This window comes from Georgenia sp. TF02-10 (assembly GCF_022759505.1).
In the GTDB taxonomy this organism is placed as follows: Bacteria; Actinomycetota; Actinomycetes; order Actinomycetales; family Actinomycetaceae; genus TF02-10.
Genome location: NZ_CP094289.1, coordinates 2,229,778 through 2,287,448 on the forward strand (window position 1 = coordinate 2,229,778; position 57,671 = coordinate 2,287,448).

At 74.2% G+C, this 57,671-nt stretch carries 45 protein-coding genes and 1 pseudogene (2 of these 46 only partly in view); 15 read left to right on the forward strand and 31 right to left on the reverse strand.

What is annotated here, in order from left to right; translation table 11 throughout:
• The 6 genes from MF406_RS10065 to MF406_RS10090 all read right to left on the reverse strand — a co-directional run.
• Positions 1 to 216, reverse strand: the 5' end (the start) of a protein-coding gene (locus tag MF406_RS10065; protein WP_242892715.1) for an iron chelate uptake ABC transporter family permease subunit. It extends 822 nt beyond the left edge of the window; only the first 216 of its 1,038 coding nucleotides appear in the window; its start codon is at positions 214 to 216; the stop codon falls past the left edge of the window.
• Positions 206 to 1,411: an ABC transporter permease gene (locus tag MF406_RS10070; protein WP_371744462.1), complete on the reverse strand. Its 1,206-nt coding sequence runs from the start codon at positions 1,409 to 1,411 to the stop codon at positions 206 to 208. Before MF406_RS10070 ends, MF406_RS10065 begins: the two co-directional genes overlap by 11 nt.
• A complete protein-coding gene (locus MF406_RS10075; RefSeq protein ID WP_242892718.1) occupies positions 1,408 to 2,370 on the reverse strand; it encodes a siderophore ABC transporter substrate-binding protein in 963 nt (320 codons plus the stop codon). Before MF406_RS10075 ends, MF406_RS10070 begins: the two co-directional genes overlap by 4 nt.
• 458 nt (positions 2,371 to 2,828) lie before the next feature.
• Positions 2,829 to 3,425, reverse strand: a complete 597-nt coding sequence (locus MF406_RS10080) for a Fic family protein (RefSeq protein WP_242892721.1) — start codon at positions 3,423 to 3,425, stop codon at positions 2,829 to 2,831.
• A 56-nt stretch (positions 3,426 to 3,481) separates the two neighbouring features.
• Positions 3,482 to 3,679: a hypothetical protein gene (locus MF406_RS10085; RefSeq protein ID WP_242892724.1), complete on the reverse strand. Its 198-nt coding sequence runs from the start codon at positions 3,677 to 3,679 to the stop codon at positions 3,482 to 3,484.
• A 266-nt stretch (positions 3,680 to 3,945) separates the two neighbouring features.
• Positions 3,946 to 5,196, reverse strand: coding sequence for a carboxylate--amine ligase (locus MF406_RS10090; protein WP_242892726.1), 1,251 nt, complete (start codon positions 5,194 to 5,196; stop codon positions 3,946 to 3,948).
• A gap of 164 nt (positions 5,197 to 5,360) precedes the next feature.
• On the opposite strand from MF406_RS10090, the gene MF406_RS10095 reads away from it, so the two are divergent.
• The 3 genes from MF406_RS10095 to MF406_RS10105 all read left to right on the forward strand — a co-directional run bounded on the left by MF406_RS10095 (position 5,361) and on the right by MF406_RS10105 (position 9,706).
• Positions 5,361 to 5,942 (forward strand): DUF3000 domain-containing protein, encoded by a 582-nt coding sequence (locus MF406_RS10095; protein ID WP_242892729.1) that lies wholly within the window; start codon positions 5,361 to 5,363, stop codon positions 5,940 to 5,942.
• 45 nt (positions 5,943 to 5,987) lie between these two features.
• Positions 5,988 to 7,301: an HRDC domain-containing protein gene (locus MF406_RS10100; protein WP_371744463.1), complete on the forward strand. Its 1,314-nt coding sequence runs from the start codon at positions 5,988 to 5,990 to the stop codon at positions 7,299 to 7,301.
• Positions 7,302 to 7,540: 239 nt separating this feature from the next.
• Positions 7,541 to 9,706 (forward strand): 3-hydroxyacyl-CoA dehydrogenase NAD-binding domain-containing protein, encoded by a 2,166-nt coding sequence (locus MF406_RS10105; protein WP_242892739.1) that lies wholly within the window; start codon positions 7,541 to 7,543, stop codon positions 9,704 to 9,706.
• A gap of 223 nt (positions 9,707 to 9,929) precedes the next feature.
• Here MF406_RS10105 and MF406_RS10110 read toward each other — a convergent pair whose 3' ends face one another.
• Both MF406_RS10110 and MF406_RS10115 read right to left on the reverse strand, forming a co-directional pair.
• On the reverse strand, positions 9,930 to 10,511 hold the full coding sequence (locus tag MF406_RS10110) for a dihydrofolate reductase family protein (protein WP_242892741.1): 582 nt from the start codon (positions 10,509 to 10,511) through the stop codon (positions 9,930 to 9,932).
• A gap of 66 nt (positions 10,512 to 10,577) precedes the next feature.
• Complete coding sequence (locus MF406_RS10115) at positions 10,578 to 11,414, reverse strand: helix-turn-helix domain-containing protein (protein ID WP_242892743.1); 837 nt, start codon at positions 11,412 to 11,414, stop codon at positions 10,578 to 10,580.
• A 551-nt stretch (positions 11,415 to 11,965) separates the two neighbouring features.
• On the opposite strand from MF406_RS10115, the gene MF406_RS10120 reads away from it, so the two are divergent.
• Complete coding sequence (locus MF406_RS10120; RefSeq protein ID WP_242892746.1) at positions 11,966 to 12,358, forward strand: hypothetical protein; 393 nt, start codon at positions 11,966 to 11,968, stop codon at positions 12,356 to 12,358.
• Positions 12,359 to 12,568: 210 nt separating this feature from the next.
• On the opposite strand, the pseudogene MF406_RS10125 reads toward MF406_RS10120, so the two are convergent.
• Together MF406_RS10125 and MF406_RS10130 are read right to left on the reverse strand one after the other, a co-directional pair.
• A pseudogene (locus MF406_RS10125) lies at positions 12,569 to 13,892 on the reverse strand (ISL3 family transposase).
• Positions 13,893 to 14,721: 829 nt separating this feature from the next.
• Positions 14,722 to 15,369: a hypothetical protein gene (locus tag MF406_RS10130; protein WP_242892749.1), complete on the reverse strand. Its 648-nt coding sequence runs from the start codon at positions 15,367 to 15,369 to the stop codon at positions 14,722 to 14,724.
• 291 nt (positions 15,370 to 15,660) lie between these two features.
• Between MF406_RS10130 and MF406_RS10135 the strand changes: the two genes are divergently transcribed.
• A complete protein-coding gene (locus MF406_RS10135; protein ID WP_242892752.1) occupies positions 15,661 to 16,047 on the forward strand; it encodes a hypothetical protein in 387 nt (128 codons plus the stop codon).
• Between the two features lie 548 nt (positions 16,048 to 16,595).
• The gene (locus MF406_RS18725) at positions 16,596 to 16,730 is read left to right on the forward strand and encodes a hypothetical protein (RefSeq protein WP_256463886.1); all 135 of its coding nucleotides are present in this window, start codon (positions 16,596 to 16,598) and stop codon (positions 16,728 to 16,730) included.
• A gap of 61 nt (positions 16,731 to 16,791) precedes the next feature.
• On the opposite strand, the gene pflA is transcribed toward MF406_RS18725, so the two are convergent.
• The 4 genes from pflA to MF406_RS10155 all read right to left on the reverse strand — a co-directional run bounded on the left by pflA (position 16,792) and on the right by MF406_RS10155 (position 22,785).
• Positions 16,792 to 17,556: a pyruvate formate-lyase-activating protein gene (gene pflA, locus MF406_RS10140; RefSeq protein WP_242897760.1), complete on the reverse strand. Its 765-nt coding sequence runs from the start codon at positions 17,554 to 17,556 to the stop codon at positions 16,792 to 16,794.
• Between the two features lie 349 nt (positions 17,557 to 17,905).
• A complete protein-coding gene (gene pflB, locus MF406_RS10145) occupies positions 17,906 to 20,221 on the reverse strand; it encodes a formate C-acetyltransferase (RefSeq protein WP_242892755.1) in 2,316 nt (771 codons plus the stop codon).
• A gap of 181 nt (positions 20,222 to 20,402) precedes the next feature.
• Positions 20,403 to 22,331 carry a 1-deoxy-D-xylulose-5-phosphate synthase gene (gene dxs, locus MF406_RS10150; protein WP_242892757.1) on the reverse strand — a complete coding sequence of 643 codons (1,929 nt, stop codon included), beginning with the start codon at positions 22,329 to 22,331 and terminating at the stop codon, positions 20,403 to 20,405.
• Positions 22,332 to 22,599: 268 nt separating this feature from the next.
• Entirely contained in the window at positions 22,600 to 22,785 is a 186-nt protein-coding gene (locus MF406_RS10155; protein ID WP_242892758.1) for a hypothetical protein, read from the reverse strand.
• Positions 22,786 to 23,358: 573 nt separating this feature from the next.
• On the opposite strand from MF406_RS10155, the gene MF406_RS10160 reads away from it, so the two are divergent.
• Entirely contained in the window at positions 23,359 to 24,294 is a 936-nt protein-coding gene (locus MF406_RS10160) for an Abi family protein (RefSeq protein ID WP_242892768.1), read from the forward strand.
• 117 nt (positions 24,295 to 24,411) lie between these two features.
• On the opposite strand, the gene MF406_RS10165 is transcribed toward MF406_RS10160, so the two are convergent.
• The 4 genes from MF406_RS10165 to MF406_RS10180 form a co-directional block, all read right to left on the reverse strand.
• Entirely contained in the window at positions 24,412 to 27,213 is a 2,802-nt protein-coding gene (locus tag MF406_RS10165) for an aconitate hydratase (protein ID WP_242892770.1), read from the reverse strand.
• A gap of 211 nt (positions 27,214 to 27,424) precedes the next feature.
• Positions 27,425 to 27,862, reverse strand: coding sequence for a VOC family protein (locus MF406_RS10170; RefSeq protein ID WP_242892772.1), 438 nt, complete (start codon positions 27,860 to 27,862; stop codon positions 27,425 to 27,427).
• 28 nt (positions 27,863 to 27,890) lie between these two features.
• A complete protein-coding gene (locus MF406_RS10175; RefSeq protein ID WP_242892774.1) occupies positions 27,891 to 29,189 on the reverse strand; it encodes a class I SAM-dependent RNA methyltransferase in 1,299 nt (432 codons plus the stop codon).
• Positions 29,186 to 31,156 carry an APC family permease gene (locus MF406_RS10180; RefSeq protein ID WP_242892776.1) on the reverse strand — a complete coding sequence of 657 codons (1,971 nt, stop codon included), beginning with the start codon at positions 31,154 to 31,156 and terminating at the stop codon, positions 29,186 to 29,188. The genes MF406_RS10175 and MF406_RS10180 overlap by 4 nt, the downstream gene beginning before the upstream one ends.
• Positions 31,157 to 31,384: 228 nt before the next feature.
• Here MF406_RS10180 and MF406_RS10185 point away from each other — a divergent pair, with 228 nt between their 5' ends.
• Complete coding sequence (locus tag MF406_RS10185; RefSeq protein WP_242897761.1) at positions 31,385 to 32,035, forward strand: TrkA family potassium uptake protein; 651 nt, start codon at positions 31,385 to 31,387, stop codon at positions 32,033 to 32,035.
• Positions 32,035 to 32,754 (forward strand): TrkA family potassium uptake protein, encoded by a 720-nt coding sequence (locus tag MF406_RS10190; RefSeq protein WP_242892779.1) that lies wholly within the window; start codon positions 32,035 to 32,037, stop codon positions 32,752 to 32,754. Before MF406_RS10185 ends, MF406_RS10190 begins: the two co-directional genes overlap by 1 nt.
• Here the strand turns inward: MF406_RS10190 and MF406_RS10195 are convergent.
• From MF406_RS10195 to MF406_RS10205, 3 genes are read right to left on the reverse strand one after another with little or no spacing between them, the layout of a single operon-like run.
• Positions 32,672 to 33,469: a DUF3159 domain-containing protein gene (locus tag MF406_RS10195; protein WP_242892783.1), complete on the reverse strand. Its 798-nt coding sequence runs from the start codon at positions 33,467 to 33,469 to the stop codon at positions 32,672 to 32,674. The genes MF406_RS10190 and MF406_RS10195 overlap by 83 nt on opposite strands.
• Positions 33,466 to 33,834: an OB-fold nucleic acid binding domain-containing protein gene (locus MF406_RS10200; RefSeq protein ID WP_242892786.1), complete on the reverse strand. Its 369-nt coding sequence runs from the start codon at positions 33,832 to 33,834 to the stop codon at positions 33,466 to 33,468. The genes MF406_RS10195 and MF406_RS10200 overlap by 4 nt, the downstream gene beginning before the upstream one ends.
• Positions 33,834 to 34,613, reverse strand: coding sequence for a DUF3710 domain-containing protein (locus MF406_RS10205; protein WP_242892788.1), 780 nt, complete (start codon positions 34,611 to 34,613; stop codon positions 33,834 to 33,836). Before MF406_RS10205 ends, MF406_RS10200 begins: the two co-directional genes overlap by 1 nt.
• A 337-nt stretch (positions 34,614 to 34,950) precedes the next feature.
• On the opposite strand from MF406_RS10205, the gene MF406_RS10210 reads away from it, so the two are divergent.
• The gene (locus MF406_RS10210; protein WP_242892791.1) at positions 34,951 to 35,427 is read left to right on the forward strand and encodes a DUF3093 domain-containing protein; all 477 of its coding nucleotides are present in this window, start codon (positions 34,951 to 34,953) and stop codon (positions 35,425 to 35,427) included.
• Between the two features lie 11 nt (positions 35,428 to 35,438).
• Here the strand turns inward: MF406_RS10210 and MF406_RS10215 are convergent, their stop codons facing one another.
• Positions 35,439 to 35,738, reverse strand: coding sequence for a DUF4193 domain-containing protein (locus MF406_RS10215; RefSeq protein ID WP_242892793.1), 300 nt, complete (start codon positions 35,736 to 35,738; stop codon positions 35,439 to 35,441).
• Positions 35,739 to 36,160: 422 nt separating this feature from the next.
• Between MF406_RS10215 and sepH the strand changes: the two genes are divergently transcribed.
• On the forward strand, positions 36,161 to 37,432 hold the full coding sequence (gene sepH / locus MF406_RS10220; RefSeq protein WP_242892796.1) for a septation protein SepH: 1,272 nt from the start codon (positions 36,161 to 36,163) through the stop codon (positions 37,430 to 37,432).
• Positions 37,433 to 37,576: 144 nt separating this feature from the next.
• On the opposite strand, the gene MF406_RS10225 is transcribed toward sepH, so the two are convergent.
• Genes MF406_RS10225 through MF406_RS10240 form a run of 4 tightly spaced genes read right to left on the reverse strand, consistent with a single transcriptional unit; the run spans position 37,577 to position 43,348 of the window.
• Positions 37,577 to 38,236 carry a thymidine kinase gene (locus MF406_RS10225; RefSeq protein ID WP_242892799.1) on the reverse strand — a complete coding sequence of 220 codons (660 nt, stop codon included), beginning with the start codon at positions 38,234 to 38,236 and terminating at the stop codon, positions 37,577 to 37,579.
• 60 nt (positions 38,237 to 38,296) lie between these two features.
• Positions 38,297 to 39,457, reverse strand: coding sequence for an alkaline phosphatase family protein (locus MF406_RS10230; protein WP_242892802.1), 1,161 nt, complete (start codon positions 39,455 to 39,457; stop codon positions 38,297 to 38,299).
• The gene (locus MF406_RS10235; RefSeq protein WP_242892814.1) at positions 39,454 to 40,059 is read right to left on the reverse strand and encodes a DUF5998 family protein; all 606 of its coding nucleotides are present in this window, start codon (positions 40,057 to 40,059) and stop codon (positions 39,454 to 39,456) included. Before MF406_RS10235 ends, MF406_RS10230 begins: the two co-directional genes overlap by 4 nt.
• Positions 40,060 to 40,063: 4 nt before the next feature.
• Entirely contained in the window at positions 40,064 to 43,348 is a 3,285-nt protein-coding gene (locus tag MF406_RS10240; RefSeq protein WP_242892817.1) for a GNAT family N-acetyltransferase, read from the reverse strand.
• Positions 43,349 to 44,058: 710 nt separating this feature from the next.
• On the opposite strand from MF406_RS10240, the gene MF406_RS10250 reads away from it, so the two are divergent.
• Positions 44,059 to 46,770 (forward strand): HNH endonuclease signature motif containing protein, encoded by a 2,712-nt coding sequence (locus MF406_RS10250; protein WP_305852950.1) that lies wholly within the window; start codon positions 44,059 to 44,061, stop codon positions 46,768 to 46,770.
• A gap of 260 nt (positions 46,771 to 47,030) precedes the next feature.
• The gene (locus tag MF406_RS10255) at positions 47,031 to 49,487 is read left to right on the forward strand and encodes a DNA topoisomerase (ATP-hydrolyzing) subunit A (RefSeq protein WP_242892820.1); all 2,457 of its coding nucleotides are present in this window, start codon (positions 47,031 to 47,033) and stop codon (positions 49,485 to 49,487) included.
• 69 nt (positions 49,488 to 49,556) lie between these two features.
• Here MF406_RS10255 and MF406_RS10260 read toward each other — a convergent pair whose 3' ends face one another.
• The 3 genes from MF406_RS10260 to MF406_RS10270 all read right to left on the reverse strand — a co-directional run bounded on the left by MF406_RS10260 (position 49,557) and on the right by MF406_RS10270 (position 54,161).
• Complete coding sequence (locus tag MF406_RS10260) at positions 49,557 to 50,618, reverse strand: GNAT family N-acetyltransferase (protein ID WP_242892823.1); 1,062 nt, start codon at positions 50,616 to 50,618, stop codon at positions 49,557 to 49,559.
• 192 nt (positions 50,619 to 50,810) lie between these two features.
• Positions 50,811 to 51,842: a GNAT family N-acetyltransferase gene (locus tag MF406_RS10265; protein WP_242892826.1), complete on the reverse strand. Its 1,032-nt coding sequence runs from the start codon at positions 51,840 to 51,842 to the stop codon at positions 50,811 to 50,813.
• Positions 51,843 to 52,040: 198 nt separating this feature from the next.
• Positions 52,041 to 54,161: a type IIA DNA topoisomerase subunit B gene (locus MF406_RS10270; RefSeq protein ID WP_242897763.1), complete on the reverse strand. Its 2,121-nt coding sequence runs from the start codon at positions 54,159 to 54,161 to the stop codon at positions 52,041 to 52,043.
• Positions 54,162 to 54,365: 204 nt separating this feature from the next.
• On the opposite strand from MF406_RS10270, the gene MF406_RS10275 reads away from it, so the two are divergent.
• Entirely contained in the window at positions 54,366 to 54,575 is a 210-nt protein-coding gene (locus tag MF406_RS10275) for a hypothetical protein (RefSeq protein ID WP_242892829.1), read from the forward strand.
• Positions 54,576 to 55,061: 486 nt separating this feature from the next.
• On the opposite strand, the gene MF406_RS10280 is transcribed toward MF406_RS10275, so the two are convergent.
• Positions 55,062 to 56,216 (reverse strand): NAD(P)/FAD-dependent oxidoreductase, encoded by a 1,155-nt coding sequence (locus tag MF406_RS10280; protein ID WP_242892832.1) that lies wholly within the window; start codon positions 56,214 to 56,216, stop codon positions 55,062 to 55,064.
• A gap of 618 nt (positions 56,217 to 56,834) precedes the next feature.
• Positions 56,835 to 57,200 carry a helix-turn-helix domain-containing protein gene (locus MF406_RS10285; RefSeq protein WP_242892834.1) on the reverse strand — a complete coding sequence of 122 codons (366 nt, stop codon included), beginning with the start codon at positions 57,198 to 57,200 and terminating at the stop codon, positions 56,835 to 56,837.
• A 96-nt stretch (positions 57,201 to 57,296) separates the two neighbouring features.
• On the opposite strand from MF406_RS10285, the gene MF406_RS10290 reads away from it, so the two are divergent.
• Positions 57,297 to 57,671, forward strand: partial view of an SDR family oxidoreductase gene (locus tag MF406_RS10290; RefSeq protein WP_242892837.1) — the start only. It continues 480 nt past the right edge of the window; only the first 375 of its 855 coding nucleotides appear in the window; its start codon is at positions 57,297 to 57,299; its stop codon lies off the right edge, out of view.

The following is a 57,671-nucleotide window of genomic DNA, read 5'->3' on the forward strand; positions in this document are numbered from 1 at the left end:
CGCCACCCGCCCGGCCCGCAGCGGCAGGATCAGGTCGAGCGCGTCCAGCGCGCCGAGGGTGAGGAAGAGGATCAGGACGGCGACGGCGGCCACCGCCAGCACCGCCACCACCCGGCCCGGGTGGGTCCCGGCGGCCGGCCCTGCCGGAGCGTCGTCGGCGCTGCGGCGGCCGTCGGCGGCGGGCGCGGCGCCGGTGCGGACGGTCTCAGCGGGCACCGCTCGGCCTCCGGAGCAGCAGGTAGAGGAAGACGGCGGACCCGACCACGCCGACGACCACCCCGATCGGGACCTCCGCCGGGTGGATGACGGTGCGGCCGACGATGTCGCAGGCGAGCACGAACCCGGCGCCGAGGAGCGCCACCCAGGGCAGGGAGCGGCGCAGGTAGTCCCCCATCGCCAGGCTGACGATGTTCGGCACCACCAGCCCGAGGAAGGGCAGCCCGCCGACGACGACCACGACGACGGCGCTCGTCACGGCGACGATCGACAGGCCCAGCGCCATCACCGCCCGGTAGCTCAGGCCCAGGTTGGTGGTCAGCTCCTCCCCCAGGCCGGCGACGGTGAACCGGTTGGCGGCCAGGTAGGCGACGACGGCGCACCCGCCGACGATCCACAGCAGCTCGTACCGGCCCCGGATGACCCCGGAGAAGTCCCCGGTCATCCAGGTGGAGAGGGTGTGCAGCATGTCGTTGCGGTAGGCCAGGAAGGTGGAGACCGAGCCGATGACGCCGGCGAGCATCATGCCGACCAGCGGCACGACGACGACCGAGCGCAGCTGGATCCGGCGCAGGATCGCCAGGAACAGCATCGTGCCGGCCAGGGCGAAGACGGTGGCGACCGCCATCTTCCCCACCAGCGGCAGCGCCGGCGCGACCAGGGTGACCACGAGCAGGCCCAGCCCGGCGGACTCCGTCGTGCCGGCCGTGGAGGGCTCGACGAACTTGTTCCGCACGAGCAGCTGCATGACCAGGCCGACGATCGCGATCGCGGACCCGGCCAGCAGGATGGACAGCGTGCGCGGCACCCGGGAGGACACCAGGGTCTGGGCCTGGGCGGCGGTGAGGTCGCCGGCGAGGACGTCGCCCACGCTCACCTCGGTGGCCCCGACGAAGAGGCTGACGCCGGCCAGGACCGCGACCCCCGCCGTGGCGGCGAGCAGGCCCAGGCGGAGCCGCAGCCGGCTGGGCCGGGGCTGCGGCTGGCCGCCGTCGGCCGGACGCGTCGAGCTGCCGTGGGCCGACCCCGCCGGGCCGCCGTCGGCAAGCCGGACCCGGCCGCCGTCGGATCGACGCACCGGGTCGCCGTCGGCGGGACGGACGAGGCCGCCGGCGACGGCGGGCGCAGGCGTGGCCGGACCGGGTGCGGGGCCGTCGACCGCGCGCCCGGTGCCGGGGTGGGCGGTGGCGGTCACGCGCCCAGCGCCTGGCCGACCTCGTCGATCATGGCCTCGACGTTGGACAGGCCGTGCATGACGATGTACCAGCGCTCCCCGTCCAGGTAGACGACCTGGTCCTGCTGCCAGGCGGTGGTGGCCGCGACCAGCTCGTTGTCCAGGATCTGCTCGGCGGCCTGGCCGCCGGTCTCGCCGATGGCGGCGTCGCGGTCGTTGACGAAGAGCCAGTCGGGGTTGGCGTCCCGGACCACCTCGAAGGAGACGACCTCCCCGTGCGGGTCGCTGGCGACGTCCGGGGCGGCCTCGGCCACGCCGAGCACCGTGAAGATGAGGCCGAAGCGGGACGCGGCCCCGTTCATGGTGACCTCGCCGCCGGAGGTCTGCAGCACCATCCCGGTGCCGGCCGCCTCCCCGGCCGGGCGGATCTCCTCGACCCGCTGGTCGATGCCGGCGAGGGCCTCGGCGACCTCGTCCTCCTTGCCGAAGATCTCCCCCAGCGTGCCGGCGCTCTCCTCCAGGCCGGCGAGGAAGTCGGTGGAGTCGAAGGTGACGTCCACGGTCGGGTAGCTCTTGCTCAGCTCGGGGTAGGCCGCGGCGGAGCGGAACCCGACCACGACGAGGTCGGGGTCGAGGCGGGCCAGGGCCTCGTAGTCCGGCTCGAACAGCGTGCCGACGTCGGTGTACTCCTCGCCGGTGTACTCCTCCAGGAAGGAGGGCACGCTGGCCTTGGGGACCCCGACGACGTCGACGTCGAGGGTGTCGAGGGTGTCCAGGGCGCCCATGTCGAAGACCGCGACGCGCTCGGGGTCGGCCGGCACCTCGGTGCTGCCCTGGGCGTGCTCGACGGTGATGGTGCTGGGCTCGGCGCTCTCGCCCTCCGCGGGCGGCTCCGCCTCGGCGCTGCCGCCGGCGGAGCAGGCCGCGAGGGCAGAGACGAGGACGACGGCGACGGCGGCGCGGCGCACGAGGGTGCTCACATGGGCTCCAGGGGTGGATCCGTAGGGAAGGAGGACCTAACGAAGGGGAGCCTAACCCAGATATACGCAACCGTCACCTACCGTAATTCAGCGGCCGACCCGGGCCCGCACGTGGCGCCCGGTTTGTCGCGTTCGCGGCGCTGGGCGGCGACCGCCTCGTACGTGTCGGCTTGTCATCACCGTCGGGCGGTCACCGACGCGACCCTGGGCGCGGGCGCGGGCGCGGGCGCGGGCCAGGCTAGGCCAGGCCGCGGATGGTGCTCTCCGCATCGTGTCGACCCGCAGCTGCGCGATCACCACGTCGATGCCGACCAGGGCACGGCCCATCGGGGTCGTGGTGTCGATGTCCGGCTCGGTCAGTGGCGGCGGGTCCGGCCAGGTGTGTTGCCGATGGTGTAGCTGGCGTGCCAGAGCTTGCTGCCCTGCCCGGCCCCGTGGGTCGCGTCCGGGGGCTGCGGTCAAGACGGGATGACACCTCGCCGGAGCACATCCGCCAGCCGGTCATTGCGGCCGGTGTCCTGGCTGTGGAAGCGCGCCGCGACGAACTCGTCGCGCAGCGTGGAGCCCGGTGCGAACTGTGCTGTGTCGAGTCGATAGCCGGCCTGCTCGGCGAGCTGGGAGAAGAACACGAACTGCGTGCGGGTGTTGCCCTCCCGGAAGCTGTGGATGACGTTCAGCTCGCCCCAGCTCTCCGCGAGCTCCTCGACGAACTCCTGATGCCCCAGGCCGCGCAGCAGGTCCTTCTGCGCGAGGCGCGCGTACTGCTGCTCGGCGGCCTCGGTCAGGTGCGGGCCTGCCCCGTAGTAGGTGTGGCCGTCCTTCGTCATGAACTGCCCCACCGGGGCGACACGCTCCTGCCCCGCCCACTCGTAGACGTCCTGGAACACGTAGTGGTGGATCGCTTTCATGTGGTCGTAGTCGAACTGGCCCTTCACCGGAGACTCGGCCAGCTCGCGCATCCGCAGGGCCGTGATGGCTTCCTCCATCGTGCGCAGCTTGTCGGGGTCCGTCTCACCGTGCGGCTTGCTCGGCGTCGTGAACTTGTTCCTCAGCACAGACGTACCTGGGATGAAGTAGTCATCCCAGGTACGAAAGACGTGCCGGCGCGGCATCAGCCCTGAACGTGGCGGCGGATCGCTGCGACCGCCTCATCCCCCGTCAGCTCGTGCCGGGCCGCCTGCTCCAGAATGCCGCGCAGCGCCGGGTCGGTGACCTCGTGCCCGGCCGCAGCCAGAGCGGCGTCCGCGAACGCGATGCGCTCCGCGACCTGGGTCTCGGTCGGGTCAGTAGCGGCGGTCGCCCGTGCCATGATCCACCCCTTTCAGCGGTGCGCCTATCCTAGCAGGTGGGCGAGATCGGTCGCGCGGAGGTTCTGGGTCTGACTTGGTTTCGGGACTATGGGAGCCTGTCCTTCTGAAGATTATCTCAATGAGCACACCCCAAGATGTGGGCTAGGAGGAGTCCAGGCGCCGCATTGTTCGACCGATCAAGCCCATTTGGCAACATGCTCCTGAAGCCACCTCTCTACGCGCAAACCTGCCAACGTAAGACGCTGACCTGCCCGCGGCGTCGCGATCAGGACTGTCGACGCCGAACGGGCCCCGGGTGGTACCGGGCGAACTTGCGGACCTGGTTGGCCTGCGCCGCGGCGATCTCCAGCCACCGCCGCGGGTCGCGCTCCGCCCGGTAGAGCAACGGGTTGGTGGCCGCGCCGGAGCGGGCCAGGCGCCGGACGACGGCGGCGTCCGCGGCCGAGAGGTACCGGGTCACCAGCGGCACCGGCACCACGTGGAAGAGGTGCTCGGCCGTGCCGATCACCGGTGCCACGGCCCGGTGGTCGACGAACGCGTCGACGTACATCTGCCCGACGTCGTAGCCGGAGGCGGTGACCGCGTAGCCGCTGCGGCCCACCCGCGGGTTGAGCTCGAGGAAGCGGTACACCCCGTCCCGCGGGTCGCGCTTGAGGTCCAGGTTGGCGAACCCGCGCCAGCCGACGTGCTCCAGCAGCCGGCGCGCCTGGGCCACGACGTCGGGGTTCGTCCCGGTGACCTGCGCGACGGAGTTGCCCAGTGCGCCGGGCGTGTGCTCCTCCAGCAGCACCCGGCCGAACTGCGCGAACCGCCAGTCCCCGTCCGGGCCGAAGAACAGGTTCACCGCCGCCATCTCCGCGTCCGGGCCGGGGACGTACTCCTGGACCACCAGCTCCCCGCTGTACCCGGCGGCGGCGATCCGGTCCAGCACGGCGGTCAGCTCGGCCGGGTCCTCCGCCCGGTCCACCTTCCGCTTGCCCGGGAAGGCCACCTCGTGGAAGTCCGCGGTGGACGCGGCCTTGACGACGACGGGGAAGGTCAGCCCGGCCGCGGCGGCGCCGCCGTCGCCGGCCTGGAGCACGACGGTGCGCGGCACCGGGAGCCCCAGCTCGGTGCACAGCGCGGTGAACCGGCCCTTGTCGGTGACGCGGTCGAGGGTGGCCGCGTCGGGGTAGGGCACGATGGCCTCGGCGAGCTCGGCGAGCTCGGCGAGCTCGGCGCGGTGGGCGACGAGCGCCTCGACGAGCCAGTCGGCGCTGCCGAGGAGCAGGTGCGGGCGCCCCGGCGCCTCCGCGAGCACGTCCCGCACCGCGCGCACCATGGTCGCCGGGTCGTCCAGGCCGGGCACCACGCGGTGGTCGACGGCGACCGAGCGGCGTACCGCCCAGGTCGCCACCCCGGCGAGCACCACGGAGCGGACGCCGAACCGCTCGTGGAACGTCCGGGCGGTGGCGTAGGCGCCGATGTCCCCGCCGAGGATGATCGGGCGGACACCGGTCTCGGTGGTGCTGGGCATGGACGTCCTTCCCGGCGTCCCGCTCGCCGGGAGCCCCGGCGAGCATAGCGACGGCGACCGGCGCCCTCCCGGCCCGGCACGCGCGCCCGCCGCGGCGCCCACCGCCGCCCATCCCTCCGGCGCGCCCTCCCGCCCGCGCGCCGCCCGCGACCTAGCCTTGGACCGTGACCGGCGACCGGGTGGCCCCACCCGACTTCGAGACCGCGCTGCTCAGCCTGCGCGGGCACCGGCTGCGGCCCGAGCTGCGGCTGGAGGAGGTCCCGGCCCCCACCCGGATCGCGCCCTACGCCCTGGCGCTGACCGGCGAGGTCAACACCGACGTCCGCGGCCGCGACCCGGACGCGCTGCTCGGCCACGGGCGGTTCGTCGTCCTGCACGAGCCCGCCGGGCAGGACGCCTGGCACGGGACCTTCCGCGTCGTCGTCATGGCCAAGGCCCGGCTCGAGCCCGAGCTGGGCGCGGACCCGCTGCTGGGCGAGGTGGGCTGGGCCTGGCTCACCGACTCCCTGCGCGAGGCCGGCGCCGGCTACCACCACCTCTCCGGCACCGTCACCCGGGTGCTCTCCGAGACGTTCGGCGGGCTGGAGCTGCGCGGCGGCGACGTCGAGATCGAGATCCGGGCCTCGTGGACCCCGGTCACCACCGACCTCGGCCCCCATCTGCTCGCCTGGGCCGCGCTCACCTGCGCCGCCGCCGGGCTTGAGCCGCTGCCGGAGAACGTCACCATGCTCACCCCCCGCGGCTGAGCGTGCCGCACCGACCGGCCGGTCCACGCGCCGTACCGTAGGCGGGTGCCACTGCCCGCACCCGAGCCCGAAGCCGCCCCGCTGGCCGAGGCGGCCGATAGCGCCCGCCCGCTGACCGCGCCGGCCGACGGCGTCCGTCCGCTCACCGCGCCCGCCGACGGCGTCCGCCCGCTCACCGCGCCCGCCGACGGCGTCCCCCCGGTCACCGACTCCCCCGCCGCCCTGGCCGCCGCCGTCGAGCGGCTCCGCGGCGGCACCGGGCCGGTCGCCGTCGACGCCGAGCGGGCCTCGGGGTACCGGTACGGCAGCCGCGCCTACCTGGTCCAGCTCCGCCGCGACGGCGCGGGCACGGTGCTCCTCGACCCGGTCCCGCTCACCGACCTCGACGGGCTGCCGGCGGTCCTCGGGGAGACCGAGTGGGTCCTGCACGCCGCCGACCAGGACCTGCCATCGCTGCGCGAGCTCGGCCTGGTCCCCCCGGCGCTGTTCGACACCGAGCTGGCCGCCCGGCTGCTCGGCCGCCAGCGGGTGGGGCTGGCCGCTGTCGTCGAGGACTACTTCGGCTACGCCCTCGCCAAGGAGCACTCCGCCGCGGACTGGTCCACGCGGCCGCTGCCGGAGTCCTGGCTGCGCTACGCCGCCCTCGACGTCGAGCTCCTGGTGCCGCTGCGCGCGGCTCTGGCCGAGGAGCTCGAGGCGGCCGGGAAGCTGTCCTGGGCGCTGGCCGAGTTCGAGCACGTGCGGACCGCCCCGCCGCCCCCGCCGCAGCCGGACCCCTGGCGCAAGACGGCCGGGCTGCAGGCGGTGCGCGACCCGCGCGGGCTGGCCGTCGCCCGGGAGCTGTGGCGGGCCCGGGAGCAGCTGGCCCGGCGCCGCGACCGCGCGCCGGGCCGGGTGCTGCCGGCGGCGGCGATCGTCGCGGCGGCGCTGGCGAAGCCGCGCAGCGAGGCCGAGCTCACGAGGATCAAGGAGTTCTCGGGCAAGGGCACCCGCCGGCACGCCGCGTACTGGCAGCAGGCCGTGGACCGGGCGCTGGCCCTGCCCGAGCGCGACCTGCCCCCGCGCCGCTCCCCGCACCAGCCCGGCGCCCTGCCCGCCCCGCGCGCCTGGCGGGAGAAGAACCCCGAGGCGGCCGCCCGGCTGGACGTCGTCCGCACCGTGGTGCGCGCCCGCGCCACCGAGCTCGACCTGCCCCAGGAGAACCTGCTCGCCCCGGCCGTCCAGCGCCGCCTGGCCTGGGAGTTCAGCGCGGGCGCGGACGCCGGGCAGGTCGGGGACCACCTGCTCGGGCTCGGCGCCCGGCAGTGGCAGGTGGACCTGGTCAGCGGGGCGCTCGCCGCGGCGCTGCGCGAGGCCTGAGCCGCTCTGGTCCCCGCCCGAGCTGCCGGCCGCGGTGCTGGGCTCCGCCGACCTTCCACGGCACTGCGCTCGACCCGGCCAGCCCGCCTCGGCGCTGGGCCAGCCTGGGCCGCTCGCCGCTCGCCGCTCGCCGCTCGCCGCACGCCCACGCCGCGCCGCCCACCAGCTCCCCGGACCACGCCGAGTTCAGTACGCTCCAGGTACCTGATACCGACAGTGCCGTCTACTTTGGAGCGTCCGTGAGCCCCGACCCCGCCACCGCCACCTACGCCGAGCGCACCACCGTGGTCCACCCGAGCGACGTCGTCGTGCCCGACCTCGGGGACGTCCTCGTGCTGACCCTCGCCCCGGAGGACGGCAGCGACCGGCCGTGCACCCTCGGCCCGGCCGGGCTGGCCAACCTCGAGGCGGCGCTCGGCACCGCGGCCGAGCGGGCGTCCGCCGGGGAGATCGGTGCCGTCGTCCTCACGGGCACCGGCCGGACCTTCCTCGCCGGTGCCGACCTGCACCTGATCCGCACCGTCCGGGAGCGGGAGCAGGTCCTCCGGCTGGCGACGGCGGGGCACCGCGTCGTCGCCGCCCTCGCAGACCTGCCGGTCCCCACCCTCGCCCACCTCAACGGCGCCGCCCTGGGCGGCGGCCTCGAGCTCGCGCTGGCCTGCGACTACCGCACCGCCGCGCCGGAGGTGCGCGCGCTCGGCCTGCCCGAGACCTACCTGGGGCTCCTCCCGGGCTGGGGCGGGTGCACCAGCCTGCCGCGCCTGCTCGGGCCGGACGCCGCGCTGCAGGTCATCGTGGACAACCCGGCGCGCAACAACCGGACCCTGACCGCCCGGGCGGCGCTCGACGTCGGCCTGGTCGACGCCCTGCTGCCCACCGACGACGAGGCCGGCCGGCTCGCCCCGGCGCTGGACTGGCTGCGCCGGGCGGCGGCCGGGGAGGTCGAGGTGCGCCGGCGCGCAGGCACCGACGGGCCGGCCGACGGCGCGGGCGGCGCCGGCGGTGGCAGCGCCGAGGAGTGGCAGGGCGCCGTCGAGGCCCGGCAGGGCCTGGCCGCCGCCCGCAGCGCCGGCGGCGCCCCGGCCGCCGAGCGTGCTCTGCAGGTCGTCGCGGCCGCCCGGTCCCTGCCGCGGGACGAGGCCTTCGCGCTGGAGGACGAGGCCCTGGCGGACCTGGTGATGACCGACCAGCTCCGCGCCGGGCTGTACGCCTTCGACCTGCTCACCCGGCGGGCGAAGAGCCCCGCGGGACGCCCCGCCGGGGCCACGCCCCGGGAGATCCGCGCGGTCGGCGTCGCCGGTGCCGGGCTCATGGCCGGCCAGCTCGCGCTGCTGCTCGCCCGGTCCCTGCGGGTGCCCGTCACCATGCGGGACCTGGACGACGAGCGCGCCGCGCGGGGCCTGGCGGCCGTCCGCGGGCAGATCGACCAGCTCGTGGCCCGCGGTCACCTGGACGAGGCCAGCGGCGCCCAGCTGCGGCCTTTGCTGCGGGTGACCACCGACCTGGCGGACCTGGCCGGGTCGGACCTGGTGATCGAGGCGGTGTTCGAAGAGCTCGACGTCAAGCGGCGCGTCTTCGCCGAGCTCGAGAGCGTCGTCGGCCCCGAGGCCGTGCTGGCCACCAACACCTCCGCGCTGTCGGTGACGGCGATGGCGGACGGGCTGGCCCACCCCGAGCGCGTCGTCGGCCTGCACTTCTTCAACCCGGTGGCCCAGATGCCGCTGGTGGAGGTGGTCCGGGCGGAGCGCACCGACGACGACACCTACACCACCGCCTTCGCCGTGGCACAGGCCTGCCGCAAGACCGCGGTGGCGGTGGCCGACGCCCCCGGGTTCGTCGTCAACCGACTCCTCGTGCGGCTGCTAGGGGAGGTCCTCGGGTCGCTGGAGGAGGGCACCACGGTGGCCGACGCCGACCGGGCGCTGCGGCCCATGGGCCTGCCGATGGGGCCGTTCCAGCTCCTCCAGCTCGTCGGGCCCGCGGTGGCCGAGCACGTGCTGGTCACCCTGCGCCGCGAGCTGGGCGAGCGCTACCCCGACTCCCCAGGGCTGGCGCGGATGGTGGCCGAGGGCGCGCCGTTCGTCACCTTCACCGGCCGGCCCACCGCCACCTCTCCGGTGGCCCCAGACCTGGCGGGCTACTTCGGCTCCCGCCCGGTGCCGGAGCCGCTGGACGCCGACGGCGTGCTGGACCGGGTCCGCCGGGCGCTGGCGGAGGAGACCGCGCTGCTGCTCGGCGACGGCGTGGCCCGGGACGCCGGGGACGTGGACCTGGCGATGATCCTCGGAGCCGGGTGGCCCCTGCACCTGGGTGGCATCACCCCGTACCTGGACCGCACCGGCGCCGCCGAGGCCGTCACCGGCCAGCGGTTCCACGCCCCGGGGGTGGCCAGCCTGCCGGCGTGAGATCGGCTCGGCTCTCGCGCTGGGTCCGGGACCGTGAAGCGGGTGTGGATTCTCCCCTGGCCGAGACCGGCAACCAGTGATCGTGAGCTGAACCTGCCGCAGGTGAGGTGCTGGGGTCGGTCGGCGTCGGCTGCCCGACCAGGGACAGCGATGCGCAAACGCAGCCGGAGACCCGATCTGTCATCGTTCGCCGCGGGCTTCTTCGCGTACCTGCCCGGATCGGTCAGCGGCGTACCCGATAGCGCAGGTGAAGTACCCGGTTGCCTTGAATCACCACGTCAGGGTCCTCCAGCAGGTGCTGGGCCCGGAGCGAGCCGAAGAAGCGCTTGCCGGCCCCGAGCACGACGGGTACGACGTCCATACGCAGTTCGTCGACCAGGCCTGCGGCAAGCACCTGGCCGCCGACGTCGCCAGCCGCGACCTCGATGATGCGGTCGCCCACGAGCTCCTGCGCCCTGGTCACGGCAGCCTCGACGCCCTCGACGAAGTGGAACGGCGCCTCGGGGTCCCAGCCGTCGGGTCTGCCGCGGTGCGTCACGACGACCACGTGGTCGACCCCGCCCGGAGGCGTCCCGTCCCAGCCATTCGTCAGGTCGAAGACGCGCCGGCCGGCGATCGTCGCCCCGATCTGGTCCCAATACGGCCGGGTGTAGTCGTAGGACGTCTGCGACACCTTCAAGACGCCGCTCTCGTCCAACGGCACGTCACCGCTGAGCAACCAGTCGAACAGCGGTCCGGGCTGGTCGTTCTCGTCCGCGATGAAGCCGTCTACCGACACCGAGCTGTACATGACTACTGTGCCCATGGGTGCTCCTCTGCTTGGGGGATGGCCGCAGGCTAGAGTGTCGTGAGCCGTCGTTCTTGTACGAAATCAATCGGCCGGCAGCGGCCAGCTGTCCAGTACGTGGCCGGGATGTTCGCGCAGGAACCGGCGCCTGACTTCGGCATATCGTGTCGGTGTGAGCCCCGTGAATGCCCGGAACTCGCGGCAGAAGTGGGCCTGATCGAAGTAGCCAGCACTACTGGCGAGGTCGGCCCAGTCGATCGGTTCGGCGGGGTTGATCGAGAACACCGTGGCGGCGAAGCGGTAGGTGCGGGCCAGCCGCTTCGGCGTGACGCCGATGATCTCCTTGAACCGCTGTGCCAGATGAGTGCTGCTGACACCGGCTGCCACCCGCAGGTCGCCGATCACCACCGCCCCGCTGGTCGCCGCGATGACGCTGCTCGTATGGCGGACCAGTCCCAGGCCGGCGGTCTCGCACAGCCGTCGCATGAGCTCCTCCTCGAGCAGCGTCAGCATCTCGTGCGGTCCCTCGGCCGTAGCCAGCCGGTCTCGCAGCTCGGCGATGGCGGGTCGGCCCCAAACCTGCTCTACCGTCACCGGCCGGTCACACAGCTCAGCCGCTGGCATCGGCAGGAACGGCGCCAGCCCCCACGGCTTGAAGTGCACGCCAACGGACCGGGTCCGGAGTGGGTAGCCGAACTCCCACGCGCAGGTGGGCATGGTGACCACGCAGCCGTCGGCGTACTCGGCTGTCTCGACGTCGGTGCCGGCACGGATGCGGAACGGCGCACCGAGGTTGACGATGAGCAACGCCGCCGGCGGCGGCAGCGTCAGTCGGGCGTACGGCGGCGAACCCTCCAGGTAGTAGAGGTCGTCGATCAGCCCGTCCAGCGGAGGTCGCGGCACTCTGGACACGTACTCCACGCCCACAGTATCGCCGGCCTCCCGCCCCGAGCACACCCCCATCTGTGAAGAGCACTCAAACCGGGGACAGGCACATGGCCGTCGACAAGGGCCGCCCTGACTGTTAACTTACAGGCTCAGACCGCGAAGGTGCCGACGGAGGTATATCTGGTGCGACGGCAGTCATGGCGAACCTGGCGCCGGTCCTGGCGCTCACGGGGACGAACCAACGCGTGGCGCCAAAATTCATCTCGCCCTGCCTTGGCGCGCGACACCGACGACGTCGTTATCACATTCGGGCATATGCGGTCTGAGCCGACAGCGGAGGTCGCCAAGCGGATCCTCGCGGAGAACGGCACTCCAGACGTCAAAAGGCTCCTTGAGGCGCGCGCACTCGACATCATGCTTAATGAGACCGACCAACGCACTCTGGCCGACGAGCTCAGAGCGCTCCTCAACAGGAGTCCCGGCCGGCCGGTAGGCCTGCGCGGTCGGCGGATGCGAGACCACCTCAACCGCGCGCATCAAAACCAGCGGGCGGGACGTCCGGTGCGAGCGAGTATGAGCAGGAGGTGCAGCGGTCCGAGCTCGCCGCGTCGCCACTGACCCCGCCAGAGGTTCTGCGTGACCTCGCCAAGGACCCGTCGAAGATGGTCGTGGCGGGACTGATCTTCAATGAGAACGCCCCGCCCGAGGTGCTGAGAACCGCAGCGGCCACCCACCCTGAGCTTCGCACGACGCTTGGTGCCCACCACAACGCGCCGGTAGACCTGATGGAGCAGGTTCCGCTTGCCGAGTTCATACCCCGTGCACTGGACTCTTACGTGCGTCAGCTCGGCGAGTCAGCGGATCTGATTCGACATATCGAGCACGAACAACGGAAACTCGTCTGGACGGGAAACCAGCCACCCGAGAGCCCGACTGTTGGCGAGATCACCCGCCGGTGGCGGCAACAGTTCAAGTGACGACCTCGGGCCTATCATCAACGTGTCATCGCACGGTCTCTTGCCGGGTTGCGCTCGGGCAGACCCGGCCGCATCGGCAGCATCAGGGCCTGAGGTTCGAGCAAGAGGCGCAGCGGCGCGCGAGGGCGGTGGAAGGGTCTACGTGATCTTCGAGTCGTACAATTCCACCGTCCGCTCGTAGCGGTCCGACCAGCACACTATCAGGGCTCTTCACAATCGGGGGTGTAGTCCGGGGCGGAACCCGCCGGCCTCGAGCAGGGATCTGGCGATGTAGTGGGTGAGGTTGCGGAACCCCAGGGCCGAGCCGCGCAGGTGCTCCAGTCGACCGTTGATCGCCTCGGTAGGGGCCGTTGCTGGTCCCGGGCCGGTCGAAGTAGGCCAGGATGTCGGCGGCGCGGGCGTGCAGGGTCCGGCCGAGCTTGCGCACCTCGGCCAGCGCGGCGGGGACGCCGGTGGTGAGGGTGTCGATGAGCTTGGCCATGATCTCCCTGCCCTTCTTCCGGTCGGGGTGGCGGTAGGCGATGCGCATGCGCTGGTAGATCTCCCAGGTGGTCTCGACCTGGACGTGTTCGGGGTTCGCGAACAGGTCCGTCAGGCGTTGGGTCTGCTTCTCGGTGAGCAGGTCGGAGCCGGTGTGCAGGGTCCGGCGGGCCTTGTAGAGCGGGTCGTCCTTGCGGCCGCGGTGCCCGCGGGTGTCGAGCTGGACCCGGCGGCGGCACTCGTCCAGGGCGTCCCCTCCTAGGCGGACGACGTGGAAGGGGTCCATCACCGGCACGGCGTCAGGGACCTTCTCGGTGGCGGCGGTCTTGAACCCGGTGAACCCGTCCATCGCGACGACCTCGATCTTCTCTCTCCACTCGGCGGGGCGGGCGTCGAGCCAGTCCTTGAGCACCTGCTTGGAGCGGCCCTCGACCATGTCCAGCAGCCGGGCCGGGCCGGTGCCCTCCTGGACCGGGGTGAGGTCGACGATGACGGTGACGTACTTGTCCCCGCGCCTGGTGTGGCGCCAGACGTGTTCGTCGACGCCGATGGCTGTGACGCCGTCGAAGCGGTGCGGGTCGTCGATCAGCCACCGCTTGCCTTCGGCGAGGACGGCGGTGTTGGCGGTGTTCCAGGACACGTCCAGGGCCGCGGCGACCCTCGCCACTGTCAGGTGCTGGACGACAAGCCCCTCCAGCGCCCAGCGCACCGCCCGGCGGGTGAGCTTCGACCGCGGCTCCGCGGCCCTGTTGGTGTTCTGGCGCCACACGTGCCCGCACCCACCCGAGCAGAGGTAGCGGCGCACCCGGACCTCCAGCACGGTGGGGCGCCAGCCCAGCGGCTCGTGGGACAGGCGCCGGACGACGGTGTCCCTGGGGGTGCCCTCGCACCCGCAGCGCTTGCACCAGCCCTCGTCCTCGTGCTCAGCGGGCAGCACCCGGCAGGCCAGCACCGCCCGTTCGGCCTCCAGGCGCTGCCCGATGACTTCGAGGCCGAGGTCGTCCAGGCCGGCGAACGTGGTCAGGTCGGGGCGGTCGAAGGTAGCGTCGGACAACGTCGAGGTCTCCTGGGTGGGTCGGTGTAGGAACCCCCATCATCGGGAGACCTTGACCTCTACCCAGGCAGCGACGCGCCGGCTCCGCCCGGTCCGGTCCTCACCGCACTACAACCTCATCTGTGAAGAGCCACTATCAGGACGGGAGACGTGTCCACGAGCGAGTCGGGAGAACACTCATGGAAATCAGCCTCGCGTTGGTCACGGCATGCGTACGCAGCGGCCGTGGTCCTCTGCGACGTTGTTTCAGCGGTGTTGAGCCAGCATCCGCTTGGAGCTTTGTATCTGGTGTCCCCTGATGTCTTGTCCGACAGGGCGATGGGGGACGTCTTCGATGACATCACACGCCCGCAGGGCTCGCTGTCCTCGGCTTCATTGGTCTTGTGTTCGCGCTTACTCCGGCAGCTCTCGCCAATTTCGCCCCTGGCGGCAAGGCGGGATGGCCCATCTGGATCCGGGTCGCGGTCGGGGCGGCTATCGTGCCCTTGCCTTTCCTGCTCGTCTATGCCTCAGGATGACGATGCGATAGAAGTGCCAGTTCTCCTGCTGAATCGCTGAGGCGATTAGACATGCAGTCCGGGTCGGTGGAGAACTTGCGGTCTCCACCCGCCGGGGCTCGACGCCGTACTCTCGCCGCGCCCTGGCGATGATGGCGTTGCTGGCCCAGTTGGCGGGGCAGCAGCCTGGAGGACCTGTGCGTGACCCGTACTTCTTGGGCGGAGGGGCCAACGTGGCGGTCACGACCTTGCAGTGATCGACCATGTGTGGCCGCTCGCGACGGGCCCTGTCCCTCAGCCCGGCCGCGCGACACTCGTTGCGTGCCATCAGATCAGTCCACGCGTGTAGGAGCCAGGCAGTTCGGCTCCAGCCACGGGTACGCGGGAGCGGTGTCCCCCTCGAGGAGTGGGTCAGCGAAGTCGGTCAGGAAATCGTCGTAGTCCGGGAACGCGGTGGCGTACTCCGACGAAGCGAACTCGTGCAGGATGTCCACTGCCTCCGCAGCGGCGTCCGGATCGCCCTCATTGACCGCACGCACGCCGGTGGAGAGCCAGGCGCACTGCCAGTCGATTGCCATGAGGGACGAGAAGAAGCCGTCCTCGTACCACTCGAGCGTCGGCGCGTCGACGCTCTGGGCCGAGGTACTGCTCGAAGAGTGGGTGTCGATCTGCGCGTCGAGCTGCTCGAACGACTCGGGCGGACCGAAAGCCGCGCCGGGCGGCATCTCGAGCTCGGCTGCGACGCGGTCCCGCTCCCGGTGCTGCTGAGTGATGAGGTCGGCCCGGTTCTTCTCGAGTTCGGTCAGGGCGTCGCGGGCCGCGACCTTGTCAGGGCCGGTGGACATGGCCGGCCGTGGAGAGTCTCCACGCGGCGTGGCGTCTGCGTCGGCACTTGCGTAGACCCAGACTCCGGCGACCCCGAGGAAGGCGACCACCGTCACCGAGGCGAGGGTCGCCGCGGGCTTCTTGCTTCCCGCCATGGTGATTCCTCTCGCAGGACGGCGGACGAGGGTGCCCTAGAGTCAGCGCTCGTCCCTCGCCGGCATGTCGAAGCCCCCGGTGTTGATCGCACTCTACCTGTGGTCGGGTCGCGATGCCCGGGAAGGCACCGCACCCGGCGTAGGGCCTCTGGGTGATGGTCGAGAGCCGAGTCCCGCCCGGTCGCAGCCCCCACGCGCCAGTCCCCGTCCGCCCATCGATGGGTACTGGACCCCCTGCAGGCCTTTGGCAACTACAAGCGCGCTGGGGGCCCTGATTCCCTGCGCGCCTGGATGCTGGCGAACATCGGCCGGCCTGACGGCGAAGGCTTCGGCTGTGCGGAGGTTGTCGCCGACGTCGACGCGTTCCTCGTCGCCCGGGACTGGTACACCACCATGAGCAGCGCGCTGTCCGAATCGCTCCGACGAGTGCTGCAGGACCGCCCTGCGGAGAGGATCGACCAGTTCTACCAGCTCCGCTTCGAAAAGCAGCCCAACAACGCATCCCGGGCCTTCTCCCGGCTCGTCACAGGCGAGGGCGTTCTCGACCCCATCCCACTCCGCGCAATAGCGCTGCGACAAGCCGTAGGCCTGCGCGGGGGTGATCCCATGCCAACCGCCCAGGAGGCGGGGGCCTGCGGACGTACCTTCGCCGAGAAGCTCGCCACTCTGAGCGCCTAGTACCCTGAGGCTCCCTCCAAGACGATGCCGGGGTGTGGAGCCAGCCGCATGACGTCGGACCAGTCGGGAGACAGCGAGCCGCTCCTCATCGAGCACGAGACGCCTCGTTTCAGTCTCGCTGTCTCCTGCGCTGTCCGAACGGTCCTCGTCCTTGCACTCCTGGGCTACTCGGGAGCGATGCTCGGATTCGGTATCCAACCGCTACCCAAGGTGGCTCCGACGGTGCCGACCCAGACACTGGGGGACTGGTCGCAGGCCTCAACCCGTCGGCGACGTGGCTTCGCCTCGCAGTCGTCACGCTCATCGGACTGGCCCTGTGCACCCCGATCACTGATGGTCGTCGGCTCCGCTACCGCCTGGGCCTGCTGCTCGGCGCCGCATACTGGCTGGCTGTCACGGCGGTCTTTGCCCACGCGATGGCTGACATGCGGTCGGGAGGCTTTGCCCCCGGAGATCGGGGGTGCATGTACGAAGGCTGATGGCCAGCCGGGGTACAGCAGGCACTGCTCGCAGCGCCCGCGCTCCCCACAGCCCTCGCCATGGTCCTGATGGGGACGATCTTCGCAGCCCGGCACCGGGCCGTGCGGATGCTCGTCCCGCCGGCGGTCTTCGCCGCCGCCGCGATGACGCAGGCGCTCACCTGGGAGGCGTGGGTCGTTCCGCTCCTGGATTCCGCTCCCTAGCACCCGCCGCGGCACTTGTTCGCCCTAGCGACGCGCACATCGACACCCCTTGGCTCTCGGCTCAGTACACGGTGAGGCCGCGCTCCCGGAACTGGCCGCGCACCCGGTCCACCAGCTCCGGCGTGGGCGCCGGGGTGTCCGCCAGCTCGTAGGTCATGCCGAGCCGGTCCCACTTGTCCCGGCCCATCTGGTGGAAGGGCAGCACCTCCACCCGGGCGACGGTGGCGAGGGTGGCGACGTAGTCGGCGACGGCGTCGACGTTCTCCGGCGCGTCGGTCAGGCCCGGGACGAGGACGAACCGGATCCAGATGGTGTTGCCGCGGTCCGCGAGCCGCCGCCCGAAGTCCAGGGTGGGCTGGAGCTGGCGGCCGGTGGTGCGCTGGTAGGTGTCCGGCAGGCCGGACTTGACGTCCAGCAGGACCAGGTCGACGTCGTCCAGCAGCCGGTCCGAGGCGTGCGCGCCGAGGAAGCCGGAGGTGTCGATGGCGGTGTGCACGCCGAGCTCCTTGGCCCCGCGCAGCAGCCGGCCGAGGAAGGCGGGCTGCATCAGCGGCTCCCCGCCGGAGACGGTCAGCCCGCCGCCGGTGGCCCGGAAGACCGGCAGGTAGCGGCGCACCCGGGCGAGGAGCTCGGTGACCTCCACCGGCTCCCCGTCCTTCATCTTCAGGGTGTCGGGGTTGTGGCAGTACAGGCAGCGCAGCGGGCAGCCGGCGAGGAAGACGGTCAGCCGGGTGCCCGGCCCGTCCACCGCGGTCACCAGCTCCCAGGAGTGCATCGAGCCGACGTCACCCGCGCGGACGGCCGCGACGTGCTCGGCGTGCGTCATCTCGGGTGCGGCGGCGATCCCGGCGGTGCCGGCGGAGCGGCGCAGCCGGGGGACGTTGTCCTCCGGGACCGGCTCGTACTCCCCCGTGACGCCGTCGGCCGGGACGATGCCGTGCGGGGTGAGCGGGCCGGTGGGTGCGGCAGCCCCGGCAGGCGCGGCACCCCCGGCAGGCGCGGCGGTGGTGCCACCCGCCGGCCCGGCGGCGCAGGCGCCGTCGGGCCCCGTGCAGGCCGCGACCGGCCCGTGCTCGGTGGTCACGCTCATGGTGCCTCCTCCGCCGGCGTCGCTGGTGGCCGCCGACGGCGGCCGGGGACCCGGGGCGCCGGCCGGCCGGCGCCCCGGGGACGGGCTACAGGCTCCCGTGGAAGGTCCGGGAGATGACGTCGAGCTGCTGCTCGCGGGTGAGCCGGACGAAGTTCACCGCGTAGCCGGAGACCCGGATCGTCAGTTGCGGGTACTTCTCCGGGTGCTCCATGGCGTCGTAGAGGGTGTCCCGGTTCAGGACGTTGACGTTCATGTGGTAGCCCTCGGAGCCGGTGTAGGCGTCCAGCAGCCCGACCAGGTTGGTCACCTGCTCCACCGGCGTCCGGCCGAGCCCGGCCGGCACGACGGTGTTGGTCAGCGAGATGCCGTCCTGGGCGTCGTCGTAGGGGAGCTTGGCCACGGACAGCGCGGAGGCGAGCATGCCGTGGGTGTCCCGCCCGTTCATCGGGTTCGCGCCCGGGGCGAACGGCTCCCCCGCCCGGCGCCCGTCCGGGGTGTTGCCGGTGTGCTTGCCGTAGACCACGTTGGAGGTGATCGTCAGGACCGACTGAGTGTGCAGTGCGCCGCGGTAGGTGGGCAGCGCCCGGATCTTCGCCATGAACTTCTCCACCAGCGTCACGGCGATGGCGTCCACCCGGTCGTCGTCGTTGCCGAAGGTCGGGAAGTCCCCGGTCACCTCGTAGTCCACGACCAGGCCGTCGTCGTTCCGCACCGGCCGGACGGTGGCGTACTTGATCGCGGACAGGGAGTCCGCGGCCACCGACAGCCCGGCGATCCCGCAGGCCATGGTGCGCAGCACGTCCTGGTCGTGCAGGGCCATCTCCAGGCGCTCGTAGGCGTACTTGTCGTGCATGTAGTGGATGCAGTTCAGCGCGTCCACGTAGGTCTGGGCCAGCCAGTCCAGCAGCACGTCGTACTTGGCCACGACGTCGTCGTAGTCCAGCACGTCCCCGACCACCGCCGGGGTGGGCGGGGCCACCTGCTTGCCGGTGTTCTCGTCCCGGCCGCCGTTGATCGCGTACAGCAGCGCCTTGGCGAGGTTGACCCGGGCGCCGAAGAACTGCATCTGCTTGCCCACCGCCATCGGGGAGACGCAGCAGGCGATGGCCGCGTCGTCGCCCCAGGCGCCGGAGATCGCGGTGTCGGACTCGTACTGGATGGCCGAGGTGTCGATGGAGACCTGGGCGCAGAACCGCTTGAAGCCCTCCGGGAGCTGCTCGCTCCACAGCACCGTCAGGTTGGGCTCGGGCGCCGGGCCGAGGTTGTACAGGGTCTGCAGCATCCGGAAGGAGTTCTTGGTCACCAGCGTCCGGCCGTCCGCGCCGGTGCCGCCGATCGACTCGGTCACCCAGGTCGGGTCACCGGAGAAGAGCTCGTCGTACTCGGGGGTGCGCAGGAACCGCACGATCCGCAGCTTGATGACGAAGTCGTCGATGATCTCCTGCGCGGCGGACTCGGTGAGCAGGCCGGCGTCGAGGTCGCGCTGGATGTACACGTCCAGGAAGGTGGAGGTGCGGCCCAGCGACATGGCCGCGCCGTTCTGCTCCTTCACCGCCCCGAGATAGGCGAAGTAGAGCCACTGCACGGCCTCCCGGGCGGTGGCCGCCGGGCGGGAGATGTCGTAGCCGTAGCTGGCGGCCATCTCCTTGAGCTCGGTCAGCGCGCGGATCTGCTCGCTGTTCTCCTCGCGGTCCCGGATGACGTCCTCCACCGAGCGGCGGGCGTCCAGCACGGCCCGTTCGGCCCGCTTGCCCTCGATCAGGCGGTCGACGCCGTACAGCGCGACCCGGCGGTAGTCGCCGATGATCCGGCCGCGGCCGTAGGCGTCGGGCAGGCCGGTGACGATGTGGGCGCTGCGGGCCTTGCGCACGTCGGGCGGGTAGACGTCGAAGACGCCGTCGTTGTGGGTCTTGCGGTACTTGGTGAAGATGTCCCGCACCACCGGGTCGACCTCGTAGCCGTAGGTCTTCAGCGCGGTCTCCACCATGCGCCAGCCGCCGAAGGGCATGATCGCCCGCTTGAGCGGGGCGTCGGTCTGCAGGCCGACGATGAGCTCGGCGTCCTTGTCGATGTAGCCCGGGCCGTGGGCGGTGATGCCCGCCGGGGTGTGCGGGTCGACGTCGTAGACGCCCTTCTCCCGCTCAGCCGGGAACATGCCGGAGAGCACGTCCCAGACGTGGGTGGTGCGGGCGGTGGGGCCGGCGAGGAAGCTGGCGTCGCCGGTGTACGGGGTGTAGTTGCGCTGGATGAAGTCGCGCACGTCGATCGCCGACGTCCATGCGCCCGGGGCGAACCCGCGCCAGGCGTCGGTCCCGCCGGCCGGCTCGCTCTGCTTGGTCTGCTCCGCCGGCGCGGTAGCCCCGGCCTGCTCAGTCCGTTCGGTGACGGTGGTGGTGGCCATGTCCCTGCCTCCTCGTCGGCGGCTGGCACCTCCTGCCGCCTTACCCACAACGGTAGGAATCGGGCAGCCGACGGCCGTGGGACCTTGGCCCGGGCGGGCCGGTGTCGGTGCTCACACCGGCCGACGGCGGCCGGTCGGGTACCGCGGTCCGCCCACCTGCCCACCGACGGCGACTGGCGGCTCAGCCCTCGGTGCGGCGCTCGGGCGCCGCGACCGGCGGCAGCGAGCCCGCCGCGCCGCGCTCGCCGAGGCCTGCCACGGCGGCGGCGGTCTCCCGGGCGATGTCCTGCCCGCGCAGGTGCAGCTCGGCGACCAGCTGGGCGCGGGAGGCGTGCTCGAGGAACCGCGGCGGGACCCCGTGGCTGCGGACCGGGACGTCCACGCCGTCGTCGGCGAGGGCGTCCCGCAGGGCCGAGCCGACCCCGGTGAGCCCGTCCTCGATGGTGACGACGAGGTCGTGCTGGCCGGCGAGGGCACGCAGCTCGGGGGCCACCGGGAGTACCCAGCGGGGGTCCACCACGGTGGAGCCGATGCCCTGGGCGTCCAGGGCGGCGGAGACCTCCACCGCCGCGTGCGCCATCACCCCGACGCCGACGACGAGCACCCGCGGCACCCCGCCGTACCGGGCCAGGACGTCCACCGGGCCCTGCCGGCCGAGCGCCGAAAGCGCCTCGGGCAGGGCGCCCTTGGGGTAGCGGACGACGGTGGGCGCGTCGCGCACGGCCACGGCCTCGCGCAGCTCGGCGCGCAGCGTCGCCTCGTCCCGGGGGGCGGCCAGCCGCAGGCCCGGGACGGTGCGCAGCAGCGCGAGGTCCCACATGCCGTTGTGCGAGGGGCCGTCGTCGCCGGTCAGCCCGGCCCGGTCCAGGACGAACGTGACGCCGGCCCGGTGCAGCGCGACGTCCATCAGCACCTGGTCGTAGGCCCGGTTGAGGAAGGTGGCGTACAGCGCCACCACCGGGTGCAACCCGGCGAAGGCCATCCCGGCGGCGGAGGTGACTGCGTGCTGCTCGGCGATGCCGACGTCGAAGACCCGGTCGGGGAATTCCTCGGCGAGGGGCGCCAGGCCCACCGGGGCGAGCATGGCGGCGGTGACGGCGACGACGTCGCTGCGGCGGCGGGCGATCTCCACGATCTCCTCGGCGAACACCGACGTCCACCCGAACCGGGACGGCACCACCGGTAGCCCGGTCTCGGGGTGGATGACGCCGACGGAGTGCAGCCGGTCGGTCACGTCGGACTCCGCTGGGGTGTACCCCCGGCCCTTCTGGGTGATGGCGTGCACGATGACCGGCCCGCCGTAGGCCTTGGCACGGGTGAGGGCGAACTCCATCGCCGTGGTGTCGTGCCCGTCGACCGGGCCGATGTACTTGATCCCCAGGCCCTCGAAGATGCCGGGCGGGGCGATGACGTCCTGCAGGCCCTTCTTCATCCCGTGCAGGGCGTCGTAGGCGAGCCGCCCGGGCGGGCCGGAGCGCTGCAGCGTCCGCTTGCCCCAGTCCAGGACCTTCTCGTAGCTGCTGGTGGTGCGCAGCGCGTCGAGGTGGTGGGCGAGCCCGCCGATGGTCGGGGCGTAGGAGCGGCCGTTGTCGTTGACGACGACGATCAGCGAGCGGTCCTGCCCGTCGGCGATGTTGTTCAGCGCCTCCCAGGCCATCCCGCCGGTGAGGGCGCCGTCGCCGATGACGGCGACCACGCTGCGGTCGCCCTGGCCGCGCAGCTGGTTGGCCTTGGCGATGCCGTCCGCCCAGCTCAGCGCGGTGGAGGCGTGGGAGTTCTCCACGACGTCGTGGTCGGACTCGGTCCGGGAGGGGTACCCGGACAGCCCGCCGCGGCGGCGCAGCTCGGAGAAGTCCTGGCGGCCGGTGAGGAGCTTGTGCACGTAGGCCTGGTGACCGGTGTCGAAGACGATCCGGTCCGCCGGGGAGTCGAAGACCCGGTGCAGGGCGAGGGTCAGCTCGACGACGCCGAGGTTGGGCCCCATGTGCCCCCCGGTCCGGGAGACCGAGGCGATGAGGAAGTCGCGGATCTCCTTGGCCAGGACCTCCAGCTCGAGAGAGGTGAGCCGGCGCAGGTCGGCCGGGCGGCGGATGCGCTCCAGGTAGGTCATCGGCTTCCTTCCGGGGTGCGCCACGGCGGTGCACCGACGCCCCAGGATACGGCCCGGCCCGCCGCGCGACGAGGGGAACCCCGGCCGCCCGCCCCGCCCGGCCCAGGGTCCTCCCGTTCCCCGCGTGTCCCCCCGCCCACGCGCGTGTCCTCCCGCCCCCGCGTGCGTCCCCCGTCCACGCGTGCGTCCCCCCGTCCCCGCCTGCGTCCCCCCGTCCCCGCGTGCGTCCCCCGTCCACCCTCGCGTCTCCCATCCACGCGCGCGTGGGTCACGAGGTGACGATCCGCACCGGTGCCGTCGTGCTGACCCGGGTGGCCGGTCCGGTCGTGTCCACGGCCAGCGGCTGGCCGGCCAGCCGCAGCCCGCTCACCCGCATCCCGCGGCCGGCCTCGGCCGCCACCCGCAGGGTGCCGCCGGGCACGTCCGGCACCAGGGCGAGGGGGGCGGTGAGCACCGTGACGGCAGCCGCGGCCGCCCGGCGTACGGGGAGCCCGCACAGCTGGCGTAGTCGATCTCGACGCCGGAGTCCGCGACGGAGACCGCTCCGATCGCCTCGCGGTCGGCCACGGCCTCGCGCGCTTCGGCGGCGGAGTCGTACTGCGTCGTCTCGAACGCTCCGGGTGACTGCTTCTCCAGCGCCGGTGATCTGCTCGACGGCCTGCGGAGGTCCTCCCACGGCCAGGGAAGGTCCTCGGCCCCGGAGTTCAGCGACGGCACGAGGAAGGCCAGCAGCATGAGGAGGAGGGCCGCGGGCACGCCGACGAGGATGGCCAGCAGCGTCAGGCCCGGCCGGTACTGCTGTCGCCGAGGGATCGCACAGAGTCATCGCCCCGTCCGTGTGAACGATGACGGCTCGGACCAGTCCGTGCTAAACTGATTGCACTAGATCCCCCACGCCTCTCCACGATGCGCACTTGGGGGATTTTCTCTGCCCGCATCCGATCCATGAGGAGCGCCGATGCCCCAGCCGCGCCGCGGGCCCCGTGACCCCCGTCCGCGCGGGACCCTTCACTACGACAAGCCGCCCATGGCGCTGGACGCGCTCGTTGACCGCCTCTCCGCTCGCGGGCTGGCCATCCCCGACCGGGACCGCGCGCTGCGGTACCTGCGCCACATCGGCTACTACCGCCTCTCCCCGTACACGATCCCGTTCCAGCAGGGCCGCCCGGACCATCTCATGCGCGAGGGGACGTCCTTCGACGACGTCCTCGACCTCTACGTCTTCGACCGCGCGCTGCGCCTGCTCGTCATCGACGCCCTCGAGCGCGTCGAGGTCGCCGTCCGCGCAGCCCTGACCGACCACATGTCGACGGCCTACGACGACCCGCACTGGTACATGGACGCGTCGCACTTCCGCGACCGCGGCAGGCACGCCGGGCTCCTGAAGATCGTCAGGGACACCTGCGACGAGCGGCTCCGCGGCACGCCCGACGCCGGCGAGGACTCGCTGGTCCACCGCTCGGCGCTCGAGCACTACCTCACGACCTACGGCTCCCCCGAGCTGCCGCCGTCCTGGCTCATGGTCGAGACGCTCACCATCGGGCAGGTCACCAGCGCGTACCGGAACCTGAAGCGCCGCGCCGACCGGACGATGGTCGCCCGGAGCATCGGCCTGACAGCTCCGGTGCTCGAGTCCTGGATGCAGACGTGCGTCCGCGTCCGGAACATCTGCGCCCACCACGGCCGGCTGTGGAACGTCGGCCTCGGTGTCTACCCGGCGATCCCGACCTCGCCGACGGTGTCCTGGCTCGAAGACGTCGACGTGATGCCTGACAGGTCGACGAAGCGGCTCTACCCGGTCTTGGTGTCGCTGCAGACGGTCCTGGAGACGGTCTCCCCGGGCAGCGGCTGGGCGAATCGGCTATATCGGCTGATCGATTCCCGACCGGCGATGAACTTGCGCGGCATGGGCATCCCCGAAAACTGGGCTGGCGATCCGTTCTGGCGTCGACATCTCGACTGAGCCACAGACACATGCCCCGCCAGGCCGAAGCCTGACGGGGCGCATGTGCGAGACGCTGCAGCTAGACCTGGCTCGGCGTGTCAGCTGCCAGACCGTCTCGTGTTCGAGCCGAACAGCTCAGGAACCGGCGAGCTGGCGCAGCACGTACTGCAGGATGCCACCGTTGCGGAAGTACGCCGCCTCCCCGGGGGTGTCGATCCGGACGACCGCGTCGAACTCCACCCTGCCGCCGTCGGCCTTGGTGGCCGTCACGTGCACCGTCCGCGGCGTCGTGCCCTCGTTGATGGCGGTGATGCCGGTGATGTCGAAGGTCTCCGTGCCGTCCAGGCCCAGCGACTCGGCGTTCTGCCCGGCCGGGTACTGCAGCGGCAGCACGCCCATGCCGATGAGGTTGGAGCGGTGGATCCGCTCGAAGCTCTCGGTGATGACCGCGCGCACCCCGAGCAGCGTGGTTCCCTTGGCGGCCCAGTCGCGGGAGGAGCCGGAGCCGTACTCCTTGCCGCCGAGGATGACCAGCGGGATGCCCTGCTCGGCGTAGGCCTGGGCGGCGTCGAAGATGGTGTCCTGCTCCCCGGTGAGGAAGTTCTTCGTGTACCCGCCCTCGACGCCGTCGAGGAGCTGGTTGCGCAGCCGGATGTTGGCGAACGTGCCGCGGATCATCACCTCGTGGTTGCCGCGGCGGGAGCCGTAGGAGTTGAAGTCGCGGCGGGCCACCCCGTGCTCGGCGAGGTACTTCCCGGCCGGGCTGTCGGGCTTGATCGAGCCGGCCGGGGAGATGTGGTCGGTGGTGACGGAGTCCCCGAGCTTGGCCAGCACCCGCGCGCCGGCGATGTCCTGCACCGGCTCCGGCTCGGCGGTCATGCCCTCGAAGTACGGGGGCTTGCGCACGTAGGTGGAGTCCTCCTGCCAGGCGAAGGTGTCCCCGGCGGGGGTCTCCAGGGAGCGCCAGCGCTCGTCCCCGGCGAAGACGTCGGCGTAGTCCTTGGTGAACATCTCCGGGTCGATGGAGCTGGTGATGGTCGCGTCGACCTCGGCCGGGGAGGGCCAGATGTCCTTGAGGTAGACGGCGTTGCCCTGCTCGTCGGTGCCGAGCGGCTCGTTGTCGAAGTCGAAGTCCATCGTCCCGGCCAGGCCGTAGGCGATGACCAGCGGTGGGGAGGCCAGGTAGTTCATCTTCACGTCCGGGTTGATCCGGCCCTCGAAGTTCCGGTTCCCGGAGAGCACCGAGACCACCGAGAGGTCGTGCTCGTTGACCGCGGCGGAGATCTCCTCCGGCAGCGGGCCGGAGTTGCCGATGCATGTGGTGCACCCGTAGCCGACCAGGTGGTAGCCGAGCTGCTCCAGGTACGGCCACAGGTTGGCCTTGTCGTAGTAGTCCGAGACCACCTTCGAGCCCGGCGCCATCGAGGTCTTCACCCACGGCTTGACCTGCAGGCCCTTCTCGACGGCGTTCTTGGCGAGCAGGCCCGCGGCGAGCATGACCGAGGGGTTGGAGGTGTTGGTGCAGGAGGTGATGGAGGAGATGACGACGGCGCCGTGGTCGAGCTCGGTCTGCCGCCCGTCGGCCAGGGTGACCGGCACCCGGTTGGTGGGCCGGTCACCGGCGCGCCCCTGCGGGGCGGGCGGGGTCCCGCCGTCGCCGTTCTCCGCCGAGGCGATGGGGTCGGAGGCGGGGAAGGTGTCCTCCACCGCGGCGTCGTAGGAGCTCTCCTTGACCGGCTCCGCGGCCCCGACGTACTGCGGCAGGACGTCGGCGAAGGCGGACTTGGCGGCGGCCAGGTCGATGCGGTCCTGCGGGCGCTTGGGCCCGGCGATGGACGGCACCACGGTGGACAGGTCGAGCTCGAGGTACTCGGAGAACTCCGGCTCCCGGGCCGGGTCGTGCCAGAGGCCCTGCTCCTTGGCGTAGGCCTCGACGAGCGCGACCTGCTCCGGCGGCCGCCCGGTCAGCCGCAGGTAGTCGATCGTCACCTGGTCGATGGGGAAGATCGCCGCGGTGGAGCCGAACTCCGGGCTCATGTTGCCGATGGTGGCGCGGTTGGCCAGCGGCACCTCGGCCACGCCGTCGCCGTAGAACTCCACGAACTTGCCCACCACGCCGTGCTCGCGGAGCATCTCGGTGATCGTCAGCACGACGTCGGTGGCGGTGGCGCCGGAGGGGATGGCGCCGGAGAGCTTGAAGCCGACCACCCGCGGGATGAGCATGGAGACGGGCTGGCCGAGCATCGCCGCCTCGGCCTCGATGCCGCCCACGCCCCAGCCCAGCACGCCCAGGCCGTTGACCATCGTGGTGTGCGAGTCGGTGCCCACGCAGGTGTCCGGGTAGGCCCGGGTGACGCCGTCGGCGTCCCGGGTCATCACGCCGCGGGCCAGGTACTCCAGGTTGACCTGGTGGACGATGCCGGTGCCGGGCGGGACGACCTTGAAGTCGTCGAAGGCGGTCTGGCCCCAGCGCAGGAACTGGTACCGCTCGCCGTTGCGCTGGTACTCCATCTCCACGTTGCGCTCGAAGGCGTCCGGCCGGCCGAAGACGTCGATGACCACGGAGTGGTCGATCACCAGCTCGGCCGGGGCGAGCGGGTTGACCTTGGCCGGGTCGCCGCCGAGGTCGGCGACGGCCTCCCGCATGGTGGCCAGGTCGACGACGCACGGCACGCCGGTGAAGTCCTGCATGACGACCCGCGCCGGGGTGAACTGGATCTCCACGCTCGGCTCGGCGCTCGGGTCCCACTGGGCGAGCGCGCGGACGTGGTCGGCGGTGACGTTGGCGCCGTCCTCCGTGCGGAGCAGGTTCTCGGCCAGGATCTTCAGGCTGTACGGCAGGCGCTGGAGGCCGTCGACGGCGGCCAGCCGGAAGATCTCGTAGCTCTTCCCGCCGACGTCGAGCGTGCCCTTGGACTGGAAGCTGTCGGTGCTCACATGTGCTCCTCGACTCGTGCTGGCACGGCGGCCGCGCACCGCGCGCCGCCTCGCGCGTTCCCCGGCCATCGTGCCACGGACGCCTGCGCCCGGCTGGATATCTCGACATCAAGATACTTTGTCGCGGGGGACGGTGTCCACCGGGACGGCGGCGGCCGTGTCGCGGCTCGCCGGCGCTGGGACCTGGGGCGGTGAACCCGGGTCGGGAGCATCAGGTGTCTGGGGCGCCGAGCTCCTGGAACAGGGTGATCTCGAGGTCGGCCGGGGCGTGCAGACGCGAGTTGAGCGACCGCCAGGGCGTCTCGCGGGGCGCGGCGATCAGCTCGGCGCCGGCCTGGACGAGCTGCGTCGTCGTCGCCGCGCTGTCGTCGACCTCGAAGGCGATGCGGATGCGGGCGCTGGGCCGCCCCTCGGCCTCGACGGAGTCGATCAGCCTCACCTGCGCGGGGTTGGAGAGCTCCAGGGTCGCCGCCCCCGCGTCCAGGATCGCGACCCGGGCATCTCCGTCACCCTCGAACGCTTCTCGTTCCGGCAGGCCGAGCACGTCTCGGTAGAAGGTCAGGGCTGCGTCGAAGTCCTCGGCCTCGACAACGAGGCGAAGCTGCCGCACGCGGGGCTGGCCTCCCGGGCTGTCTGCGTCCTCGGTCATGCGGCAACGGTAGGGCCTGACGTCCGGGTCAGCCCCGCCGCAGGGTGGCGACCACCTCGAAGTGGTGGGTGTGCGGGAAGAGGTCGAACGCGCGCAGCCCGGTGACCACGTACCCGTGCTCGCGGGCGGCCTTGAGATCCCGGGCGAGCGCGGCCGGGTCGCAGGCCACGTGCACCACGGTCCGCGGCCCCAGGTCGGCGACGGCGGCCAGCACGGCCGCGCCGGCCCCGGCCCGCGGGGGGTCCAGGACCACCACGTCGCTGCCCGCGCCGAGCTCGGCCACCGCCGCCGGCCCGACGGCGCCGGTGTGCAGGTGCGCCTGCGGGGCGTCGTGCAGGTTGCGCCGGGCGTCCCGCACCGCGCCGGCGGCCCCCTCCAGCGAGACGACGGCGCCCCGCTCCCCCACCGCCCGGGCCAGCGGGGCGGTGAGCAGGCCGGCGCCGGCGAAGAGCTCGAGGACCCGCTCGCCCGGGGCCAGGGCCGCCCCGGCCAGCACGGCGTCGACGAGGGTGGCCGGGGCGTGGCGGTGCACCTGCCAGAACCCGGCGCCGGCGACCCGGTAGGTCAGCTCCCCCACCGGGGTGGGCACCCGCTCGCGGACGCTGCGGCGCGGCGGGCCGGACCGGCGCCGGCCGCGGGCCGCTGGCTCGCCGTCGACGAGCACGAGCGGCTCCCCCGCCGAGGGGGCCACCGCCTGCACCCGGGCGCCGGGGTGCCAGGCGCGCCGCCACGGCGAGGCCGGGCCGAGCAGGTCCAGGGCCTGCAGCGCCTCCGCGGCGAGCGGCAGCGTGGTCAGCGGCGCCACGTCGTGGGAGCGGAACCGGTGCATGCCGGCCCGGCCCTCGGGGTCGATCGTGAGCTCGACCCGGGTCCGGGTGCCCAGGCCGGCGCCGGCGTCGTCGCCGGGCAGGGCCTCGACAACGACGGCGCCCGGACCGGTCCCGACGGCGCCCGGCCGCCCGCCGTCGGCCGGGTCGGCGCCCACCGCGGCGGCGACGTCGGCCGCCACCTGCTCCCCGCCGATGCGCCGGAGGGTGTCGGCGAGGACGCGGGCCTTCCAGGCCCGCTGGGCGGGCAGGGCGACGTGGCCGAGCTCCCCGCCGCCGACCCCGCCCGGGCCGGCGTCCGGCCAGACCGTGGGCACCCGGTCCGCCGAGGGGGTGAGGACCTCCACCGCGTCGGCCCGCCAGAACCGCGAGCACTGCTCGGTCACGGCGAGGCGGACCCGCTCCCCGGGCAGGGCGTGCCGGACGAACACCACGCGCCCCTCCAGCCGGGCGACGCAGTGCCCGCCGTGCGCCGGCGGGCCGACGGTCACCACGCTCATGCGCGCCGGTCCTCGAACAGCGGCTCCACGGCGTGGAGCTGGTAGGGCACCGACGCCATGACCACGCCCGGGGTGAAGAGCAGCCGGCCCTGCAGCCGCAGGGCGCTCTGGTTGTGCAGCACCTGCTCCCACCAGTGGTTGACCACGTACTGCGGGACGAAGACGACGACGAGGTCGCGCGGGGAGGCCCGCCGCACCGACCGCACGTAGTCCACTACCGGGCGGGTGATCTCCCGGAACGGGGAGTCCAGGACGGTCAGCGGTATCGGCAGGTCCGCCTCCTCCCAGGCCGCGCGCAGGGCCGCGGTCTCCTCCGGCTCGACCTCGACGGTGACCGCCTCCAGGGTGGAGGGTCGGGTGGCCCGCGCGTAGGCCAGCGCGCGCATGGTGGGCAGGTGCAGCCGGGACACCAGGACGATGGCGTGCACCCGGGAGGGCAGCGCGCGGGCCGCGGCCAGGTCGGGCACCTGCAGGTCGCGGGCCACGCCGTCGTAGTGCCGCCGGATGGTCGTCATCAGCACGAACAGGACCGACATCAGCACCAGGGTGATCCAGGCGCCGTGGGTGAGCTTGGTGGCCAGCACGATGACCAGGACGACGCCGGTCAGGCACAGGCCCACGAAGTTCACCGCCCGGGAGCGGCGCATCCGGGTCCGGGCGGCCGGGTCGGTCGCGACCCGCAGCCGGCGGGTCCAGTGCCGCACCATGCCGGTCTGGGAGACCGTGAAGGAGATGAACACCCCGACGATGTAGAGCTGGATGAGCCGGGTGACCTCGGCGTCGAACAGGACGATGAGGAGGGCGGCGGCCACCGCGAGGGCGATGATGCCGTTGGAGAAGGCCAGCCGGTCCCCGCGGGTGTGCAGCTGGCGCGGCAGGTAGCCGTCCCGGGCCAGGACCGAGCCGAGCACCGGGAAGCCGTTGAAGGCGGTGTTGGCGGCGAGCACGAGGATGATGCCGGTGACCGCGGTGACCAGGAAGAACAGCACCGGCACGCCGTCGAAGACGGCGGCGGCGATCTGACCGATGACCGGGTCCTGCCGGTAGCCGGTCACCGGGGCGCCGTCGAGGGTGAGCTGGCGGGCCGGGTCCTGGACGAACCGCACGCCGGTGCGTCCGGCGAGGAACAGGATGGACAGCAGCATGGTCGCCGAGATCGTGCCCAGGAGCAGCAGCGTGGTGGCAGCGTTGGCCGACTTCGGCTTGCGGAAGGCCGGCACCCCGTTGCTGATGGCCTCCACGCCGGTGAGCGCCGCGGAGCCGGAGGAGAACGCCCGCAGCACCAGGAACGCCCCGGCCAGGCCGGTCAGGCCCTGCTCGTGGGAGACGTCCGGGGAGATCTCGAAGCCGGCGGAGGGCGCCGGGTGCAGGGTGCCGGTGGCGGCCTGGATGAAGCCGGCCACCGCCATCAGCCCGATCGCGCCCATGAACAGGTAGACCGGGATGGCGAAGCCGGTGCCGGCCTCCCGCACGCCGCGCAGGTTGAGCAGGGTGAGGACGACGACGACGCCCACCGCGATCGCCACCTCGTGGCCGGCGGTGGCCGGGACCGCGGCGGCGAGGTACTGCACCCCGGAGGAGACGGACACCGCGACGGTCAGCACGTAGTCCACCAGCAGGGCCGCGGCGACGGTCAGCCCGGCCCGGGGCCCGAGGTTGTCGGTGGCCACCTCGTAGTCCCCGCCGCCGGAGGGGTAGGCGTGCACGGTCTGCCGGTAGGAGGCCACCACCGTCACCATGACGACGACGACGGCGAGCCCGACCCACGGGGAGACGGTCAGCGCCGCGGTGCCCGCCAGGGCGAGGGTGAGCAGCACCTCGTCGGGGGCGTAGGCGACCGAGGAGAGGGCGTCGGAGGCGAAGACGGGCAGGGCGATCCGCTTGGGCAGCAGGGTGCCGCCCAGCCGTTCGCTGCGCATCGGGCGGCCGACGAGCATCCGCTTGAAAGCCCCAGCGATCTGTGGCACGAGGCATCATGCTATGCCGCGCGGGCGGCGCCTGCGCCGGCTCGGGCGGTGGTGCCGGCCACCCCGGGGGGAGGAGCCGGCCACCCCGGGGGGAGGAGCCGGCCACCCCGGGGGGAGGGGTCGGCTGCGGCCGGAGAGCCGGCGCGACCCCGGTGGCGCCGGCCGCCCCGGTCCGGTCGATCTCGGCCCGCCCGGCGGGTAGCGTCACCGCCTGTGCACTTCGTCATCATGGGCTGCGGCCGGGTGGGTGCCACCCTGGCGGCCCAGCTGGAGGCCAACGGCCACTCGGTCGCCGTCGTGGACCAGAACCCGGAGGCCTTCCGGCGGCTGTCGGAGGACTTCGAGGGCCGGCGGGTCACCGGCGTGGGCTTCGACCGTGACGCCCTGACCCAGGCCGGGATCGAGGACGCCTACGCCTTCGCGGCCGTCTCCTCCGGGGACAACTCCAACGTCATCGCCGCGCGGGTGGCGCGCGAGACGTTCGGCGTGGGCAACGTCGTCGCCCGCATCTACGACCCCCGCCGGGCCGAGGTGTACCAGCGCCTGGGCATCCCCACGGTGGCCACCGTGCGCTGGACGGCCGATCAGGTGCTGCGCCGGCTGCTGCCGGCCGGGGCCGTCTCGGAGTACCAGGACGCCTCCTCCCAGGTCTCGCTGGTCGGGGTGGACGTGCACCCGGCCTGGGTCGGGCAGGACCTGGCCCGGATCGAGGACGTCACCCAGGCCCGGGTGGCCTACCTGACCCGGCTCGGGCAGGGGCTCGTCCCGACGCCCGGCACCGTGGTCCAGGAGCACGACCTCGTCCACCTGATGGTGGCCACCGACCGGGTCGGCACGGTCCAGCGGCTGCTCGCCGCGAGGCCGAGGACGGAGGACTGATGCGCGTCGTCATCGCCGGGGCCGGCTCGGTGGGCCGGTCCATCGCCCGCGAGCTCCTCGCCCACGGCCACGGGGTCGTGCTCGTCGACCGCAGCCCCGCCGCGATGCGGGTCGCCAGCGTCGCCGAGGCCGAGTGGCTGCTCGCCGACGCCTGCGAGCCCAGCGCGCTGGTCGAGGCGCAGGTGGCCGACTGCGACGTCGTCGTCGCGGCGACCGGGGACGACAAGGTCAACCTCGTCGTGTCCCTGCTGGCCAAGACCGAGTTCGGGGTGCCGCGGGTGGTGGCCCGGGTGAACAACCCCAAGAACGAGTGGATGTTCGACGAGGCCTGGGGGGTGGACGTGCAGGTCTCCACCCCGCGGTTCATGACCGCGCTGGTGGAGGAGGCGGTCAGCGTCGGGGACCTGGTGCGGATCTTCCGGTTCCACCAGTCCGGCGCGAGCATGTACGAGATCACCCTGCCGCCCCGCTCCCCGGTCGCCGGGCGCCGGCTCGGTCAGGTGGCCTGGCCGCCGGAGACGGTCCTGGCCGCCGTGATCCGGGAGGACCGGCCGTTCGCCCCGAGCCAGGACGACACCCTGGAGGAGGGCGACGAGCTCCTCTTCGTGGTCTCGGCGATGGCCCAGGACGGCGACCTCACCGACCTGCAGGAGCTGCTCGCTCCCGCACCAGCACCCACGTCAACCACAGCGTCAGGCCCCACAGCGGCAGCCCCATGACCAGCCGGGCGGTGCCCAGCCAGGCGACCTCGGCGTGCAGGTAGAGCGGGACCTGCACGAGCAGCCGCGCGCCGAACATCGCCACCCACAGCCAGGTGGCCCAGGTGTACCGGGCCCGCCGGCCGCGCTGGGCCGGGTCGGTGCGCCAGGACATGTCCTGCCCGCGCAGCAGCGCCACGACGACGCCGACCGCGGGCCAGCGCGCCGCCAGCGCCAGCAGCAGCCCGGCCGCGTAGGCGGCGTTGGTCCACAGGCCCATGGCGAAGTAGTTCTCGGCCCGGCCGGACTGCCAGGCCCACACCACGCCGACGGCGACGCCCAGCAGCCCGCCGACGGCCTGGGTCGGCGGGGTGCGCTGGATGAGCCGGAGCGCCATCGAGACCACGGCGACGGCGAGGGAGGCCACCAGCGGCGGCACGAGCTCGCGGGTGGCGACGAAGACGACGACGAAGACGGCCCCGGGGGCCATCGACTCCACCAGGCCCCGCACGCCGCCGACGGAGTCCGCTAGCGAGAACTGGGGGCCGGTGAGCTGGCCGAGCGCCCCGGCCGGCGCGCCGGGTCCGCCGGGCAGCGTGACGCCCGGCGTGCCGGGAGCCTGTGGGTCGGCGGCCTGCGCCTCAGCGCCCGAGGGCCCCGCGGCCTGCGGCTCGGCGGTCTCGGGCCCGGCGGTCTCAGGCCCGGCGTCCGCGCCGTCGCCGCGGCCGCCGCTCACTGCTGGCCCCCGGGCGGGCTCAGCCGGTAGGCGGGGTTGAAGATGGCGAGCCGACCGCGATCGTCGAGGACCATCCCCTCGGCCAGCAGCCGGCGGCCCGGCTCGATGCCGGGCACCTCGTGGCGGCCGAGGAAGATCAGGTCCATCGTGCCGGAGCCGTCGTAGAGCCGGGCGACCAGCGCCGGGGCCTGACCGCGGGGCCGGTACGTCAGCGCCGAGACGACGCCGTAGACCCGGGCCGGCCGACGGGGCTGGACCTCGGCGACCGGCGTCGCGCCGTGGGCGCGGCAGATCGCCAGCTCGTCGGCGGCCTCGAGCTCCTCGCGGGAGGCGGCGAGGCGGTGCAGGGCGTCGCGCAGGGGCATCAGCGGACCTCGGTGATCTCCGGCCCCCGGGCCAGGGGGTCGAACGAGGGGGTCTCCGGCGCGCCCGGGGCGGGGGCGGGCGCGGGCTTGCCGGGGGCGGTGAGCAGGAGCACGTCGCGGGGGGCCCGGGCCTCCGGGCCGCGCACGACGACGACGTCGGCGAGCAGCTCCTCCAGCGGCGCCGCGGCGTCCGGTTCGACGGCGGCCTTGCCGGTCAGCACGGCGCGGAGGAACCAGCGCGGCCCGTCGACGCCGACGAACCGGGCCGGCCGGTGCGCGCTGCGCCCGTCCGGGGTCTTGACCGGCAGCCGGGCGACCAGCTCGGTGCCGAACGGGCCCTCGGCCTCCTCCGCCGTGCCGCCCTGCTTGCTGACCGAGGCGGCGATCTCGTCGCGCAGCTCGGCCCAGATGCCCGTGGAGCGCGGGGCGGCGAAGACCTGCAGCTGCATGGCCGAGCCGTCCAGGCCCAGGGTCACCGCCACGATCGTGCGGGCCTTGCGCTCCATCTCCAGCCGGACCTGCAGCCCGGCGCGGGCGGGCACCCGCAGCGCCCCCAGGTCCAGCCGGGTGCCGAGGTCGGGGACGTCGGCGACGTCGAAGGGGCCGCGCGCGGCGGCCTCGTCGGTCTTCGCCGCGGCAGCGCCGCCCGCGGCGGCTGCACCGCCCTCGGCGGCGGCGTCCGTCTCGGCCGGCGCTCCCGTCTCCGGCGCGGACCCGGCCGCCTCGGCGGCGGTGTCCTGCGGACGGTCGGCGCGCCGGCGGCGCGAGAACAGGCTCATCGGGTGGTCTCCTCGGACATCGTGGCTAGCTGGCCCCGGCTCCGGGGCGGGTACAGACGGTGGGCCACCGGCCGGCCCCGGCCCGGCGGTCCAGGGTCCCACCGGTCGCCGGCGGTGGCTGGTGGTGGTGCAGCGGCCGGTGGCCGGGTGCCGGCTGCCGGTCGGGCACCGGCTGGCGGCCGGAGGCCGGCGCCCCGGCCGTCCCGACTGTACCCGCGCCCGGGCCAGCTGGGCCCGCGCGACGGCGTCCGGGCTGCTGAGCCCGCGCGACGCCCGCGTCGGCGTCCCGGCCTGCTGCGCCGCGTCCGGGCCCGGGCGGGGGTGGCACAGTAGGCGCATGACCACGCGGTACACCGAGCGGCTGCTCCCCGGGCCCGGTGGCCTGGTCGTCGTGGCGCTCGCCGGTCTGGCCTGCGGGGTGCTCGCCCTGCCGATCGGCGGCGGCGCCGCGGCGCTGGTGGTCGGGGTGCTCGGCACGCTGGCCGTCGGGGCGATCGTGGCCCTGTCGTCCCCGGTGGTCGCCGTCGTCGCCGGCGGGGACCCGGCCGACGGCGGGCAGGCGGAGGAGCTCCGGCTGCGGGCCGGCGGGGCGGTCATCCCGGTCGGTGCGCTCGGTCCCGGCGAGGTCCTCGACGCCGAGGGGCTGCGTCAGGCGCTCGGGGTGTCGGCCGACGCCCGGGACTGGGTGTGCCAGCGGCCGTGGGTGCGCTCGGCGGTACGCCTGCCGGTGACGGACCCGCGGGACGCGACGCCGTCGTGGGTAGTGTGCACGCGCCGGCCCGCGCAGCTGCTCGCTGCGCTGGACCGGCGCTGAGGTCGGGTGGGTCAGGCGGCGCACTCGGAGCAGATGAGCTGGCCGTTGTCCTCGTAGGCAAGCTGGCTGCGGTGGTGCACCAGGAAGCACTTGGCGCAGGTGAACTCGTCAGCCTGGCGCGGCAGCACTCGCACGGAGAGCTCCTCGCCGGACAGGTCGGCGCCGGGCAGCTCGAAGCTGTCGGCGACGTCGGCCTCGTCCTCGTCCACCGAGGGCGAGACCTTCTCGTTGCGGCGGGCCTTGAGCTCCTCGATGGAGTCCTCGCCCAGGTCTTCTTCGGTCTTGCGCGGTGCGTCGTAGTCGGTCGCCATCTCGGCGTCACGCTCCGGTTCTTCTTCGTCGTGTCGGGGCTGGGTGGCACGCGGTGCCGGCCCGTGGGATTCAACGTCTGGGACGCCCTGGTGTTCCCGCGGACACCGGATTGTGCCCCACCGCCGGCGGTGCTGCCCACGCCGTGGCCAGACAGTGGCGAGACTCACAGCCCGTACCCGTCCACAACCTCGGGTGCGCTCGGCGCACGTCGTCGGGCGCGGCCAGGTTCCGCCGTCGGGGCCACCACCGCCCGGGCCCGCGGGCGCGACCACTGCCCCGCCGTCGGGCGACCAGGCCCACAAGGGCGCGACGAAGCCCGCGCCGCCTACGGTGGCGGGTGCCGAAACACACCGCCGCGAATGCGCGGTGCCCGGCCCGGCGGGTGGCACCCTCGTGAGCAGTAGGCCCCCAAGGAGGACCGATGGTTGAGCTCGAGCTGCTCGGGATCCACGGTGACGGCGAGCACCTCTCGCTGACCGACCCCGACGGTCGGCGGTACCTGCTCCCGATCGACGACACCCTGCGCGCCGCCGTGCGGCGGGACCGCCCGCGGCTGGAGGCGCTGCAGGCGGCCGGCGAGTCGGCGCTGCGGCCCAAGGACATCCAGTCCCTGATCCGGGCCGGGGCGTCGGTGACCGAGGTGGCCGAGATGTCCGGGCTGCCGGTGGAGCACGTGCGCCGGTACGAGGGCCCGGTGCTGGCCGAACGGGCCTGGGTGGTCCAGCAGGCGCAGGCCCAGCGGATCGGTCACGACGGCGACGCCCCCCGCCTGGGCGACCTCGTCGTGGACCGGCTCGCCGCCCGCGGCGTAGCCGTGCAGTCCCTGGACTGGGACGCGGTCCGCCGGCCGGGCGGGCCGTGGGAGGTCCTGGTCACCTTCGTCGCCGCCGACCGGGAGCGGGAGGCGCGCTGGGAGATGGACCTCGCCGCCCGCACGCTGCACGCCGTCGACGACGAGGCCCGCTGGCTCTCCGAGACGGAGGTGGGGCCTGGGTTCGCGCCGCGGCGGCACCTGTCGACGGTGGGCGCCGGGCGGGCCCCCTTCGACGTCGAGGCCGCCGGCAGCCACCCGGCCGACGGCCCGCCGCCCGCCACCGACGGCGCGGGGGCCGACGGCGCCGCCGGCACGGACGTGCTGCTGGCCGAGCTCGCCGCGCACCGCGGCACCCGGGTGCCGCCCGAGCCGGAGGAGGACGACGGCGACCCGTGGTCGATCCCCGGCGCGCACCCGCCGGCCTCCCGGCCCGAGGAGGCGGTGGACGCCCACGTCCTCGCCCTCCCCCGGCGCGGGTCGACCCGGGCCGGCGCGGAGCCGGAGCCCGGCACGACCCCGGCGCTCCCCGCGCGCGAGGCCGGGGCGACGGCCGGCCCGGCCGAGCCCGGGACCACCCCGGCCCTCCCGGGCGGTCCCGCGCCGGCCGCGGGCGACCCGGCCGACCTGATCGAGCGCGGAACCACCCCGGCGCTGCCCGCCCCCAGCGACGCAGCGTCGACCGGGCCCACGACCGGGGCGGATGAGCGGCCGGCCGGTGGCCCGCCGTCGTCGGCTGCGGCGCAGGGCCCGTCGGGACGCCCCGGGGCGGACCAGGCGGCCCCGCGCCGGGAGGCCGGCGCCGCCCGGTCCGGCCGGCGCAACGCCCGGCGGAGCGTGCCCAGCTGGGACGAGATCGTCTTCGGCGCCAAGCCGGAGTAGCGCCCGCCGCCGTCGCCGGTTGGCCCGACCGCGCGCTGTTGGCCGGCTCGGCTCGATCAGCATGGGCCCACCGGCCCGCCCCGTCGGCCCGGCCGCCTCAGGCGCGACGCCGGCCCCGCCCCGCTGGCCCGGCCGCGCCGGCGTCTACTCCCCGAGCGGCAGCGTCGGCGGGCTCAGGCTCGCGGCCCGGGCGACCGCGGCCGTGATGCCGCGGCGGTGGTGGCGCCGGCACAGCACCTCGTACCCGACCTCCCCACGTGGGCCCCGGCCGGGCTCGGCGGTGTCGCCGACGACCACCTGCTCCCCCTCGGTGACCATGATCCCGCCCTCGGTCCGGGCGTTGTGGGTGGCGCGCGCCCCGCACCAGCACAGCGCCTCGACCTGCAGCCGCTCGGTGCGGTCGGCCAGCTCCAGCATCCGCGCGGAGCCGGGGAACAGCCGGGTGCGGAAGTCGGTGGTGATCCCGAACGCGAAGACGTCCACGTCCATCTCGTCGACCAGCCGGGCGAGCTGCTCGACCTGGTCGGCGGTGTAGAACTGCACCTCGTCGCAGATGAGGTAGTCCACCCGGCTACCACGGGTGCGGCGGCGGACCACTTCGGCCCAGAAGTCGGTGCCGTCGTCGACCTCCACCGCGGGCACCGCCAGGCCCAGCCGGGAGGAGAGGACCGCCGCGCCCGCCCGGTCGTTGCGGGAGAAGATCAGCCCGTCCCGGCCCCGGGCGGCGTGGTTGTGGTCCATCTGCAGGGCGAGGGTGGACTTGCCCGAGTCCATCGTCCCGGTGAAGAAGACGAGCTGGGCCACCTACACCACCGTCCTGAGCAGACGGTCCACCAGCGTCACCGTCCGGGGCGGCCGGGCCACCTACACCACCGTCCTGAGCAGCGGGACCTCCATCTCCTCGGCGGTGAGCGCGCCGTGCATGCCCACCAGGGCGAGGGAGGTGGGCGGCTGGGTGCGGGAGTCGAGCACGGCGCTGGTGCCGGTGAGCACGGCCATGACGTCCCCGACGGCGGCCAGCAGGGCCGGGTCGACCTCGCCGAGCAGCCCGGTGGCGAGCAGCTCCTCCCGGGTGGGGACCCAGGCCCGGTCCCCCAGCACCTCGCGCCACCGCTGCGCGACGGCGGCCCCCCGGCCCGGGGCGGTGTAGACGTGGCAGGCGCGCGGCTCGCCGGCGACGAGCTCGACGTCCTCGGCCAGCGCCGGGACGGCGGCGACGTCGAGCCGGTCGGTGACGTCGACCATGCCGTGGTCGGCGGTGACCAGGAGCAGGGTGCCCGCCGGCAGCACCCGGGCCAGCCGGGCGAGCTCGCCGTCGAGCTCCTCCACCGCCGCCCCCCACTGCCAGGACCCCCAGCCGTGCTCGTGCCCGGTGTGGTCCACCTCGCCCCAGTACAGGTAGACCGCCGCCACGTCGGGCCGGCGCAGCTGGGCGACGGTGAGGTCCACCCGGTCGGCCAAGGACTCGGCGGAGGCGTGCCTCAGCCCGCGCAGCGCCGCCTCGGTCAGCCCGGAGCCGACGAACCGGGCCGGCCCGACGGCGACCACCTCGGGCAGCTCGGCGCCGGCGGCCCGGCGGTGGCCGAGCTGCTCGAAGAGGGTGTCGCGCCGCTGCCAGGCCCGCGGGCTGACCGAGGTGCGGTCCCACTGGACCAGGCCCAGCAGGCCGCCGTCGGCGGGGTCCCGCACCGAGTACCCGAGCATGCCGGTGCGGCCGGGCAGCTCGCCGGTGCCGACGGCGGTCACCGCGGCCGCCGTCGTGGACGGGAAGGTGGAGGTCAGGGTCAGCGCGTCGGGCAGCAGGCTGCGCAGGAACGGGGCGTGCCCGCCGCGGGCCAGGAGCATCTGCATCCCCAGGCCGTCGACGAGGACCACGCAGGCCTTCGGTGCGGCGGGCAGGCCGAGCACGGCGCGGTCCGCGGACCCGGGGCGGCCGTGGGAGGTGGTGGTCAGCCCGACGGCGTCCAGCGCCGCGGGCATGACGGCGCGCACGTGGCGCCCGTCCGGGTCGGGCCAGGTGCTCACGCCCGGCGGCCGACCGAGGGTGCTGCGGCGCCGCGGCCGGCCGCGGCGGTGGCGGCGGACAGCGCGCGGGCGAACGCCAGGGCGGCGGCCAGGGCGTCGCCGCCCTCGGCCGCGGCGGAGACCCGGACCAGGACGTCGTCGGGCGAGATCAGGCCGGAGTAGCCGTGGTCGGCCTCGCAGTCCGGGTCCCCGCAGGTGGCCGGCTGCAGGTCGACGTTGGCCACCCCGCCCCAGCTCACCGCCAGGGTGAGCTCCTGGGTGCGCATGCTGCGGCCGGCCGGCTCCGTGACCCCGTGGGTCAGGCCGACCGAGCGCACCTCGCCCAGCGCCACCGCCTCGGTGGTCGCCGCCGCGCTCGTCCGCCCGTCCGGGCCTGGCCCGTCGTCGACGTGCGCGACGACGAGCCGGGTGGGGGTGAGCACCAGGGCGGTGAGGTGGCGGCGGACCTCGGTGTCGTCGAAGGTCGTCTCGGGGTGGACGAGGAAGGACTGCACCGGCTCGTCGGCCAGGGCGACGTCGATCACGCCGGCGACGAGCTCGGGGTAGTAGCCGGCGTGGTCGAGGTCCGAGCGCAGCTGCTGGGCGAGGTTGGTCACGGGCATCCGGTCATTCTTCCACCTCCGTCCCGGCCCCGCCGGTCCCGCTGGGGACGGCCGGCGGCGCGCCGGGTCCGGGCGCCGGTCCGGGTGCCGCGCCCGTGCCGGGGGGCGTCCCGGGCGGCCCGACGGCGCCCGCTTCACCCGTCCCGCCAGGGCTGCCCGCCGGTCCCGTCCCGCCGACGGCGCCGCCCGCCGGACCCGTCCCGCCAGTGCTGCTCGCCGGACCCGTCCCGCCGACGGCGCCCCCTGCCGGTCCCGGCCCGTTCCCCGGCGGAGCGGGCAGGGCGCGGCGCCCGGCGTCCTGGCGGGCCGGCCGGGCCACGGTGACGGCGGCCGAGGCGACGTGCAGCCCCTCCTCCCCCACGATGACGGGGTTGAGGGTCACCTCCGCCACCTCCGGCAGGTCGTCGGTGAGCAGGGAGAGCCGGGCGAGGAGGTCCTCCAGGGCCGCGACGTCGGACCGCGGCAGCCCGCGGTAGCCGAGCAGCCGCGGCGCGGCCGCCACCGAGCGGACCATCTCCGAGACGTCCGCGGCGGTCAGCGGCGGGATGCGGTAGGCGACGTCGCCGAGCAGCTCGGTGGCGTCCCCGGCGAGCCCGAAGGCCACCACCGGGCCGTACAGCTCGTCCTCCGTGCCGCGCACCACGCAGGCCACGCCGGGCGGGGCCATCGCCTGGACCTCGAACCGGACCGGCCGGCCCAGCACCCGCTCGGCCCGGGTCCGCATCTGCTCCACCGCCTCGGTCAGCATGTCGGCGTCGGCCAGGTCCAGCCGGACCCCGCCGAGGTCGGTTCGGTGGCGCAGCACCTCGTCGGCGACCTTCAGCGCCACCGGCCAGCCGATCCGCTCGGCGGCGGCCACCGCCTCGGCGGCGTCGGCGACGACCGTGGCGGGCACCACCTCGATGCCGTACCGGGCGAGCAGCTCCGCGGCGGCCTCGGCGGGGAGGCGCTGGCGCCGGCCGCGGGGCAGCCCGGTCAGCGGGGCGGCGAGCAGGTCGCGGGCACCGGCCGGATCCGTGCCGGGCGGGTCGACCAGTGGGTCGGCGGCGCGGCTGCGCCAGCGGGCATGGTCGAGCGCGCGGGCCAGGGCGGTGACGGCGTCCTCCACGGTGGTCATGGACGGCACCGTGCGCCCGGCTGCGGTCAGCTCGGGGGTCAGGCCGTGCAGGCCGTACGCGGTCGCGACCCAGGTCCTCCCGTCCCGCGCCGCGACCTGGGCAATCGCGCCGGCGACAGCCGTGTCGGTGGTGCCGAGGACCGGGGCGTGCGCGACGACCACGGCGTCGAAGTCGGTGCGGACGGTCAGGCGGTCCAGCGCCGCGGCGTAGTCCGCCGCGCCGGCCAGCGGCGGCAGGGTCACCGGCTCGCCGGCGACGTCGAGGCCGTGCGAGCGCAGCACCTCCGCGACCAGCCCGGCCAGGGCCGCGGAGGAGGACAGGATCGCGGTGCGCGGCCCGGCGGGCAGCGGCTGGGCGAGGAGGAGGCCGGCGACGTCGAGCATCTCCCGCACCGACCGGGCCCCAACCACGCCCGCCTGGCGCAGCATCTCGGTCAGGACGCGGCGGGGCTGGCTGGAGGTGCGCACCGCGTGGCCGGGCGGGGAGGCCTGCCCGGTCTGCCCGGACACCACCGCGACCAGCGGCGTGCTGGCGGACAGGTGGCGAGCGATCCGGGAGAACTTCCGCGGGTTGCCGATGGACTCCAGGTAAAGCGCGCCGACGGCGGTGCGCGGGTCGGTGGACCACAGCTGCATGGTGTCGTTGCCGGAGACGTCGACGCGGTGCCCGGCGGAGAGGAAGCTCGCCACCGGCAGGCGGCGACGGGACGCGGTCGAGCGCAGCGCCAGCCCGGCGGCGGCCGACTGGCCGAAGAGTCCGAGCCCGCGGGCCTGGTCGGTGATCGGTGCTGCGCCGCCGTCGGGTGTTGGTTGGTCACCATCGGGCGTTCTTTCGTCACCGTCGGGCGAGGACGGCTGGGCGCGGCCCGGCGGCCGGGTGCCCCGGTCGCCGTCGTCGGGCTGAGCCTGCTGGTGCCGGTCCCAGGACCGGGCATCCCAGTCGCCGTCGCCCGGCAGCGGGGTGGGGGCGCCGCCGCCCGGGCCTGCCTCGAACCAGAGCGAGGCGTTGTACCGGCCGTGCGGGCCGTGCCCGACGACCCCGTAGGAGGCCGGCCCGACGATCCGGATGCCGGCCGCGCGGGTGGCGCGCAGGAGGTCGCGCTGGACCGCCATCCCGGCCTGGCCGCGCTCGCCGAACCCGTGGGAGAGGACCACCAGGGCCCGCACGCCCAGCGACGCCAGCGCCGGCACCGCGGCGACGACCTCCGCGGGTGGGCCGGCGACGACGGCGAGGTCCGCCGGGCCGCTGACCTCGGCCAGGTCGTGGTGGAGGCGGACGTCGGCGAGCGGCTCCGGCTCGCCGGCTGGGCCTTCGCCGACCCGGGGCGGTGCAGGCTCTCCGGGTCCGCCGTCGTGCCGGTACTCCCCGAGCGGATCGCCGTCGCCCGGTCCAGGATCGTTCTGTCCGGCCGGGGGCGGACCCGCCGGCGGCAGGCCCACCAGGTGCACCGGGCCGGTGAAGGCGCTAGCCAGCAGGGACCTGGCGACCGCGGCCGCTAGGACCTGGCCCTCCTCGCCGGGGGGCCCGAGAGCCAGGACGAGGACGGACGCGGCCTGCAGCACGCCCCGCATGCTCAGCGCCTCGGCGTGCCGCTCCCGCTCAGCCATCACCCGCCAGGACCGCTCGGTCTCCTCGATGCTGAAGGACACCGAGATGATGCCGTCCTCGAGGCGGCGCTCGACGTCGTACCCGGCGTCGGTGAAGACCCGGATCATCTTGGCGTTGCCGGGCAGGACGTCGGCGACGAACCGGTGCACCCCGAGCTCACGGCCGGCCGCGGCCAGGTGCTCCAGCAGCACCGAGCCGAGCCCGCGGCCGTGCTCGCTGTCGGCCACGTTGAACGCCACCTCGGCCACGCCCGGGTCGATCACGTCGAACCTGCCGACCGCCCGGATCTCCTCGCCCTGGACCAGGACGAGGGCCACCCTGTCGTGGTGGTCGACGTGGGTGAACCGGTAGAGGTCCCGCTCGCTCAGCCGGTCCATTGGGGCGAAGAACCGGAAGTAGATCGACTGGGCCGACTGCGCCGTGTGGAAGCGCTGGAGGGCTTCGGCGTCCTCCGGCCGGATGGGCCGGATCTGCATGGTCGACCCGTCCCGCAGCACGACGTCGGCGACCCACGAGCTGGGGTACCCGTCCGCGACGTCGGGGTCCGGCTGGGCCTGGGCCATGCCCCCGAGCCTATCGGGAGGACCACGAGCCTATCGGGACGTCCGGCGGTCTCCTCGGGCTCGACGGCGGTCGTCGCCTTGGGTTGAGTAGGGGTTGGTGACGGTGCTCGGCCGGCACGCGTCAACCCTCACGCCGGCGCGATTCGAAGGCCCGGACAGGGCGGACCTTGGCGCTCGCACACCTACGGCAAACAACGGTCGACGACGGTCGGGACGAGCCGGAAGCAGGCGCTGGGAGTGGCGGCGTGCGCGGTGCTGCCGGCCCCGCCGGCGGTAGTGGGAGTGGGTTGTTCCCCAACGCTGGGGACAAGTCCGGGCGCGATGTCGGTGGTCGGTCCCACCATGGACACATGTTCGAGGAGGAGCGGGACGAGCCGGGAGCCGGTGCTGCTGCTGCTGCCGACTCCGTCGGTGGTGCTGCCGGTCGCCCCGGAAGTGCTGCCGGAGGGCCGAGCCGGGGTGGGGACGGGTCGGGGTCGGATGTCGTACCCCACGCTTACTCTGTACCTATGTTCGATGGTGAGCGGGAGAAGCGGCCGGCGGCTGGTGCTGCTGCTGGTCGTCCCGGTGCTGCCGGTCCGTCCGGCAAGTGGGGGTGGGACGGTCCGGGTCCGGATGGGTGGTTGGTGTGGTCTCCGGCGGACGAGGCGGCCCAGGCGCGGGGGTTCTGCTGCGCGGAGGATGCGGAGTCGAACGAGCCGTGCCGGCACATGCGTCATTTCGCGGCGGTGATGGCGGCCCGGGACCGGGTGGCGGCGGTGCGGGCGGCGGCCGCGGGGGAGCTGTGGGACGAGGACGCCCTCGACGGCGTGGACGACGGCGCCGGCCCGGCCGTGGACGACGCTCACGCCCGGGTGCGGGTGCGGGTGTGGCTGGTGGCCTACCAGGTCCTCGCCGAGGCGGCGGTGGCGGCGGGGGTGGCTCGGATCTCGGAGATCACCGGGGACGTCGCGCTGGGCCCGGGTGAGGTGGAGGAGACCGCGGCCCGGCTGGCGCGGGCGGCGGAGGCGGCGATGTTGGCCCGCGGGGAGGAGGTCACCGCGCAGGTTCAGGAGTTCTTCACCGCCGCAGCAGTCATGGCCGCCGGCACCGTGCCTCCGGCCGAGGAGGACCGGACCGTCACGCTCACCGGTGAGCAGGTGGCGGCGGGGGTCGAGCTGTTCCTGGCGGTGGCCCGCGGCGAGACCGACGTGGTCATCCCGGACGAGCCCGGCCCGGCGCCGGTGACCGAGCTGCCGTACTCCCGGTGGGAGGCGGCCGGGGCGGCCGGGGACGGCTGCCTGCTCACTACCATCGGGGTGGACACGGACTCCCTGGCGAGGTGCCCGGCCGGGCCCGAGCTCGCCGCCCTCCTGTCCGGGGTGAACCTGGCCGAGCTGGACGGGTTCGCCGCGGTGGAGGCCCTGGCCGCGATACGCCGGGTGGAGGCCTGGGCCGCCGCGAAGTCCGCCGAGATCGCCGACGTGGTGGCCACCCGGTGCCGGGACATCGCCGACGCCCGGGTGGTGAAGGGTCCGGGCGGGAAGGTGCTGGACGGCTCCGCCCAGGAGGTCGCCATGCGCCTGGGAATCTCGGTGACGGAGGCGAACCGGCTGATCCGCACCGGCCGGGGCATGCGGGGGGCGTTCACCGACACCGCCCAGGCGCTGAGGTCCGGGGCGATCGACTACCGCAAGGCCGCCACGATCATCACCACCCTGGCCGAGCACGCCCTCCCGGTCGCGGTCCTGGCCGAGGCCGAGGTGCTGCCCACCGCCCCCACCCGCACCCACGCCCAGCTCGTCAAGGACCTCGCCGCGGCCCTGGTCAAGGTCGACCCCGCCGCGGCCACCGAGCGCCACCACCGGGCCCGCGCCGGCCGGAAAGTGACCCACCCGTCGCCGTTGCCGGACGGGATGGCCTCGCTGTACGCGGTGCTCCCCGCCGAGGACGCCGTCCGGGTCGACCTCGCCCTGGAGGCCATGACCACCACCGCCCGCGCGCACGGGGACGACCGCACCCACGACCAGCTCCGCGCCGACGCCCTCGCCGTCCTCGCCCACGGCGCCCTGACCACCGGCTGGGCCGGACCCCCACCCGGCACCCAACCCCCAAACCTCAACCACCCCGACAGCGACGACGACTCCGCAAGCCAGATGCGCGGTGACGACGCCGGCCCGGCCGACGACAGCGCGGGCGCGGCCGACGAGACGCATGCAACCGACGCTGTACACGACGGTGCGGCCGCGGGCCCGCCCGGCCCGGGAGCCGAACCCGGCGTCGAGGACCGTGCAGCGCCCGCGACGGGCGCACCGCCCGACCCTGGCCCCCCGGGCGAACCGCCTGATCCTGAACAGCCCAGCACCACAGACGACTCGACCGGCCCGCCCGCTCCCGACCCTGGCCCCCTGCCGCCCGAAGCGCCTCCCGACGTCGAGGACCCGGCACCGCCGCCGGGCGCACCGCCGGGAAGACTCCGTCCCGGGACGGGTGACTGGGTGGAGTGCCCCGGCACCGGGGGGATCCCCGACCTGCACCTGCTGCTGTCCTGGCGCTCCGGCATGCCGCTGGGCGACCCCGGCACCAACCGCACCCAGATCCGCGTGACCATCCCCCTGTCCGTCGCCCTCCCCCCGCAAGACGAGACCTCTACCGGCACGAACGGCGGATGCGACGACCCCGCCAGCGTCACCGCCGGGAGCGTCGGCACCACCGCCGGCGGGGACGACGACACCGGCACCAGCGCCGGCACCGGCGCTGCCGACACTGCTGGCACCGCCGGCCTTGACGGTGACGATGGCGACCGGGCAGCCGACGACGGCACCGAGATCGACGCCACCACCGGCACCGGTAGTGGTGTGCCCGCCGACGCCGCCGCGGCTGGGCGGGATCTGGTCCTGGATCCCGAGCCGGGGGAGGTGGCCGAGCTCGCCGGGTACGGACCCATCAGCCCGGACGTGGCCCGCGCGCTGGCCGCCGGTGGGACCTGGCGCCGCCTGATCACCGACCCCCTCTCCGGCACCGTCCTGGACGTCGGCCGCACCCGCTACCGGCCCCCCGCCGACCTCGCCGAGCACGTCCGCACCCGCGACCGCACCTGCGTCCGCACCTGCGTCCGCCCCGGCTGCACCACCCCCGCCGAACGCTGCCAGATCGACCACACGCGCGCCTTCTCCCAGGGCGGGAAGACCGCCGCCGCCAGCCTCGGCGCGCAGTGCACCACCGACCACGCCCTGAAGTCCGCCGGGACGTTCAAGACCACCCAGCCCACCCCCGGGGTCTTCGAGTGGCTCACCCCCACCGGGCACGCCTACCGCCGCAACCTCGACGGCACCACCACCCCCTTGAACACCTGGCGAGGTCGAGCACGCGCCGGCACGGTCGGCACTTTCGGCACCGCCGGCACCAACGGCGACGACGAGTACGGCGACCCGCCCTTCTGACCAGGCCTCCGCGCCGACCACCACGGACACCAGCGGCCACCTTCGGCGCGGCCAGCGCTGCCAGTGAAGACCGGACCACGCCGCCGAATCAACACCTGCCGCATGGTTTCTCCCTCTCCCCCGGCGAGGCACCCGCACCGAGGACAGGCGACCAGCAGGCGCTGACGGGACACAGAGAACCGGACACAGCAGTGGCCACCCGGCAGCCACACCCACAGCCCTGCACCGGTCTCCGGCCGCCGTCGGGGAGAATCGACACCATGGCCCGCACGTCCACCCCACCGCCGCCGCCCGCCGCGGAGCACATCGTCGACATCGACGTCTCCACCGAGATGCAGGGCTCCTTCCTGGAGTACGCCTACTCGGTCATCTACTCCCGCGCGCTGCCCGACGCCCGGGACGGCCTCAAGCCCGTCCAGCGCCGGATCCTCTACCAGATGGACGCGATGGGCCTGCGCCCGGACCGCGGGCACGTGAAGTCCGCCCGCGTCGTCGGGGAGGTCATGGGCAAGCTGCACCCGCACGGGGACGCCCCGATCTACGACGCCATGGTCCGCATGGCCCAGCCCTTCGCGCTGCGCCTGCCGCTGGTGGACGGGCACGGCAACTTCGGCTCTCTCGACGACGGCCCCGCCGCCTCCCGGTACACCGAGGCACGGCTGGCGGCCGCCGCGCTGGCGATGACGGCGGACCTCGGCGAGGACGTCGTCGACTTCGTCCCCAACTACGACAGCCAGCTCACCCAGCCCGCCGTCCTGCCCGCCGCGCTGCCCAACCTGCTGGTCAACGGCGCCACCGGCATCGCCGTCGGGATGGCGACGAACATGCCCCCGCACAACCTGGTGGAGGTGGTCGCCGCCGCCCGGCACCTGATCGCCCACCCGGACGCGACCCTGGCCGACCTGGTCCGCTTCGTCCCCGGGCCCGACCTGCCCGAGGGCGGCAAGATCATCGGGCTCGACGGCGTCCGGGAGGCCTACGCCACCGGCCGGGGGAGCTTCCGGACCCGGGCCACCGCCCGGATCGAGAGCATCACCGCCCGCAAGAAGGGCATCGTCGTCACCGAGCTGCCGTACATGGTCGGCCCGGAGCGGGTGATCGAGAAGATCACCGAGGCGGTCCAGGCCAAGAAGCTCCAGGGGATCAGCAACGTCCAGAACCTCACCGACCGCCACCACGGGCTGCGCCTGGTCATCGAGGTCAAGAACGCCTTCAACCCCGAGGCGGTGCTGGAGCAGCTCTACCGGCACACCCCGCTGGAGGAGTCCTTCGGGATCAACAACGTCGCCCTCGTCGACGGCCAGCCGCGCACCCTCGGGCTGCGCGAGCTCCTCCAGGTCTACGTCGACCACCGCCTCGCCGTCGTCCGCCGGCGCACCGCGCACCGGCTGGACCGGGCCACCGAGCGGGCCCACCTGGTGGCCGGGCTGCTCGTCGCGATCGCCGACATCGACGAGGTCATCGCCGTCATCCGGTCCTCCGACGACGCCGAGGCCGCCCGGGCCCGGCTGATGGCCGTGTTCGACCTGTCCGAGCCGCAGGCCGACTTCATCCTGGCGCTGCGGCTGCGGCGGCTGACCAAGTTCTCCCGGCTGGAGCTGGAGGCCGAGCGGGACGAGCTGGCCCGCCGGATCGAGGAGCTGCGCGCCATCCTGGACTCCGAGGACCGGCTCCGGGAGGTGGTCTCCGGCGAGCTGGCCGACGTCGCCGCCCAGTACGGCACGCCCCGGCGCACCGTCCTGCTCGAGCACGCCGGCGGGCCGGCCGCCCCCGCCGCCGCGGGCGCCCCGGCCCGCCGCTCCGCGGTGCCGCTGGAGGTGCCCGACGAGCCGTGCTGGGTGCTGCTCTCCGGCACCGGGCTGCTGGCCCGGACCGCTGAGGAGCCGGTGCGCACCGGCCCGCGGGCCGCGCACGACGCCGTCACCCACGTCGTGCCGGCCACCACCCGCGGGCAGGTGGCCGTGGTGACCTCCGCCGGCCGGCTGCGCCGCCTGGACGTCCTGGACGCCCCCGGCCTGCCGCCCACCGGGGCGGCGCCGAGCCTGTCCGGCGGGGTCCCGCTGCGCGAGCTGATCGACCTCGAGCCCGGCGAGGAGGTCGTCGGCCTGGCCCGGCTGGACGACGGCGCCGCTCCCCTGGCGCTGGCCACCGCCCAGGGGGTGGTCAAGCGGGTCGGCGGGGACCGCCCCGGGAACCGGGACGCCTGGGAGGTCATCGCGCTGCGGGCCGGGGACCGGGTCGTCGGCGCCGGGCACGCCGCCGACGACGACCGGCTGGTGCTGGTCTCCTCCGACGCCCAGCTGCTCCGCTTCGACGCCGCCGCGGTGCGCCCGCAGGGCCGCGCCGGGCAGGGCGTGGCCGGGATGCGGCTCGCCCCCGGCGCCACCGTCGTGCACCTGGGCGTCGTCGGCGCCGAGCACGTCTCCGCCAGCGTCGTGATCACCGTCGCCGGGACCAGCGGCGCCCTGCCCGGCACCGTGCCGGGCAGCGCCAAGGTCACCCCGCTGGACCGCTACCCGGCCAAGGGCCGGGCGACCGGCGGGGTGCGGGCGCACCGGTTCCTCCGCGGCGAGGACTGCCTGCAGCTGGCCTGGGTGGGCCCGGAGCCGGCGCGCGCGGTGGGCTCGGGCGGGCAGGCGGTGCCGCTGCCGGCGGTGGACGAGCGGCGCGACGGCTCCGGCCAGCCGCTGCCGGCGCCGGTCACCGCGATCGGCTAAGGCGGGTCGGTCTGGACGACGGCGGCTGCCGGCCCGAGCCCGACCGGCCAGCGCCGCTGGCCGCCCCGGTCAGATCTCGATCGAGTACATCGCCGAGGTGCGGGTGGGCTCGTAGCCGAGCTTGGCGTAGAGGCCGACGGCGCCGGTGAGGTTGTCGCTGTCCACGTCGAGGCCGGCGTACTCCATGCCGTCGGCCCGGTAGGCGGCCATGGCCGCCGTGAGCAGCGCGCTGGCCAGTCGTCGGCCCCGCCACTCCGGCAGGACGCCGATGAGGTCGGTGTAGCCCTCGGTCCAGCCCAGGGCCGGCCAGTCCTGCTCGTACCGGGCGGACATCAGGTAGCCGGCGACCTGGGTGCGGTCCGAGCTGCGGTCCAGCGCCACGAAGCTCCACTGCGGGGCGAAGTGGGTGCGGCTCTCCTGCCAGCTCTCCGGGGTGTGCGGCTGGGAGCCCCAGTGGTCGGCGAAGGCCCGGTTGTGTGCGCGGCGCACGGCGTCGTCGAGGTCGGCGCTCCACGGCTCGACGGTCAGCAACCGGTCGAGCTGGACCTCGGGCAGCGGCAGGGAGAGGTCTCGGCGCATCTCGGTGTACCAGCGGCGGGGGGTGAAACCGCGGGAGGTGACCAGGTCCGACAGGGTCGGCATCCCGTCGTCGACGTGGACGACGACGCGGGCGGGCGCGTCCTTGCCGGTGGCGACGAGCAGCTGGCGGCCGCGGGCCACCTGCCAGTCCAGGAGCGCCGACCCCACGCCGCGGCCCCGGGCCACGGGGTCCACCCCGCCGGAGCAGAACGCCCGCAGCAGGGTGGTGTCCCCGGTGCGGACCCGGACGAACCCGAAGGCCCGGAGCACGCCGTCGACGTCCCGGGCGCCGAGAGCCGCCCAGTGGTGGGTGTCCCCGAAGTACTCGGCGAGCTCCTCGTCGGAGGTGCGGTAGGGCGGGTTGTCGGCGTCCTCGATGCGGCTGACGAGCCCGCTCAGGTCGGTGAGGTCGCCGGGGTCGAGCGTGGCGAAGGTCAGCCCGCCGACCGGCGCCGGCAGCGGCAGCGCGGCGGGGGCCTGCGCGCGCACGGCGAGGGGCTGGGCGACGGCCGGGCCAGCGGCGTCGTCGGGGAAGGTGGCGGGGCTAGGCACGGCGTGACCCTACGGCGCGCCCGCGCCCGGACGCCATCTGCGGAGGTCGGACCGCGAGCGGAGCGGTCGACTGCCGCCTGCCGGCCGCCGCCGCCGCCGCCGTGCCGCTGCCGGGTGCCGCCGTCGTGCCGCTGCCGGGCGCCGTCGTCAGGCCGCTGCCGGGCGCCGTCGTCGGAACGCTGCCGGGCGCCGTCAGATCTCCACCGTGTACAGGATCCGCGCGCCGACGCGCTCGTACCCCAGCCGCTCGTAGAACCCGTGCGCGCCGGAGGGGTTGACGGTGTCCACGTCCAGGCCGGCGGAGTCGATCCCGTCCGCCGCGAGGGCCGCGACGACCGCCACGAGCAGGGCGCGGGCGATGCCCTGGCCGCGGTGGTCGCGCCGGACCCCGAGCAGCTCGGTGTACCCCTCGGAGAAGCCGAGGGCCGCCCAGGCGTGCTCGTGGCGGGAGGTCAGGGCGTAGCCGGCCACGCGCCGGTCGGCCGGGGCGTCGAGCAGGACGGCGACCTTGGACCAGCGCGGCTCCAGGTCGCCGCGGACGAGCCGCCAGGTGTCCCCCGTCAGCGGCTCGGACCCCCAGTGGTCGGCGAACGCCTCGTTGTGGACGCGGCGGACCTGCTCGTCCAGGTCGGGCGACCAGTCCACCACCTGCACCCCGGGCGGCGGCGGCGCCGCCGGCAGCGGGGCGTCCACCGGGCGGCGCATCTCCTGGAAGGCCCGCTTGGGGCTGAAGCCCGCGGCCACGTACAGCCGGCGTCGGTCGACCAGGTGCTCGTCGACGTAGGCCGCGAGCCGGGCGGGCAGGTCGCGCCCGTCGGCGGCGAGCAGCTGGCGGGCGCGGGCGTCCTGCCAGTCGAGCAGCGCCCGGCCGATCCCCCGGCCCCGCCACTCCGGGGCGATGGTGGCCACGAGGAAGGCCCGCAGCACCTCGGTGTCCCCCGGCGGCAGGTAGACCACGGCGACGGCCTCGAGGGTCCCCGCGCTGGAGAAGCCGCCGAGGGAGTCGGTGACGAGCGCGGCACCGGGGCGCAGCACCGCGGAGACCTTGGCGGGGTTGAGCTGGGTGACCGGGTGGTCCACCGCCGCGCAGCGCGCCTCCAGCTCGAGCACGGCCGGGGCGTCGGCCGGGGTCAGCGCCCGCCAGCGCAGCCCGAGGTGCGCGGCGGGCGGCTCGGCCACCTCCGGCGCGCGCAGGCGGACGGCTAACGGGGACTGCTCGGGCATGGCGCCGATGCTACCGGCGGGCACCCGGCGGGCGGCCGACGGCGGCGCACAGCGCGAGGCGGGCGGCGAACGGCTGGCGGGACCCGGCCGGCGGCCGACGGCGGCCCGCAGCGCGAGGCGGACGGCGAACGGCTGGCAGCCGCTCCCGGGGCGGCCGGCCGTCCGACGGCGACGGCAACGGCACCGGCCGCCGTCGGCTCAGGCGTCGATCCGGGTCGGGTCCACCTGCTGGGCTCCGGTGACGATGAAGTCCTTGCGGGGCGCGACCTCGTTGCCCATGAGGAGCTCGAAGACCCGCTCGGCCTCCAGCAGCGCCGCCTCGTCCGCCATGGAGATCCGGCGCAGCGTGCGCCGAGTCGGGTCCATGGTGGTCTCGGCGAGCTGGTGGGCGTCCATCTCTCCCAGGCCCTTGTACCGCTGGATCGGCTCCTTGTACCGCTTCCCGGTGCGCTGGAGCTTGGCGAGCAGGTTGCTGAGCTCGGCCTCGGCGTAGGTGTAGATCACCTCGCCCTTGCGCCCGCCGGACCCGGCGATCTCCACCCGGTGCAGCGGCGGCACCGCCGCGTAGACCCGGCCGGCCTCCACCAGCGGGCGCATGTACCGGAAGAACAGGGTGAGCAGCAGGGTGCGGATGTGGGCGCCGTCGACGTCGGCGTCGGTCATCAGCACGACCTTGCCGTACCGGGCCTGCGACAGGTCGAAGGTGCGGCCCGAGCCCGCGCCGACCACCTGGATGATCGAGGCGACCTCCGCGTTCTTCAGGATGTCCCCGGGCGAGGCCTTCTGGACGTTGAGGATCTTCCCGCGGATGGGCAGCAGCGCCTGGAACTCGCTGGACCGGGCCATCCGGGCGGTGCCCAGCGCGCTGTCCCCCTCGACGATGAACAGCTCGGTGCGGTCGATGTCCTCGCTGCGGCAGTCGACCAGCTTGGCCGGCAGCGCGGAGGTCTCCAGGGCGTTCTTGCGCCGGGAGATCTCCTTGTGCATCCGGGCCGAGACCCGGGCCCGCATCTCGCCGACGACCTTCTCCAGCAGCGCCGCGGCCTGGGTCTTCTCGGCCCGCCGGGAGGAGGTGAGCAGCGCGGTGAGCTCGCGCTCGAGGACCCGGGCCACGATGCCGCGGACCGGGGCCGTGCCGAGCACCTCCTTGGTCTGGCCCTCGAACTGCGGCTCGGCGACCCGGACGGTGACGACGGCGGTCAGGCCGGCCAGCACGTCGTCCTTCTCGATCTTGCCCTCCTTGGCGGTCACCTTCAGCCGGCGGGCGTTGGCGTCGACCTGCTTGCGCAGGGTCTTGAGCAGCCCCTGCTCGAAGCCGGCGAGGTGGGTGCCGCCCTTGGGGGTGGCGATGATGTTGACGAAGGACCGCACGGTGGTGTCGTAGCCGATCCCCCACCGCAGCCCGATCTCGACGGCGCAGGTCCGCTCCACCGCCACCGGGCGCAGGTGCCCGTGCCCGTCGAGCTGCTGGACGGTCTCGGTGAAGGTCTCGGTCCCGGCCAGGCGCCAGGTGTCGGTGACGGCGGCGTCGGGGGCGAGGAAGTCGGTGAAGTCCACCACCCCGCCGTCGTGCCGGAACACCTCCTCCACCGGCCCGTCCGCGCCCGCCGTGCCGGGCAGGCGGCGCTCGTCCCGCACCGTCAGGGTCAGGCCGGGGACGAGGAAGGAGGTCTGCCGGGCGCGGTCGACCAGGTCCTCGTAGGAGAACGTGGCGGAGGCGGGGAAGATCTGCCGGTCGGCCCAGTACCGCACCCGGGTGCCGGTCCGGGTCCGGGGCACCTTGCCGACGACGGCGAGCTCGGAGGCCTCGGTGAAGGGCTGGAACGGGGCGTCCGGACCGGCGCCGGCGCTGTCGTCGAACGTCCCCGGCTCGCCGCGGTGGAAGGTCATCCGGTGCGTCTTGCCGTCGCGGTCGACCTCGACGTCGAGCCGCGCGGACAGGGCGTTGACCACCGAGGCGCCCACCCCGTGCAGGCCGCCGCTGGCCGCGTAGGAGCCGCCGCCGAACTTCCCGCCGGCGTGCAGCTTGGTGTAGACCACCTCGACCCCGGAGAGCCCCACGGAGGGCACGGTGTCCACCGGGATGCCGCGGCCGTCGTCGCGGACCTCCACCGAGCTATCCGCGTGCAGGAGGATCTCGATGCTGGTGGCGTGCCCCTCGAGGGCCTCGTCGACGGCGTTGTCGATGATCTCCCAGAGGCAGTGCATGAGGCCGCGGGAGTCGGTGGAGCCGATGTACATGCCCGGGCGCTTGCGGACCGCGTCCAGCCCCTCGAGGACGGAGAGGTGGCGGGCGGTGTAGCTGGTTGCGGCGGTCATCGTGGCGGTCGACACCAGTGGAGTCTATGGAACGGACGGCCTTCGGCCGTGGACCGACCCGCCCTGGGGACGGTGGTCTTGGTCCTGGCGCGGCCTGGGGATGGGTGGTCCTCGGCGACCGGGCCTGGACGGTCGTCCTACGCCGGCAGCGAACCGGCGTGGGCCCGGGCATCATCTGTGGGTGCCGGGTGGTTACATGCCGACGTGAGCACAACGACGACGACGAACCCGACCCTGACCGCCCAAGACCGTTGCGACGCGTGCGGCGCCCAGGCCTACGTGCGCGTAGAGCTGGAGACCGGCGAGCTGCTCTTCTGCGCCCACCACGCCCGGCAGCACGCCGGCGCCCTGCAGGGGATCGCCAAGCACGTCCACGACGAGACCGACCGGCTCCTGGCCGACGACAACGCCTGACCCGCCGCCCGCCACGGTCGGCGTCGCCAGCGCCGCCGAGCGCAGCGGCAAGCACTGATGGCCGCCCACCCCGCGGGGTGGGCGGCCATCGGTCGTCTCTGGGCATCGAGGAGAGCGGCGACGTCCTGGGCGGAGACCACCGGCGTCTCCCAGGGCTGGGAGGAGGACGACGACGTGCCCTCGGCCGCGCGGAGGGCGGCGGCCCCGGGCCGGCGGGCGTGGCGGAGACGGGCCCCGGAGGCGGAAGGGCCTTCGGGATGTCCGTGTCCGCCGCCGGACCGCTCTCCGGTGCGCGCCGCGCCGTCGAGGCTCACCCCTCCGCGGGTGCCCCGGGCACAAGGATGAGAGGCACCGGCGAGAGCGCCGGCACCGCCGAGGACGCCGCCCTGGACACGGCCGCCGGCCTCTACCTGGGCGACCCCACCGCCTGGAGCTGAACCGCGGCGGACCGATGGGCCTGAACCGCGGCGAACCGATGGAGTCCGGCTAGCGAACCTGCGCCTGGTCGGCGGCCGTGCGTCGGCTGTGCTCGACGGTGGGGAAGGACCCGTCCCCGAAGAGGATGCGGCGCGCCGCGGCCTGGCCGGCGGGCGTGCGCAGGAGCGCGAACGCCGTCGAGGCGACGCCGGGCGTGCGCACCTGCGCGAACGCCCGGCGGAGCAGCAGCCGGCCACGGAAGTGGGCCCGCAGCGCGGCTCCGTCGTACCCGGCCAGCGCGGCCGGCTGCCCGCTGCGCAGGGCGTCGTCGAGGACGGCGGCGGCCAGCGCAGCCTGCCGCAGGCAGGGATCGAGCCCGCCGGCGGTGAGCGGGGAGACCGCGCCCGCCGCGTCGCCGACGAGCAGCCCGTCCGGGCAGCTGATCCGCCGGAGCAGGCCACCGACGGGGATCGGGCCGGCCCGCCGCTCGACCCATGCGGGGCGGCCGGTATCGGGCAGCCCGGGCGCCGAGGCGCCGAACCGGACCAGGGTGCGGTGCAGGCCGCCCGGGAAGCGGTTGGCGTAGCCGGCCACGCCGACGTGGGCGTGCTCCCCGTCGTTCACCACCCAGGCCAGGTAGCCCGGGGCGAGCGACGGGTCGATGACGCAGTGGAACGCCGGGGGCTCCGCCCCGCCGGGCGGGACCGGGAAAACGTCCTCGGCCCCGACCAGCAGGTGGCGGTTGCGGTCCAGGCCCAGGTCGCGGGCGACGCGCGAGCGGGCTCCGTCCGCGCCGACGACGTACCGCGCGCGCACCTCGGTCGGCCCGCCCGGGCCGTCCAGGCGGAAGCCGGTGGCCCCGCGGCCGAGGTAGCGGGTGCCCAGCGAGAGGCGGGCGCCGGCGTCGACGGCGGCGCCTGCCGCGGCCGCGTACAGCGCCGGCATGTCGCCCACCCGGAACTCGTCGCGGGCGCTGTCCAGGGTCACCGGGCGGCGCAGCCCCGGGGGGTAGAGCACGACCCGTCGGATCGGCGGCCCGAGGCACCCGGCCGGGAGGGCGAAGTCCTCGAGGGTGCGGCGCACGAAGATCCCGGTGGTGCGGATCGTGTCGGCCAGCGTCGTTCGGCGGTCGATGACCAGGACGTCGTGGCCGCGCTGGGCGAGCTCGGTGGCGGTGCGCAGCCCGGCCAGGCCGGCCCCGACGACCAGCACGTCTGTCTCCATCCCGCGACCGTAGGGCGGCGTAGCCCGGCCGGCGGCCGCGCTGGGCGGACCTCCCGACTCTGCTCACAGCATCTCGACGCCTACCGCAGACGCCGCGCGGCGTCTCGACGCCTGCCGGACGGCACCGCGCAGCGTCTCGGCACCTGCCGGACGACTCCCGGCGAGGCTCCGGGACGTGCCCTCCATATTGGTGGGGAGGCACACGGCATGCTCGCCGAGTGACAGACGTCGTCGCGTGTCCATGGCCATGGCAAGGTCCTCGCTGGTGGCCAGGTGAGGTCCCCGCTGGGTGGCCAGGTGAGGTCCCCGCTGGGTGGCCAGGTAGAAGTGCCCACCTCGACGAGCTCGTCGGGTGACCCGGTGTGTCCGATCACATCGTCGAGGGCGGTCCCCCGCACACCACCTCGTCGAGAGGAGCATCCGGAGAGGCAGTGTCCGCGGCATTTCGGCGCACGTTGAGTCGGAGCGTGCTGGCGAAGACGAACGCGTCGGGGCGCGGGGCCAGCGGACGCATGCGGTACTCGTCGGGCTCGAGCGCGAGGGCGTCGTGTCCGCCGAGGGTGAGTTCGCCGGGCGCCGCCGCCGTCCGGGACCCAAGCCGGGGCGCTGCACCGCACATCATCGCCGCGCGAGGAACCCCTCGGCGTGGTCGGCGACCCAAGCGACGAGTGGGAGCAGGCGCTCCATGAGGTCGTGCCCGAGCGGCGTGAGGCTGTACTCGACGTGCGGCGGGACGCTCGGGAACGACTCCCGGTACACCAGTCCGTCGGCGGCGAGGGTGCGCAGCGTCGACGCGAGCATCTTCTCGCTGATGCCATCGACCTGGCGTCGCAGCTCGCCCCAGCGCAGGGTGCCGTCGGACAGTGCCGAGAGTACCAGGACGCCCCACTTGCTCATGATGTGGTCGAGGACGACGCGTGTGCCGCAGCCCTCATCGAAGAGGCGGTCTTGCGAGGCTCGGATTTGCGCGAAACTTACTGCCATGTAGGTACCTTACTCGAAAGTGCGTACGCTTCGGCGGGAAGGTTCCCGACGAGAGGTGGGTTCTGGTGGGCGATCCCCTCTAGGAAAGGAACCCTTATGACTATCCTCGTCACCGGTGCCACGGGCCACCTCGGCCGACTCGTCATCGACAGCCTCATCGCCCGCGGCGTCGACCCCTCGACCATCCGCGCGGGCGCGCGCGACGCCGCGAAGGCATCCGATCTCGAGGCGCGCGGCGTACAGGTCGTGCGCGTCGACTACAACAACCCTGAGACGGTCGCCGCAGCGGTCGACGGTGCCGATGCCGTCCTGCTCATCTCGAGCAGCGAGGTCGGCAAGCGCATCGCGCAGCACCAGGTCGTCGTCGATGCTGCCCGCGCCGTCGGCGTCCCGAAGCTCGTCTACACGAGCGCCACGAAGGCGACGACGAGCGACCTGGTGCTCGCCCCCGAGCACAAGGCGACCGAGGAG

Bases quoted from the DNA above. Each gene is read 5' to 3' on its own strand.
- MF406_RS10085 (WP_242892724.1), bottom strand. From the start codon at position 3,679: ATGGCACGGGCGACCGCCGCTACTGACCCGACCGAGACCCAGGTCGCG.
- MF406_RS10090 (WP_242892726.1), bottom strand. From the start codon at position 5,196: ATGCCCAGCACCACCGAGACCGGTGTCCGCCCGATCATCCTCGGCGGG.
- MF406_RS10110 (WP_242892741.1), bottom strand. From the start codon at position 10,511: ATGGGCACAGTAGTCATGTACAGCTCGGTGTCGGTAGACGGCTTCATC.
- MF406_RS10130 (WP_242892749.1), bottom strand. From the start codon at position 15,369: ATGGCGGGAAGCAAGAAGCCCGCGGCGACCCTCGCCTCGGTGACGGTG.
- MF406_RS10135 (WP_242892752.1), top strand. From the start codon at position 15,661: ATGCTGGCGAACATCGGCCGGCCTGACGGCGAAGGCTTCGGCTGTGCG.
- MF406_RS18725 (WP_256463886.1), top strand. From the start codon at position 16,596: ATGGGGACGATCTTCGCAGCCCGGCACCGGGCCGTGCGGATGCTCGTC.
- pflA (WP_242897760.1), bottom strand. From the start codon at position 17,556: ATGACGCACGCCGAGCACGTCGCGGCCGTCCGCGCGGGTGACGTCGGC.
- pflB (WP_242892755.1), bottom strand. From the start codon at position 20,221: ATGGCCACCACCACCGTCACCGAACGGACTGAGCAGGCCGGGGCTACC.
- dxs (WP_242892757.1), bottom strand. From the start codon at position 22,331: ATGACCTACCTGGAGCGCATCCGCCGCCCGGCCGACCTGCGCCGGCTC.
- MF406_RS10160 (WP_242892768.1), top strand. From the start codon at position 23,359: ATGGCGCTGGACGCGCTCGTTGACCGCCTCTCCGCTCGCGGGCTGGCC.
- MF406_RS10170 (WP_242892772.1), bottom strand. From the start codon at position 27,862: ATGACCGAGGACGCAGACAGCCCGGGAGGCCAGCCCCGCGTGCGGCAG.
- MF406_RS10175 (WP_242892774.1), bottom strand. From the start codon at position 29,189: ATGAGCGTGGTGACCGTCGGCCCGCCGGCGCACGGCGGGCACTGCGTC.
- MF406_RS10185 (WP_242897761.1), top strand. From the start codon at position 31,385: ATGGGCTGCGGCCGGGTGGGTGCCACCCTGGCGGCCCAGCTGGAGGCC.
- MF406_RS10190 (WP_242892779.1), top strand. From the start codon at position 32,035: ATGCGCGTCGTCATCGCCGGGGCCGGCTCGGTGGGCCGGTCCATCGCC.
- MF406_RS10200 (WP_242892786.1), bottom strand. From the start codon at position 33,834: ATGCCCCTGCGCGACGCCCTGCACCGCCTCGCCGCCTCCCGCGAGGAG.
- MF406_RS10205 (WP_242892788.1), bottom strand. From the start codon at position 34,613: ATGAGCCTGTTCTCGCGCCGCCGGCGCGCCGACCGTCCGCAGGACACC.
- MF406_RS10210 (WP_242892791.1), top strand. From the start codon at position 34,951: ATGACCACGCGGTACACCGAGCGGCTGCTCCCCGGGCCCGGTGGCCTG.
- MF406_RS10215 (WP_242892793.1), bottom strand. From the start codon at position 35,738: ATGGCGACCGACTACGACGCACCGCGCAAGACCGAAGAAGACCTGGGC.
- sepH (WP_242892796.1), top strand. From the start codon at position 36,161: ATGGTTGAGCTCGAGCTGCTCGGGATCCACGGTGACGGCGAGCACCTC.
- MF406_RS10235 (WP_242892814.1), bottom strand. From the start codon at position 40,059: ATGCCCGTGACCAACCTCGCCCAGCAGCTGCGCTCGGACCTCGACCAC.
- MF406_RS10240 (WP_242892817.1), bottom strand. From the start codon at position 43,348: ATGGCCCAGGCCCAGCCGGACCCCGACGTCGCGGACGGGTACCCCAGC.
- MF406_RS10250 (WP_305852950.1), top strand. From the start codon at position 44,059: ATGCGTCATTTCGCGGCGGTGATGGCGGCCCGGGACCGGGTGGCGGCG.
- MF406_RS10255 (WP_242892820.1), top strand. From the start codon at position 47,031: ATGGCCCGCACGTCCACCCCACCGCCGCCGCCCGCCGCGGAGCACATC.
- MF406_RS10265 (WP_242892826.1), bottom strand. From the start codon at position 51,842: ATGCCCGAGCAGTCCCCGTTAGCCGTCCGCCTGCGCGCGCCGGAGGTG.
- MF406_RS10270 (WP_242897763.1), bottom strand. From the start codon at position 54,161: ATGACCGCCGCAACCAGCTACACCGCCCGCCACCTCTCCGTCCTCGAG.
- MF406_RS10280 (WP_242892832.1), bottom strand. From the start codon at position 56,216: ATGGAGACAGACGTGCTGGTCGTCGGGGCCGGCCTGGCCGGGCTGCGC.
- MF406_RS10285 (WP_242892834.1), bottom strand. From the start codon at position 57,200: ATGGCAGTAAGTTTCGCGCAAATCCGAGCCTCGCAAGACCGCCTCTTC.